The 57,671-nt window shown below is 48.3% G+C and carries 48 protein-coding genes and 1 pseudogene (2 of these 49 only partly in view); 30 read left to right on the top strand and 19 right to left on the bottom strand.

All coding sequences use genetic code 11. The annotated features are described in order from the left end of the window. The 3 genes in view from bioD to M1D90_RS18165 are tightly spaced (at most 17 nt apart) and all read left to right on the top strand, a layout consistent with a single transcriptional unit that may run on beyond the window. On the top strand, positions 1-272 hold the 3' portion of the coding sequence (bioD, locus tag M1D90_RS18175; protein WP_020450514.1) for a dethiobiotin synthase. The gene continues 436 nt to the left of window position 1, outside the view; 272 of the gene's 708 nt are visible here — the last part of the coding sequence; its start codon lies off the left edge, out of view; it ends in the stop codon at positions 270-272. Further along, entirely contained in the window at positions 269-1,270 is a 1,002-nt protein-coding gene (gene bioB, locus M1D90_RS18170) for a biotin synthase BioB (RefSeq protein ID WP_020450515.1), read from the top strand. The genes bioD and bioB overlap by 4 nt, the downstream gene beginning before the upstream one ends. 17 nt (positions 1,271-1,287) lie before the next feature. Then, entirely contained in the window at positions 1,288-2,484 is a 1,197-nt protein-coding gene (locus M1D90_RS18165) for a cytochrome P450 (RefSeq protein WP_456282943.1), read from the top strand. Positions 2,485-2,521: 37 nt separating this feature from the next. Here M1D90_RS18165 and M1D90_RS18160 read toward each other — a convergent pair whose 3' ends face one another. After that, entirely contained in the window at positions 2,522-3,352 is an 831-nt protein-coding gene (locus tag M1D90_RS18160) for an ion transporter (RefSeq protein WP_020450517.1), read from the bottom strand. Between the two features lie 165 nt (positions 3,353-3,517). Here M1D90_RS18160 and M1D90_RS18155 point away from each other — a divergent pair, with 165 nt between their 5' ends. Then, positions 3,518-3,940, top strand: coding sequence for a MerR family transcriptional regulator (locus M1D90_RS18155; RefSeq protein WP_003179703.1), 423 nt, complete (start codon positions 3,518-3,520; stop codon positions 3,938-3,940). 59 nt (positions 3,941-3,999) lie between these two features. Further along, positions 4,000-5,184 carry an MFS transporter gene (locus M1D90_RS18150; protein ID WP_039073285.1) on the top strand — a complete coding sequence of 395 codons (1,185 nt, stop codon included), beginning with the start codon at positions 4,000-4,002 and terminating at the stop codon, positions 5,182-5,184. Positions 5,185-5,463: 279 nt separating this feature from the next. Here the strand turns inward: M1D90_RS18150 and M1D90_RS18145 are convergent, their stop codons facing one another. Further along, a complete protein-coding gene (locus M1D90_RS18145) occupies positions 5,464-7,020 on the bottom strand; it encodes an ABC-F family ATP-binding cassette domain-containing protein (protein WP_020450520.1) in 1,557 nt (518 codons plus the stop codon). Between the two features lie 137 nt (positions 7,021-7,157). Here M1D90_RS18145 and M1D90_RS18140 point away from each other — a divergent pair, with 137 nt between their 5' ends. Beyond that, positions 7,158-8,288 (top strand): DEAD/DEAH box helicase, encoded by a 1,131-nt coding sequence (locus M1D90_RS18140; protein WP_039073284.1) that lies wholly within the window; start codon positions 7,158-7,160, stop codon positions 8,286-8,288. A gap of 43 nt (positions 8,289-8,331) precedes the next feature. Here the strand turns inward: M1D90_RS18140 and M1D90_RS18135 are convergent, their stop codons facing one another. Beyond that, positions 8,332-9,360: an NADP-dependent oxidoreductase gene (locus M1D90_RS18135; RefSeq protein WP_456283517.1), complete on the bottom strand. Its 1,029-nt coding sequence runs from the start codon at positions 9,358-9,360 to the stop codon at positions 8,332-8,334. A 50-nt stretch (positions 9,361-9,410) separates the two neighbouring features. Then, complete coding sequence (locus tag M1D90_RS18130) at positions 9,411-9,794, bottom strand: YfmB family protein (RefSeq protein WP_020450523.1); 384 nt, start codon at positions 9,792-9,794, stop codon at positions 9,411-9,413. A gap of 195 nt (positions 9,795-9,989) precedes the next feature. Between M1D90_RS18130 and M1D90_RS18125 the strand changes: the two genes are divergently transcribed. The 3 genes from M1D90_RS18125 (at position 9,990) to M1D90_RS18115 (ending at position 12,610) form a co-directional block, all read left to right on the top strand. Then, a complete protein-coding gene (locus M1D90_RS18125; RefSeq protein ID WP_020450524.1) occupies positions 9,990-10,337 on the top strand; it encodes a general stress protein in 348 nt (115 codons plus the stop codon). 110 nt (positions 10,338-10,447) lie between these two features. Further along, positions 10,448-11,884 (top strand): anion permease, encoded by a 1,437-nt coding sequence (locus M1D90_RS18120; protein ID WP_020450525.1) that lies wholly within the window; start codon positions 10,448-10,450, stop codon positions 11,882-11,884. A 147-nt stretch (positions 11,885-12,031) separates the two neighbouring features. Then, positions 12,032-12,610 (top strand): VanZ family protein, encoded by a 579-nt coding sequence (locus M1D90_RS18115; RefSeq protein ID WP_145654446.1) that lies wholly within the window; start codon positions 12,032-12,034, stop codon positions 12,608-12,610. Between the two features lie 45 nt (positions 12,611-12,655). Here the strand turns inward: M1D90_RS18115 and M1D90_RS18110 are convergent, their stop codons facing one another. Then, the gene (locus M1D90_RS18110; protein ID WP_065644555.1) at positions 12,656-13,438 is read right to left on the bottom strand and encodes an MBL fold metallo-hydrolase; all 783 of its coding nucleotides are present in this window, start codon (positions 13,436-13,438) and stop codon (positions 12,656-12,658) included. A 104-nt stretch (positions 13,439-13,542) separates the two neighbouring features. Here M1D90_RS18110 and M1D90_RS18105 point away from each other — a divergent pair, with 104 nt between their 5' ends. The 4 genes from M1D90_RS18105 to M1D90_RS18090 all read left to right on the top strand — a co-directional run bounded on the left by M1D90_RS18105 (position 13,543) and on the right by M1D90_RS18090 (position 18,464). Further along, a complete protein-coding gene (locus M1D90_RS18105; protein ID WP_167511152.1) occupies positions 13,543-14,337 on the top strand; it encodes an MBL fold metallo-hydrolase in 795 nt (264 codons plus the stop codon). A 207-nt stretch (positions 14,338-14,544) separates the two neighbouring features. Continuing rightward, a complete protein-coding gene (locus M1D90_RS18100; RefSeq protein ID WP_231006263.1) occupies positions 14,545-16,188 on the top strand; it encodes a M14 family metallopeptidase in 1,644 nt (547 codons plus the stop codon). A 128-nt stretch (positions 16,189-16,316) separates the two neighbouring features. Beyond that, a complete protein-coding gene (locus tag M1D90_RS18095; protein WP_020450533.1) occupies positions 16,317-17,414 on the top strand; it encodes a nitric oxide synthase oxygenase in 1,098 nt (365 codons plus the stop codon). Between the two features lie 15 nt (positions 17,415-17,429). Further along, a complete protein-coding gene (locus M1D90_RS18090) occupies positions 17,430-18,464 on the top strand; it encodes a glycosyl hydrolase family 18 protein (protein ID WP_026578893.1) in 1,035 nt (344 codons plus the stop codon). Between the two features lie 40 nt (positions 18,465-18,504). Here the strand turns inward: M1D90_RS18090 and M1D90_RS18085 are convergent, their stop codons facing one another. From M1D90_RS18085 to M1D90_RS18075, 3 genes are all read right to left on the bottom strand, one after another. Beyond that, positions 18,505-19,143, bottom strand: a complete 639-nt coding sequence (locus M1D90_RS18085; RefSeq protein WP_020450535.1) for an SdpI family protein — start codon at positions 19,141-19,143, stop codon at positions 18,505-18,507. Then, positions 19,140-19,424, bottom strand: a complete 285-nt coding sequence (locus tag M1D90_RS18080; RefSeq protein WP_020450536.1) for an autorepressor SdpR family transcription factor — start codon at positions 19,422-19,424, stop codon at positions 19,140-19,142. The genes M1D90_RS18085 and M1D90_RS18080 overlap by 4 nt, the downstream gene beginning before the upstream one ends. 107 nt (positions 19,425-19,531) lie before the next feature. Beyond that, a complete protein-coding gene (locus M1D90_RS18075; RefSeq protein WP_020450537.1) occupies positions 19,532-19,804 on the bottom strand; it encodes an acylphosphatase in 273 nt (90 codons plus the stop codon). Positions 19,805-19,915: 111 nt separating this feature from the next. On the opposite strand from M1D90_RS18075, the gene M1D90_RS18070 reads away from it, so the two are divergent. Next, a complete protein-coding gene (locus M1D90_RS18070) occupies positions 19,916-20,566 on the top strand; it encodes an MOSC domain-containing protein (RefSeq protein WP_035336959.1) in 651 nt (216 codons plus the stop codon). Between the two features lie 40 nt (positions 20,567-20,606). Here M1D90_RS18070 and M1D90_RS18065 read toward each other — a convergent pair whose 3' ends face one another. The 4 genes from M1D90_RS18065 to M1D90_RS18050 all read right to left on the bottom strand — a co-directional run bounded on the left by M1D90_RS18065 (position 20,607) and on the right by M1D90_RS18050 (position 23,947). Further along, a complete protein-coding gene (locus M1D90_RS18065) occupies positions 20,607-20,738 on the bottom strand; it encodes a DUF2639 domain-containing protein (protein ID WP_003179731.1) in 132 nt (43 codons plus the stop codon). Positions 20,739-20,868: 130 nt separating this feature from the next. Beyond that, entirely contained in the window at positions 20,869-21,024 is a 156-nt protein-coding gene (locus M1D90_RS18060) for a hypothetical protein (RefSeq protein ID WP_020450539.1), read from the bottom strand. A gap of 83 nt (positions 21,025-21,107) precedes the next feature. Further along, on the bottom strand, positions 21,108-21,860 hold the full coding sequence (gene map / locus M1D90_RS18055) for a type I methionyl aminopeptidase (RefSeq protein WP_020450540.1): 753 nt from the start codon (positions 21,858-21,860) through the stop codon (positions 21,108-21,110). A gap of 125 nt (positions 21,861-21,985) precedes the next feature. Continuing rightward, positions 21,986-23,947, bottom strand: a complete 1,962-nt coding sequence (locus M1D90_RS18050; protein ID WP_212930565.1) for an LTA synthase family protein — start codon at positions 23,945-23,947, stop codon at positions 21,986-21,988. A 262-nt stretch (positions 23,948-24,209) separates the two neighbouring features. Here M1D90_RS18050 and M1D90_RS18045 point away from each other — a divergent pair, with 262 nt between their 5' ends. From M1D90_RS18045 to M1D90_RS18000, 10 genes and pseudogenes are all read left to right on the top strand, one after another. Further along, positions 24,210-24,587: a DnaJ family domain-containing protein gene (locus M1D90_RS18045; protein ID WP_212930564.1), complete on the top strand. Its 378-nt coding sequence runs from the start codon at positions 24,210-24,212 to the stop codon at positions 24,585-24,587. A 70-nt stretch (positions 24,588-24,657) separates the two neighbouring features. Continuing rightward, complete coding sequence (locus M1D90_RS18040; RefSeq protein WP_456282942.1) at positions 24,658-26,070, top strand: alanine/glycine:cation symporter family protein; 1,413 nt, start codon at positions 24,658-24,660, stop codon at positions 26,068-26,070. Positions 26,071-26,258: 188 nt separating this feature from the next. Continuing rightward, positions 26,259-27,671, top strand: a complete 1,413-nt coding sequence (gene treP, locus M1D90_RS18035) for a PTS system trehalose-specific EIIBC component (protein WP_095292875.1) — start codon at positions 26,259-26,261, stop codon at positions 27,669-27,671. Positions 27,672-27,744: 73 nt separating this feature from the next. After that, positions 27,745-29,433, top strand: coding sequence for an alpha,alpha-phosphotrehalase (gene treC / locus M1D90_RS18030; protein WP_456282941.1), 1,689 nt, complete (start codon positions 27,745-27,747; stop codon positions 29,431-29,433). 21 nt (positions 29,434-29,454) lie between these two features. After that, positions 29,455-30,171: a trehalose operon repressor gene (gene treR / locus M1D90_RS18025; protein WP_020450546.1), complete on the top strand. Its 717-nt coding sequence runs from the start codon at positions 29,455-29,457 to the stop codon at positions 30,169-30,171. Between the two features lie 106 nt (positions 30,172-30,277). After that, on the top strand, positions 30,278-30,970 hold the full coding sequence (locus M1D90_RS18020; RefSeq protein ID WP_039073272.1) for an N-acetyltransferase: 693 nt from the start codon (positions 30,278-30,280) through the stop codon (positions 30,968-30,970). A 126-nt stretch (positions 30,971-31,096) separates the two neighbouring features. Further along, the gene (locus tag M1D90_RS18015) at positions 31,097-33,061 is read left to right on the top strand and encodes an NTTRR-F1 domain (RefSeq protein ID WP_456282940.1); all 1,965 of its coding nucleotides are present in this window, start codon (positions 31,097-31,099) and stop codon (positions 33,059-33,061) included. Between the two features lie 220 nt (positions 33,062-33,281). Continuing rightward, positions 33,282-33,725: pseudogene (locus M1D90_RS18010) on the top strand (NTTRR-F1 domain); the annotation flags it as partial. 3 nt (positions 33,726-33,728) lie between these two features. Further along, entirely contained in the window at positions 33,729-36,950 is a 3,222-nt protein-coding gene (locus M1D90_RS18005) for a collagen-like protein (RefSeq protein ID WP_456283515.1), read from the top strand. Between the two features lie 233 nt (positions 36,951-37,183). Then, a complete protein-coding gene (locus tag M1D90_RS18000; protein WP_456282939.1) occupies positions 37,184-39,586 on the top strand; it encodes an NTTRR-F1 domain in 2,403 nt (800 codons plus the stop codon). A gap of 177 nt (positions 39,587-39,763) precedes the next feature. Here M1D90_RS18000 and M1D90_RS17995 read toward each other — a convergent pair whose 3' ends face one another. From M1D90_RS17995 to M1D90_RS17975, 5 genes are all read right to left on the bottom strand, one after another. Next, entirely contained in the window at positions 39,764-40,855 is a 1,092-nt protein-coding gene (locus tag M1D90_RS17995; protein ID WP_128822934.1) for a DegT/DnrJ/EryC1/StrS family aminotransferase, read from the bottom strand. Beyond that, positions 40,852-41,394 carry an acyltransferase gene (locus M1D90_RS17990; RefSeq protein WP_456282938.1) on the bottom strand — a complete coding sequence of 181 codons (543 nt, stop codon included), beginning with the start codon at positions 41,392-41,394 and terminating at the stop codon, positions 40,852-40,854. The genes M1D90_RS17995 and M1D90_RS17990 overlap by 4 nt, the downstream gene beginning before the upstream one ends. Before the next feature lie 17 nt (positions 41,395-41,411). After that, a complete protein-coding gene (locus M1D90_RS17985; protein WP_095293063.1) occupies positions 41,412-42,386 on the bottom strand; it encodes an NAD-dependent epimerase/dehydratase family protein in 975 nt (324 codons plus the stop codon). A 67-nt stretch (positions 42,387-42,453) separates the two neighbouring features. Next, positions 42,454-43,827 carry a glycosyltransferase gene (locus M1D90_RS17980; protein WP_456282937.1) on the bottom strand — a complete coding sequence of 458 codons (1,374 nt, stop codon included), beginning with the start codon at positions 43,825-43,827 and terminating at the stop codon, positions 42,454-42,456. Positions 43,828-43,980: 153 nt separating this feature from the next. Beyond that, positions 43,981-46,224, bottom strand: coding sequence for a glycosyltransferase (locus tag M1D90_RS17975; protein ID WP_456282936.1), 2,244 nt, complete (start codon positions 46,222-46,224; stop codon positions 43,981-43,983). A gap of 193 nt (positions 46,225-46,417) precedes the next feature. Between M1D90_RS17975 and M1D90_RS17970 the strand changes: the two genes are divergently transcribed. From M1D90_RS17970 to M1D90_RS17950, 5 genes are all read left to right on the top strand, one after another. Next, on the top strand, positions 46,418-47,500 hold the full coding sequence (locus M1D90_RS17970; RefSeq protein ID WP_020450556.1) for a glycosyltransferase: 1,083 nt from the start codon (positions 46,418-46,420) through the stop codon (positions 47,498-47,500). Between the two features lie 121 nt (positions 47,501-47,621). Next, positions 47,622-48,731: a DegT/DnrJ/EryC1/StrS family aminotransferase gene (locus M1D90_RS17965; protein WP_128822940.1), complete on the top strand. Its 1,110-nt coding sequence runs from the start codon at positions 47,622-47,624 to the stop codon at positions 48,729-48,731. Next, positions 48,728-49,792 carry a Gfo/Idh/MocA family protein gene (locus tag M1D90_RS17960; protein ID WP_023855861.1) on the top strand — a complete coding sequence of 355 codons (1,065 nt, stop codon included), beginning with the start codon at positions 48,728-48,730 and terminating at the stop codon, positions 49,790-49,792. The genes M1D90_RS17965 and M1D90_RS17960 overlap by 4 nt, the downstream gene beginning before the upstream one ends. Positions 49,793-49,877: 85 nt before the next feature. Next, the gene (locus M1D90_RS17955; protein ID WP_023855862.1) at positions 49,878-51,173 is read left to right on the top strand and encodes a nucleotide sugar dehydrogenase; all 1,296 of its coding nucleotides are present in this window, start codon (positions 49,878-49,880) and stop codon (positions 51,171-51,173) included. Positions 51,174-51,274: 101 nt separating this feature from the next. Beyond that, on the top strand, positions 51,275-52,165 hold the full coding sequence (locus tag M1D90_RS17950) for an alpha/beta hydrolase (RefSeq protein ID WP_154495848.1): 891 nt from the start codon (positions 51,275-51,277) through the stop codon (positions 52,163-52,165). Here M1D90_RS17950 and M1D90_RS17945 read toward each other — a convergent pair. Then, positions 52,162-52,554: a winged helix-turn-helix transcriptional regulator gene (locus tag M1D90_RS17945; protein ID WP_396279037.1), complete on the bottom strand. Its 393-nt coding sequence runs from the start codon at positions 52,552-52,554 to the stop codon at positions 52,162-52,164. The two genes, M1D90_RS17950 and M1D90_RS17945, sit on opposite strands and share 4 nt — an antisense overlap. A 130-nt stretch (positions 52,555-52,684) precedes the next feature. Here M1D90_RS17945 and M1D90_RS17940 point away from each other — a divergent pair, with 130 nt between their 5' ends. After that, positions 52,685-53,368, top strand: a complete 684-nt coding sequence (locus tag M1D90_RS17940; protein WP_020450562.1) for an NAD(P)H-dependent oxidoreductase — start codon at positions 52,685-52,687, stop codon at positions 53,366-53,368. 41 nt (positions 53,369-53,409) lie between these two features. On the opposite strand, the gene M1D90_RS17935 is transcribed toward M1D90_RS17940, so the two are convergent. Continuing rightward, positions 53,410-57,671, bottom strand: the 3' portion of a protein-coding gene (locus M1D90_RS17935) for a multifunctional 2',3'-cyclic-nucleotide 2'-phosphodiesterase/3'-nucleotidase/5'-nucleotidase (protein ID WP_456282935.1). The gene runs 76 nt beyond the window's last position; 4,262 of the gene's 4,338 nt are visible here — the last part of the coding sequence; its start codon lies beyond the right edge, outside the window — the gene reads right to left on this strand; it ends in the stop codon at positions 53,410-53,412.

Raw genomic sequence — 57,671 nt, 5'->3', positions numbered from 1 at the left:
TTGGAACGATCAACCATACGTATTTAACCGTCCAATACGCGAAACAAATGGGGATACGCGTGATCGGCATCGTGATCAACGGCATCAGCAGCCGGCCCGGACTTGACGAACAGACGAATCCGGACATGATTGAAAGATTTTGCGGTGTGCCGCTCCTCGGCGTTACGCCGAAGCTTGAAGACGTTTCACCAACACAAATTCACCACATGATCAAGGAGCATGTCGATGTTTCCTTGATTATGAATCAAATGCAAATGGGGGCAGAAACATGAATCAGTGGATGGAACTTGCAGAACGGGTGTTGGATGGCGGAGAAGTAACTGAAAAAGAGGCGCTTTCCATCTTGGAATGCTCGGATGACGACGTTCTCCTGCTTATGCATGCTGCATTTCAAATCAGAAAACGCTACTTTGGAAAAAAAGTAAAGCTCAATATGATTATGAATGCAAAATCCGGACTTTGTCCGGAAAACTGCGGCTACTGCTCGCAGTCTTCGATATCAAAAGCGCCGATCGACAGCTACAGGATGGTCGACAAAACGACCCTGCTTGAAGGTGCAAAGCGTGCACACGATTTAAATATCGGAACGTATTGCATCGTGGCGAGCGGCAGAGGCCCGTCCAACAGAGATGTCGATCAAGTGGTCGGCGCCGTTAAAGAAATTAAAGAAACGTACGGCTTAAAAGTCTGTGCATGCCTCGGACTGCTAAAGCCCGAACAGGCCGAGCGGCTGAAGGAAGCCGGAGTGGACCGGTACAATCACAACATCAATACATCAAAAAGCAATCATTCAAACATTACAACGTCCCACACGTATGATGACAGAGTAAACACTGTGGAAACAGCCAAAAAATCCGGAATGTCCCCATGCTCGGGCGTCATTGTCGGGATGAAAGAGACGAAGCAGGATGTCGTCGATATGGCGAATAGCTTAAAGGCGCTTGATGCAGACTCAATTCCGGTTAATTTTTTGCATGCGATCGACGGAACTCCGCTGGAAGGGGTCAATGAATTAAATCCGCTTTATTGTTTAAAGGTTTTGGCTTTGTTCCGCTTTATCAACCCGACAAAGGAAATCCGTATTTCAGGGGGGCGCGAAGTCAACCTCCGTTCCTTGCAGCCGCTGGGGCTGTATGCCGCCAATTCGATCTTCGTCGGAGACTATTTAACAACGGCAGGGCAGAATGAAACAGAGGACCATAAGATGCTCCATGATTTAGGATTTGAAGTCGAATCGGTGGAAGAAATGAAAGCCAGTTTACAGCGGTAACACGGGGGAGATATAGCATGACGACAGAACTGCACGAGGCAGGGCCGCGTCTGAAATCGGATTCGGATTTTTGGAGAGATCCATATCTGTTTTACGATAAACTGCGGTCCGTTCATCCTGTATATAAAGGAACCGTTTTAAAGCATCCGGGATGGTATGTCACCGGATATGAAGAAGCGGCGGCGATTTTGAGGGACGCGGTATTTAAAAACCGCGTTCCTCTCCCTGAAGCCTCTACAAAATATGAACAACTTCACGAATTGCAGCGGAATATGATGCTGTTTCAAAATGAGTCCGGCCATAAGCGGATGCGGACGATTGTCGGCAAAGAATTCATGCCGCAGAAGACGGCATCTTTCCGTCCTGTTATAGAAGAAATCGTCCATGAATTGCTCGATCAGCTTGAAAACAAGAAGACGGCGGACATGGTATCCGAATTCGCCTTTCCTTTGGCAAGCCTTATCATTGCCGACATGCTCGGCGTCCCCGCAGAGGAGAGATATCAATTTAGGCAATGGACGGCGGATCTCATTCAAACGATCGATTTGACCCGCACACGAAAGGTGCTGGCAAAAGGCGGGGATACCGTTGCCAAGCTGACGGCGTATTTTAAAGATTTGATTGAAAAGCGAAAAGCTCATCCTTCTCAAGACCTGATCAGCACATTCGCCGGTCATGAGCAGCTCGCCGAAGATGAAGTGCTTGCGACGTGCATTCTGCTTGTGATTGCCGGGCACGAGACGACGGTCAACCTTTTGACGAACGGATTGTTTTTGCTCATGAACCCTCCCGGCCAGCTCAGCGCGCTGAAAGAAAGTCCGCTGCTGATTGAGTCAGCTGTTGAAGAATGCCTGCGCTATGAAAGTCCGACACAGCTGACAGCGCGCACCGCGTCAGAGGACTGCGAAATCAACGGGAAGATCATCAAAAAAGGAGAGCGCGTATACATCCTTTTAGGCGCCGCCAACCGCGATCCGAAGATATTTCAAAATCCGCATGTATTTGACATCACGAGAAAACCGAATCCGCACCTTGCCTTTGGAGCCGGTGCACACGTATGTTTAGGCTCGGCATTAGCTCGGCTAGAAGCGCAAATTGCCATTCCCGCATTGTTGGAGCGGCTGCCTAAGTTGAAGCTTGCTTCAACAGACGTTCCATTTCGCAGGTTAATCGGCTTTAGATCGCTGGCTGAGCTGCCTGTCATCCTCAATTAAAGACAAAAAAGGGCTGGCTTACAGGTGCCGGCCCTTTTTAATCTTTCTTTTCATTTTGCGTGATATAGGTTTCCAGAAGCGCTTTTAATTCTTTAACCTCCGCGCGCAGTTCTTTGATTTCTTTTGTATCCTCTTTCAGCTCGCCTGTCTCATCTTCTATTTCCTGAGAAATTTTTTGTGCATTATTCACGATTTCCCCGACGATCAAGTTGATCATAATGAAAGTCGCAATGATGATAAATGAAACGAAATAGAGCCATGACCAGCCGCTCTCGGCAAAAATCGGCCTGAATATGCCGCTTGCCCACGATTCGAGCGTAAAGGTTTGGAACAGTGTCAGAAGGCTGAGCTGCAGGTTGCCGAAGTATTCCGGCGCGATAGCAGAAAAGAACATCGTACCGATGACGGCGTACACATAAAAAATGATGCTCATCAGAATAATGACGCTGCTGATAGTCGGAATCGCCATAAACAGCGCATTGACGATCCTTCTTAATGAGGGAACGGAAGTGATCGTCCGCAGCACCCGCAGCACCCGGAAGATACGGAGAACGCTGACGAAATTCGTATTGTAAAGAATCAAACTGCCGGCGACGATTACGAAGTCAAAAACGTTCCAGTTGTTTTTAAAAAAGTGCTGTTTTTGAACGAATAGTTTAAGAGATAGTTCGATGACAAATATCGTTAAAAACAAACAATCCACAATAAAAAATACTTTTTGATAAGGTTTAAAGAAAGCGTAAGTTTCCAAACCGATCGAGATGGCATTCAACACAATGACCGTCGTTATGAATGACTGAAACAGCCGGCTTTCAATCAATGCCGAAACTTTACTTTGAACTGAAAATCGATTTTGATGAGTGTTCACTCTGATTATTTGTCCTCCTGTTTAGTTGTCCATTCTATGATACGTTACAGCAGCAGGATGATGTCAAGTCAGTTCTTTTTTTTGTATCGAAAAAAACTTAACGTTTACGTAAAAGTATAATAGTAGTATAATAGAAAAGAAGAAAAATCTCGGGGGGATATGGACGTGGAGTGGATGAAGATTGATCAAATGGCCAAGCGAAGCGGCCTGACGAAAAGAACGATCCGCTTTTACGAAGAAATCGGTCTGCTTTCTTCACCGAAGCGGACGGAAGGCGGTGTCCGTCTTTACTCTGAAGACGATCTTGAAGAGCTTGAAAGAGTGATCAGCGCGAAGGAAGTGCTGGGATTCTCGCTGCAGGAGCTCCAGCAGTTCATGGAAACGGGCAAGCACTTGGAGATGAATAAAGAAGGATACCTTTTATCGCTGGACAAACGGGAACGAAAAGAAAAGCTCGAAGACATTCAGAGGATGCTGAATGAACAGATGAGAATGATTGATGAAAAAATTGAAAAATTTCAATCATTCAAGAAGCGCTTGGAGGGTATGCAGGCAAAAGCCGAGAATGCGCTTCAATCAATTGATTAAACAAGAAAAACGCTATTTTTATAGCGTTTCTTTATTTGCAAAGAAAGGTTTGATAGATCATGAATGAACAACCACCTGAGAACTCAAGTATGTTTAAACAGCCAAAAGCGGTCTGGGCCGTGGCCTTTGCTTGCGTGATCTCGTTTATGGGGATCGGGCTTGTCGATCCGATTCTGCCGGCGATTGCGCGGCAGCTGCATGCTTCCCCCAGCCAAGTTTCGCTTTTATTTACAAGCTATCTGCTAGTCACAGGTTTCGCCATGCTTTTATCAGGCGCCGTATCGAGCCGGATTGGGGCAAAGCTGACGTTAATCAGCGGCTTGATCCTGATCATCGTTTTTGCAGGCTTGGGCGGGCTTTCGCATTCCATTTCTCAGCTCGTCGGCTTTCGCGGCGGCTGGGGACTCGGAAACGCCATGTTTATCTCAACTGCGCTTGCCGTCATTGTCAGCGTGGCATCTGGCGGAAGCGCAAAAGCCATTATTTTGTATGAGGCGGCTTTGGGATTGGGCATTTCGGTTGGACCGCTTGCCGGTGGAGAGCTTGGCACAATATCGTGGAGAGCGCCGTTTTTCGGCGTATCGGTTTTAATGGCGGCCGCTCTTTTGGCCATCTTTTTTCTTTTGCCGCCTGTCCAAAAGCCGCGGAAGAAAATTTCCGTCAGCGCGCCGATCAAAGCGCTTCGTTATAAAGGGCTATTGACGCTTTCAGGCGCCGCATTCTTATATAACTTCGGTTTCTTCACCCTGCTTGCATATTCGCCGTTTGTTCTTGACTTAAATGAACGGGGCCTCGGCTACGTCTTTTTCGGCTGGGGGCTGTTTCTTGCGATCACTTCCGTTTTCATCGCTCCGGCCGTACAGCGGATCTTTGGAACCGTCCGCTCGCTGATCTTTCTGTTTTTGCTGTTTGCAGCTGATTTGCTCGCGATCGGGATTTGGACGGAGCACATGGCGCTCGTCATCGGGGCGATCATCATAGCCGGAGGGATTCTGGGCATGATCAATACGATTTTGACAACAGCGGTGATGGAAGCTGCGCCTGTCGAACGGTCTGTCGCTTCATCTGCCTACAGCTCCATCCGGTTCATCGGCGGGGCCATTGCGCCTTGGATTGCCGGTGTGTTAGCCGATCATTTTACTGCGCATACTCCCTATTTTGCAGGATGCATCGCCGTGCTTGCCGGCATGGCCGTTTTGACTGGAGGCCGCCGTTATTTGGCAGGCATCAAAGCCGGTCATTAATGAAAACAGCGTGTCGAGAAACCCTCGCATTCGTTGTCAGGCCGGCGCGTCGGTGCTCACGAATAGAGGAAGGATCGGCGACTAACCGCCCAGGCGTCCTGCCTGAACGTCGCCGTCATCACCTCCTGTGAAAGTCCGCTCCGATGCTCGGCCTTCCTAGACTGCAAAGGTTTTCAATCACGCAGAAAGGATGACAAAATCCCAAAACAAAAAGCCGTTTTGGGATTTTGTCAACAATCTGAAAGCTTGTTTCCCTAAAAGGAAACAAGCTTTTTTTGTTTATAAAACTTTCGTTGTCCATGACTCGCAATTCCATGTTTCTGTCGCGATATCCATATAGAATTCAGGTTCGTGAGAGATGAGCAGGACGGAGCCTTTGTATTCTTTCAAAGCTCTTTTTAATTCTTCTTTTGCTTCAACATCAAGGTGGTTTGTCGGTTCATCGAGTACAAGCAGGTTCGTTTCCGAATTGATAAGCTTGCATAGTCTGACTTTTGCTTTTTCCCCGCCGCTTAATACGGATACCCTGCTTTCGATATGCTTTGTCGTCAGTCCGCACTTCGCCAGAGCCGCGCGGATTTCGTACTGTGTAAAGGACGGAAAGTCGTTCCACACTTCTTCTATGCATGTGTTGTTGTTGGTCTCTTTGACTTCCTGCTCGAAATAGCCGATATGAAGGTGTTCGCCGCGTTCGACTTCTCCCGACAGTGGTGAAATTTCACCCAGAAGGCTTTTCAGCAATGTCGTTTTTCCGATGCCGTTGGCTCCGTACAGAGCGATCTTTTGGCCCCGCTCCATTCTCAAGTTCAGCGGACGGGACAGCGGCTCATCATAGCCGATGACGAGCTCTTTCGTTTCAAAAATCAGCTTTCCGGATGTTCTTGCTTGTTTAAAATGAAATTCAGGCTTCGGTTTTTCCGAAGGGAGCTCGATCATATCCATTTTATCGAGCTTTTTTTGCCGGGACATCGCCATATTTCTTGTGCTGACGCGCGCTTTGTTGCGGGCGACGAAATCTTTCAGCTCCGAAATCTCCTGCTGCTGTTTCTTGTAGGCTGCTTCAAGCTGCTGTTTTTTCACTTCGTATACTTCGCGGAATTGGTTGTAGTCGCCGACATAGCGGGTCAGCTCCTGGTTTTCCACATGGTAGATCAAATTAATGACGCTGTTTAAAAACGGAATGTCGTGAGAAATCAAAATAAAGGCGTTCTCGTACTCCTGCAAATAGCGTTTCAGCCATTCGATATGCTGTTCGTCCAGATAGTTTGTCGGCTCATCGAGCAGCAGGATGTCGGGCTTTTCCAAGAGCAGTTTGGCAAGCAGCACCTTTGTCCGCTGGCCGCCGCTCAAATCCGCGACATCCCTGTCAAGGCCGAGATCGTTAAGCCCGAGGCCGCGGGCGATTTCTTCGACTTTTGCGTCAATCGCGTAAAAGTCGTTGTTGGTCAGGGCGTCCTGGATCGTTCCGACTTCTTCGAGAAGCTTTTCAAGCTCATCGGGGTCAGCCTCGCCCATTTTTGTGTAGATGGCATTCATTTCTTCTTCCATCGCAAATAAATAATGGAAAGCGTTTCTGAGCACGTCGCGGATTGTTTGTCCGCGCTCAAGTGATGTATGCTGGTCAAGATAGCCGACCCGGACCTTTTTGGACCATTCGACTTTTCCTTCGTCAGGCTCAAGTTTGCCTGTAATGATATTCATGAAGGTCGATTTTCCCTCGCCGTTTGCTCCGATGAGACCGACATGTTCGCCTTTCAGCAATCGAAAGGATATATCATGAAAGATCGCCCGGTCGCCAAAACCGTGGCTCAGCTTTGTGACTGTAAGTAAACTCATGTTTTGCACCTCAAAAAATATAATCTGTATTCTATAAGATTATATCGAACTCAGAGGGAACAATAAAAGAAAAATTGCGCAGCCGCTTTTGTTTTGAGATACTAGGAGCAGAATCAACCTGATAAAAGGAGAAAAACATGACAGAAAGATGGCCATTTTTAAATAAAGCAAAACCGTTTATTCAAGAAAACTGGAAGGCATCGGGCTTTCAAGAGCCGACGAGTGTCCAAAAAAATGCAGTCGATCTGATTTTGGACGGGCGTGACGTGATCGCCGAGTCGCCGACTGGAACGGGCAAAACGCTCGCTTACGTCCTGCCGATTCTGGAAAAGCTGGAGGCGGATCAAAAGAACGTGCAAGCTGTGATTTTGGCTCCGTCCCGCGAGCTTGTCATGCAGATTTTTGATGTGATCGTCGAATGGAAAAAAGGCTCGGATATCAGAGCCGCTTCCCTGATCGGCGGCGCCAATGTCAAAAAGCAGCAGGAAAAGCTGAAAAAACACCCGCACATCATTGCGGGCACACCTGGACGCGTATTTGAGCTGATTAAAATGAAAAAACTGAAAATGCATGAAGTGAAAACGATCGTCCTTGACGAAACCGATCATCTGCTTACGCCGGAGCATCGCGGGACGATACAAAGCATCATCAAATCGACGCTCCGCGACAGGCAGCTCCTCTGTTTTTCGGCGACTTTAAAAGACGACGCCGAACGCGAGCTCCGCAGCATGACGACAGAAGCGGAAGTTCTCAGGATCAAGAGGTCGAAAGAAGAATCTGCAAAAATCAAACACCAATTTCTCGTATGCGACCAGCGGGATAAGGTGAAGATCCTGCAAAAATTCTCGCGGCTTCCGGGCATGCAGGCGCTCGTCTTTGTCAAAGACATCGGCAACTTAAACGTGTATGCCGAAAAGCTCAAATTTCATCATGTCGACATCGGCGTTCTTCACAGCGAGGCGAAAAAAATCGAGCGCGCCAAAATATTGCAGGCATTTGAAGCAGGCGAATTCACGCTGCTTCTCGCGACCGATATCGCAGCGCGCGGAATCGACATCGAAGATCTCCCTTATGTCATCCACGCCGATTTGCCAAACATTGAAGGCTATATCCACCGGTCGGGAAGGACGGGAAGAGCGGGGAATGAAGGAACCGTGATCAGCCTTGTCAACCGCATTGAAGAGGAAAGGCTGAAAAAGCTGGCGAAGAAGCTTGAAATCCCGCTTCAGCGGATCGTGTATGAAAGAGGACGGATTATTGAAAGATAAGAAAGAGGCCTGCTGCCGGCAGGCCTCTTTTTTATATGAATGCTCAGGCATTGTCGGAATCGGCGACTTTGATCAGCTGTTTGCCGAGGTTTTTTCCTTCAAACAAGCCTAAAAATGCCTCAGGTATCCGCTCGAAACCTTCTGTTATCGTTTCCTCATATTGAAGCTGCCCGCTTTTTACCCATTCGGCGAGCTGTTTGGTTCCTTCAGGAAAGCGGTCCCTGTAATCGTTGACAACAAATCCTTTCATCAGGGCGCTTGTTTTAATTAAGGCCGTTTGTACACGCGGCCCCATATCATCTTCTGCGCTTTTGACGTTATAAGAAGAAATCGCCCCGCAAACCGGAATTCGTGCAAACTTATTGAGCAGGGGGAAGACAGCATCTGAAATCGTGCCTCCGACGTTGTCAAAGTAAACATCGACACCGTCCGGACAAGCTTGTTCAAGCGCTGAGGCCATATTTTCCGTTGTTTTATAATTGATTGCTTCATCAAAACCGAGCTTTTCTTTTAAGTATGCCGTTTTTTCGTCAGAGCCTGCAATACCGACGACTCTCGCCCATTTGATTTTGGCAATTTGTCCGACGGCGGAGCCGACTGCTCCGGCGGCACCGGAGACAACAACCGTTTCACCGGCTTTTGGCTGTCCGATGTCCAAAAGTCCGAAATAAGCCGTCAAACCGGTCATGCCGAGAATCCCAAGAAAAGCGGTAACAGGCGCGAGGGACGGATCGATTTTCTGCAGATTGTCTTCGCGAACCGCTGAATACTCCTGCCAGCCCAAGCGGCCCAAAACAATGTCCCCTTTTTTGAGCTTGTCTCCTTTTGCAGATATCACTTCGCCGATCACGCCTCCGGTGATTACTTTATCAAGCGGAAATGGCTCGACATAGGATTTCGTGTCCTGCATTCTTCCCCTCATATAAGGGTCCACTGAGACATAAAGCGTTTTTACAAGCACTTCACCGTTTTTTGCTTCCGGAATTTCCGTTTCTTTTATGCGAAAATCGTCCATAACAGGTATGCCCTGCGGACGTCTTGCGAGTTCAATTTGTTTTTGCGACATAATGATTCCTCCTTTTACTTATAACTTACCACGTAAAAAAGAGGTTTAGCAAAAGATCAGCGGGTTGCATGAAAGGTTTTTTTCAGCACAGAATCGGGCAGAAAAAGATGAAAAACATCAGCATTTCTTTCATTTAAAAGATATTGATTGGCATTTTCTCTCGAAAATTGAAACATGTCTTTTGTGATAAAAGGAAGCAATGACAGGAGATATGAAGAGAGGAGGTCTTCGGTGCTGCTTGCCGTTCTCCTTTCTTCCGGATCGCCGATGTTCATGATGATTGAAAAGACGTAATCGATATTAATGCCGAATCGTCTGGCGGCAAAAGATTCAAATCGATGAGTATCAACTTCTTGATGACCTTCCCTTGAAAAAATCTGCTTGACCAAATCGCTAATGATCCATGCGTTATATTGCTGTTCCGGTGAAAAATAATACACGCTTCAATCACCCCATCTCAAAGCCTTGTCTATTTGTAATGTACCTGAATTGGCAATCCTTTCAAACGTTTTGTCTGAAAATTTATAACAATTGTAACATTGAAATGAAAATGTCATGACAGAGCATTCATCCGTTTAGCCGCGCAAACAAAGGGTAAGTGTTAAATACAACATGAAAAAAGGGAGGAGATTCATATGAAACCAGTAGTAAGACAATATACTAATGATGAAAAACTGATGAAGGATGTTGAGGAACTCAGGGAAATCGGAGTTGCAAGAGAAGATATTTACGTTCTGTCACATGATGACGACCGTACTGAAAGACTCGCAGACAACGCGGATGCCAATACGATCGGAGCCGAAGAGACAGGCCTTAAAAATGCCGTGGGCAATATCTTCAACAAAAAAGGGGACGAACTTCGCAATAAAATTCATGAGATCGGCTTTTCAAAACAGGAAGCAGAACAATTCGAGAAGCAGCTTGATGAAGGAAAAGTCCTCCTCTTTGTCACGGATCATGAAAGAGTGAAATCCTGGGTATAAATTGAGACTGCCGACAAGGTCGGCAGTTTTTTTAATAAAATAAAATTTGAATGATAGCAGGAAAGGAGTAGAATAATAAACGAAAACGATATGAATAGGAGGAAAAGGTTTTGGCTAAAGAAAAAGATGCAGAACAAAAATCGGCATTGAACATCATTCCTCTTACGGTCACGATTTTAGTCGGAGCGGTGATTTGGTTTATTCCGTCGCCCGCCGGATTGGACCCGAAAGCATGGCACTTATTTGCAATCTTTGTGGCAACGATTATCGGCTTTATATCAAAACCGCTGCCGATGGGGGCAATCGCCGTATTCGCATTGGCGGTCACGGCGCTGACCGGAACGCTGTCGATTGAAGAAACGCTCAGCGGTTTTGGAAACAAGACGATTTGGCTGATCGTCATTGCCTTTTTTATTTCACGGGGATTCATTAAAACCGGTTTAGGTGCGCGAATCGCCTATTTATTTGTGCGGATGTTCGGCAAAAAAACACTCGGACTCTCGTATTCACTTCTTGTCAGCGATTTGATTTTGTCGCCGGCGATCCCGAGTAATACCGCACGGGCCGGGGGAATTATTTTTCCGATTATTCGTTCGTTATCCGAAACTTTTCAGTCAACGCCCAAGGACGGCACGGAACGGCGCATTGGCGCTTTCTTGCTGAAGGTGGGCTTTCAGGGGAACTTGATCACTTCAGCGATGTTCTTAACGGCTATGGCGGCAAACCCGCTGATTGCCAAACTTGCCCATGATGTGGCAGGTGTGAATCTGACCTGGACAAGCTGGGCTGTGGCGGCCATCGTCCCGGGACTTGTCAGCTTGATCATCACCCCGCTTGTCATTTATAAACTGTATCCGCCTGAGGTGAAAGAAACGCCTGATGCGGCGAAAATCGCAACAGAGAAGCTGAAAGAAATGGGCCCGTTCAAAAAATCGGAACTCTCGATGGTCGCGGTCTTTTTGCTCGTCCTTTTTTTATGGATTTTCGGCGGAAACCTGAAAATTGACGCAACGACAACGGCATTGATCGGTTTAGCCGTCCTGCTTTTGACACAGGTTCTGACGTGGGACGATATTAAGAAAGAGCAAGGCGCATGGGATACGCTGACATGGTTTGCCGCGCTCGTCATGCTGGCGAGCTTTTTGAATGAACTCGGCATGGTCGGCTGGTTCAGCGATGCGATGAAATCGTATGTTTCAGGATTCTCCTGGGTCAGCGCATTTCTCATTTTAATTGCGGTTTACTATTATTCGCATTATTTTTTTGCGAGTGCAACCGCTCATATCAGCGCGATGTATTCGGCCTTTCTCGCCGTGATTATCGCTGCAGGCGCTCCGCCGCTCCTCGCAGCATTAAGCCTTGCGTTTTTCAGCAACCTTTTTGCTTCGACGACACACTACGGAGCTGGAGCGGCACCCGTCTTTTTCGGGGCCGGCTATATTCCACAAAGCAAATGGTGGTCAATCGGCTTTATCCTGTCGATTGTTCATATTGTGACATGGCTTGTTGTCGGAGGGCTATGGTGGAAATTGTTGGGTATATGGTAAAATGAAGGGCAGGAGAGATCCTGTCCTTTTTTATGTTTATTTTGAAGCAGTTGATTTGAAATTCCACAATTTATGGTCGAAAAAGTGTGCATTTCAGTCAGTTATAACTGGTATGCACTGAACGATGGTGACGTAAGGGGGATATTAATGTTTTGGTCAGTTGATTTAATGCTGCTCGGTTTCATGTGCGCAATCGTCTACTTTTTGTACGACATTGTGAAAAACCGAAAAAAAACAAGTTTTTTTAGAAAAATGGTGTTTGCCAGTTTTATTGTTTATTTGAGCGTCGTTTATCACTATACGATAGGCGGAATCAACATTCCGCCGCAGCCGGCATACGCTCAAATGAACATTCAGCTCATTCCGTTTTATTTTGTCGCTGAATGGGTGCAAATGCATCAGCAGAGCGGGTTTGATTGGTTTTTTTGGAATTCTGTCAAGCTTACATTTTTTAATGTTTTATTGCTCATTCCTTTAGGTGTGTATCTTTCCGTTCTATGGAGAAAAATTTCGCTGAAAAAAGCGACGGTTTTTGTTTTTTTGACGAGCTTTTTGATTGAGAGTCTCCAGCTTGTGCTATCTGTGACTGGATTCATAATGGCGAGAACCTTTAATGTGGATGATTTAATTTTAAATACGGCCGGCGGAGTAATCGGTTTCTGCCTGACGTCTTTCATGTTCGGAGCCAAAGGCTCAGCTTCCCGCCGAAAAGGTCTGCATTTTTGAAGAAGTGCGAAAGATGGTTCCCGCCAGGGCAATCATCTTTTTTAGTTAAAATTGAAAGCTCAGATTCTTGAATCGGTGCATGCCTGTGCCGTGTTTTGCCAGCCCGTGTTTCTTTAAGTGCAGTGCCGCATGCCCGGCTTCCTGCAAAATGTCAGGAGCAAGACCGAGCTGATGATGCCCGCCGAAAACCTTTTTCACGCGCCCGATAGCCGAGATTTTTTCAAGTGACTGAATCAATTGGACCGGATCAGTCGTCGGGTAGAATGCATAGATGGGGGCTCCGGTATACAGCAGGTCGCCGGTAAACAAGTAGCCTGACGCCGGATCAAAGATACAGATATGCCCCGGGGAGTGTCCGGGCGTATGATAAATAACGAGCGGCCTTGAATCGCAGCCGACTGTGTCGCCGTCTTGCAGCGTTCCCGACGGTTCACCTCTGAACGGGGTGTATGTTTCAGCGGAAAAGCCGGCCGGTACAGGTTTAGTGATATCTCGAGAGACATCGCGGCGAATGTGCTCGATCGGAAGCCCTTTGATTCCATCCGTCAGCCAGTCTTTCTCGGCTTCATGAACGTAAATGCGCTGATATTCACCGTGGCTTCCGATGTGATCCCAATGGACATGGGTTGTGATGACGCTGACCGGCAGATCGGTCAGACTATCCGTTACCGTCTTCATGCTGCCGATACCAAGACCTGTATCAATTAAAACGGCTTCCTTCGCCCCAATCAGCAAGTAAGAGTGCACATTTTCCCAATGCCCGTATTCGCTGATCGCATATGTGGATTCATCAAGCTCTGTTACAGTAAACCATTGACCATCTCCCATTGGTTTGTCCCTCCTTCATTTTTTCAAAGGTGCTCATCCATGCATATCCTCAAGTCAAATGTGCAAAGTAATAAAATATATGATAAGTGAGTGTGGTGAACATAATGAGTGATCCTTACATGCCTTTGACATCCATCAACAGCGGGGTCCTGGAAGAGTATGCCGAAGGCGTATTCGGTTTGACGGTGCAAATCGTCAATGTGTATTTTATTTTCGATCCCGATTCGCGGGAAGCCGTTTTAATCGATGCCGGAATGCCCAAGTCCGCTCCATTTATTTTAAGAGAGGCAAAGGAGCGGTTCGGCGATTTTAGCCTAAAAGCAATCGTTTTGACGCACGGACATTTCGACCATGTCGGCGCTTTGGAAGGTCTTCTCGAAACATGGCCGGTTCCAGTTTACGCCCATGAAAAAGAAATGCCTTATTTAACGGGAAAAGCCGATTATCCGCCTGCCAAACCGCAAGTAAAAAGCGGGCTGGTTGCAAAGATGTCTCCGTTGTTTCCGAGGCACTCAATCAACATTTCGTCCCATGTAAAGCAGCTTTCTGAAGATGGTTCGCTTCCGTTTCTTAAAGGGTGGAAATGGATTGAGACGCCGGGACATACACCGGGTCATGTTTCGCTTTTCCGGCAGTCGGACAGAACCTTGATCGCAGGCGACGCCGTTACAACTGTAGAGCAGGAATCTCTGTTTGAAGTGGCGATTCAAAAGCAGGAGCTGAACGGACCCCCGGCTTATTTCACAATGGACTGGACAAAAGCGGCAGACTCGGTTCGGAAGCTGTCGGAATTAAAACCGGCTGCATTGTTGACGGGACACGGTGTACCGATGAAAGGAAGCGATTTTTCCAAAGAGCTCCTTGATCTGTCAGGCCGCCTTCCCGCTTCTGATTCGTAAAATGCCATATGCTGCCCTTAAAACATTCAGCCAGGCTGAATGTTTTTTTATAGGGAAAAACTAACCATTTACATGTGATGATGGCCATCCATCGTTCTATATTTCGGATGTTGTTGTATACCAAAGGAATCATTTTCTGAAATTTTAGACAAAATAAGCTGATATTTCATTTATAATGCAGGTATGCCTGAAAGGAGCTGAGAAAAGATGAACATTCAAAAAAGGGTCCAAGCTTTGCTGGCAGCTGCGGCAATGTTTGCAGGACTGATGGTGTCTGATGCGGTTCACGCTGCGGAAACCCCTTACTATGGAAAGAACTATACTCAGCCAGAGCAAGTGTCATCATTATATCCGGAACCGGAAGAAACTTTCTCGACCCCTGCTTTTGTGAAAGAAGGGGAAGCCTTTACGACACAAGAAGAAATGATGAAGTTTATAACCAGTCTGACAAAGAAAAGCCCGAATGTCAAAATCGGGAATATCGGTTTTTCAATTGAAAAAAGAAATATTCCCGTGCTTTATTTCACAAAGGATAAGCAAATACGTTCCATATCAAAAAAACCGACCGTCTGGCTGCAAGGACAGATACACGGAAATGAGCCGGCGGCGGGAGAATCGGTCCTGGCGATGGCTGAAAAACTGGCCGGGCCGTACGGCGACAAAGTGTTGGACAAGATCAATGTCATCGTCGTTCCGCGGGTCAATCCCGACGGCTCGTATCAGTTTAACAGACGGCTGGCGAGCGGAATCGACGGAAACAGGGATCATGTTAAGCTTGAATCTCCGGAAGTCCGCGCCATTCACCAGGAGTTCAATCAATATTCGCCTGAAGTCGTTATTGATGCCCATGAATACGGTGTCGGCCAAAACGAATTTCAAAGCGTAGGCGAAAAAGGGTCATTAAAATACCATGATATTTTAATTTTATCAGGAAAAAACTTAAACATTCCCGAATCGATCAGGTATGCGTCTGACAGCCTTTATGTGAACGGCGTCAGAGCTAAACTTGATGAAAAAGGTTTTTCTAATGATGCATATTATACGACAGGAAAAAGCAAGGACGGAAAAATCGAAATCTATGAAGGCGGTACTGAAGCGAGAATCGGGCGTAATGCATTCGGCCTCCAGCCTGCTCTTTCCTTCCTAGTGGAAAGCAGGGGGATAGACATCGGACGCGAAAATTTTGCAAGAAGAGTCGCGGCTCAGGTTGCTACGCATGAGACGATCATCGACACGACAGTGAAGCATGCAGCCGAGATCAAGCGCCTTGTCGCCAAAGAAAAATTAAAGCTGATAAAAAATGGTGCAAAAGTAAGCGATAAAGACCAAGTGGTCATCAACAGTGAGTTTGCAGGGCCGTATAAAGAAACGCTGAAAGTCGCTGATATCGCTTCAGGACAAGCAGTTGACGTTCCTGTCCAATATTACAGCGCTTCGGAAGCCGTCCCTGTGCTGTCAAGAACACGTCCGACCGCTTACCTTGTCCTTCCGGGCCATCAAGATATTGAGCAGAAGCTGAAGGATCAGGGATTAAAAAGCGTGACACTTCCTTTCAAACAAAAGCTCACCGCTGAAGCGTATGAGGTTTTATCGAAAGAAACATCGGGAGAATCTGAGGGCCGGCCTGTGATCAAGGTGGAAACGAAGCTTAAAAAACAGAAAAAAGAGTTTCCAAAAGGAACAAAAATCTATTTTACAGCACAGCCGCAAAGCAATCTGCTGTCGATTGCGCTTGAGCCGGAATCGGTTGACAGTTATGTAAGCACGGGTTACATCCCTTCTCAAACAGGCAAACAGCTGCCGGTTTACCGCTTCATGCTGAACACCAAAACGCTTAACATTAAGGAATAATCATCAGGCATCCGTCTTTGACGGATGCTTTTTAGCGGTTTTTTGTCTTTTCATACATAATGGTTTTAAACTAAGATTGAAACCTATACAATAAATATCAGTCTGAAATCTGGAAGGAGAGAATCCGGTTGGAATCATATGAAGAATTATGGAGGGAAGCCAAGACCTTCATCGAGCTCTGCTACGGGGAACTGTCGAAGTCCGAAGAAGAAACAAGGATGCGCTTACATAAAATAGACGAAGAAATCAGAGAAACCGGAAGCTATACACATACATTAGAAGAAATCGAACATGGCGCGAAAATGGCGTGGAGAAACAGCAGCCGCTGCATCGGCCGGCTGTTTTGGCACTCTCTTACTGTCATCGATCAAAGAGGCGTTCAAACCGAGGCAGAGGTGCGGGATGCGCTTTTTCACCATATAGAGCTTGCGACAAACGGAGGGAAAATCAGACCGTTCATTACGATTTTTCCCCCGGAACAAAGCGGGCAAAAAAAAGTGTCCATTTGGAACCATCAGCTGATCAGGTATGCGGGGTATGAAACGGAGCAAGGTGTCATCGGCGATCCGGCATCATTGGAACTGACAAAAGCGTGTGAAGCGCTCGGCTGGAAAGGCGAAGGTACGCCTTTTGACGTTTTGCCGCTTGTTTTTCAAATAGATGGCCATCCCCCTGTGTGGTATGAGCTGCCTCGTGAAATCGTCAAAGAGGTCAGGATTGAACATCCGGAGATTGAAGGCTTTAAAAGTCTGGGGCTGAAGTGGTACGGTGTGCCGATTATAGCCGATATGAAGCTGGAGGTCGGAGGAATTCATTATAATGCCGCCCCGTTTAACGGCTGGTATATGGGAACGGAAATCGGAGCGCGCAACCTCGCGGATACAGACCGCTATAATGTACTCGAAAAAGTGGCAGCCATTATGGGACTTGATACGGAACGGAATACTTCGCTGTGGAAAGACAAGGCGCTTGTTGAATTAAATACGGCGGTGCTTCACTCTTATAAAAATGCCGGCGTCAGCATTGTTGACCACCATACCGCGGCAAGCCAATTCAAGCGGTTCGAGGAGCAGGAAGCTGAAGCGGGAAGGGAGCTTTCAGCAAGCTGGACATGGCTGATTCCGCCGTTATCTCCGGCAGCGACCCATATCTTTCACAGCTATTATGAAAATAAAACGCTTAAACCGAATTACTTTTATCAGGAAAAGCCTTATTCGAACGATTGAGAGGACGAATAGACAATGAGAAAAATCTACTTGCTATGCAGCGTATTCGCTGTATGTTTAACGATGCTTACATATACAGAAACAGAAGCAAAAGCGGCCAAAATCGTACTCGGCTATACAACAGGGGAAGCAGCTTCCTATCAATCGCTGACGGCATACCATCACTATATCAATGCCGCAGCTCTCGACACCTACGCGTTTAATCAAAAAGGAGATATCATCGGAGACACTCCGAAAAAACAATTATCGTTTGCAAAGAAGAAACGCCTCAAGACGTGGGCGGTCATTTCAAACTACAACGAATCCATTCACGATTTTGACGGGAATCTGGCATCAACGGTCATGTCCGGCAAAACGGCGCGGCAGCACTTTACAGAACAGCTTATTACGCTTGCGAAGAAGCAGTCGTTTACCGGAATTAATATTGATTTTGAAGCTGTAAAGCCGAACGAGAGAGCTAAATACTCAAGCTTCATCCGTCATGTCGCAGCCGCTTTGAAAAAACACAAGATCAAAACGATGGTTTCGGTACCGGCGAAGAGTGCAGATGACCGAAAAGATGGTTGGAGCTGGCCGTATGATTATGCGGAAATCGGAAAATCAGCTGACTATGTTCAAGTCATGACTTACGATGAACACGGGATCTGGAGCGAGCCGGGCTCTGTTGCCGGAATGAACTGGGTCAAAAGCTCATTAGCATATGCGGTGAAAACGATCAAAGCCGAAAAAGTCATTATGGGCATCCCCTCATACGGGAATGATTGGGATTTAACATCCCGAAAGAACAGCAAATTGAAGCAGTGGAACGACGTGAAGGCGCTTAAGAAAAAAGTGAAGGCTAAGCCTGTATATGATAAAAGATCGGGGTCGATGAGATTTTCTTATACAGATCAACACAAACACCGCCATGTCGTTTGGTATGAAGATGAAAAAACGATTGCGGCGAAAAGCCGCCTGGCCATGCGATATAAAATCGCAGGAGTTTCCGTCTACTCGATGGGACATGAATCGGCCTCTTTTTGGCAGGCGGTGCGGAAGGGAATAAAATAAAGGCTCCAATTCGGAGCCTTCTTTTTCATTTATTCTCATGTCAGCTTTTCATATTGATTTCTTTCCGGTACAGGACATAAGAATAAATATAGGGCGCGAAAACCGTTGCCAAAATAACCGGAAGCATGATTTCTGGGCTGATAGATAACAATCCGTCCGCAATGATCAGCAGTCCTGCTAAAGTAAATACTTTCGCCGCAAATCTGTGGGTTTTTTTCCAGATTGAATCGCTGCTCAATGTCCAAGGGTTTTTGATCCCGAAAAAAAAGTTGGAGCGGATTCTCGGGAGGTAATTGCCTATGACAATGAGTAGAGCGCCTACTAGAACCGGTACAATGCTGCCAGCGGGCAGATCATACCCGAGCCCTGTCATGATTACAAGCACGTTGATCAGGGAAAATAGAATCAGCATGGCATTGATGAGAAGGTAATAAGTCTTTGAAAAAAGCTGATAGTTTTTTCTGCGCGGATCGATTTTTGGCGTTAAGAACATCAACACATACACAAAAACGAGCAGCCCGGTCATGATAAGCATTGCTTCCATTTTTGAAGCATAACTGTCGACTTCTCCCGAAAATGACCAATGAATTGGAACTTGATCGGAAATGTGCGGATAAGCGATGGCCCACATGATTAGATTTATGGCGATTATAGCGAGTGAAAAGATGTGTTTTCTCATTTGGCATCCCCTTTATCTTTGCCGGCTTGCTCAGTAAAACTGAAAGCCCAGCCGATGATTTCTTGAAATATTGTGGTGTTCAGCGAGTAAATGATGTATTGGCCTTTTTTTTCATCTTGAATTAATTCAGCCTGTTTTAAAATTTTTAAATGCTGAGATATACTTGGTTTAGACATTTGAAACTGGTCAGATATTTCACCGGCGGTCATATCCCGATCCTTCAGCAGATTTAAAATTTTTCTTCTCGTCGGGTCAGCTAGAGCTTTAAAGGTTTGATTCATATTCAGCATCCTTGGAATTAAGTATTTAGCTATTTAACTAAATACTAAAATAAAAGAGGAATTTAGTCAAGATACGTTTGAAAAATCCGCCATCTCCGGCGGATTTTTCAATAGCTGATATTAAACTTGTGGAATCCGTCAATCTCTTTTGTTTCTTCGACATTCACGTCCGTTACTTTTGAGAAGGGACTTCCTTTTTGAATCGCTTTTAAAAATGGCTTCAGACTTTCCTCGGGTCCTTCGGCGCGGATTTCAACTGTACCGTTGTCGCGGTTCCGGACCCAGCCGGTCAATTTGTGCTTATCTGCTTCCATTTGAACAAAATAGCGAAATCCCACGCCCTGAACGCGTCCGTCTACAATGATTCTGTATTGAAGCATCGGGAACACTCCTTTTCTTTTATGCTACCATATTTCTCATTTTGAGATCATGGGATAGACATGTTTCGGATAAATCGTTAAAATATGAAAATAAAGGAAGGGCGTGAGGTTTTGGAGCATCAGGAGTATGAAATTTTATCTATTCATGTAGGCCGTCCGCACACATACGAATTCGACGGAAAACAGGTGGAAACGGCAATCGTGAAGGAGCCTGTCGGCGGACCCGTATATTTGAGCCGTACGAATTTTGAAGGGGACGGGCAGGCGGATCTGATTCACCACGGAGGAGTGGATAAAGCGGTTTGCGTCTATCCGGCGGACCACTACATGTATTGGGAAAGCGTCTTGAAGCGGAAGCTGCCGGAGGCGGCATTTGGAGAAAACGTGACGGTTAAAGGGCTCACCGAAAAAGATGTGTGCATCGGTGATATCTTCAAGCTAGGGGAGGCTCTTGTTCAAGTCAGCCAGCCGCGCCAGCCTTGTTTCAAGCTTGCCAAACGGCTGAATCAAAAAGATATGGTGTTACAGGTGAGGGACACCGGGTTCAGCGGATTTTATTTCAGGGTTCTCGAAGAAGGAATCGTTGCGCCCGATTCCGGGCTGCAGCTCGTTTCAAGAGATGCGCATGAAGCCACAGTTTCGTACGCTAACCATTTGATGTACCATGACAGGGGCAATCACCCCGCCATTCGGAAGATCCTTGAGGTTGAAGCGCTGTCGGAAAGCTGGAGAAGCTCATTTTTAAAGGAGCTGAGCGCATAAAAACAAGCCGTGTCCGAAAAGGAGCACGGCTTTAACATGTTTATTTTTTGACGCTTTCAAGCAGGTTGGCCAAAAAGTGTTTTTTATAGCTTTGAAGCTTTCTTCCTTCATACTTTGTCATTCCCAGCTTTTTCAGTTCTTCTACATACCAGCCTTTGCTTCCGTAATGCATGGCAGAAAACTCCCTTCTATAATTCGATGCAATTGGCATTCTAACATCTATAGAAAAACGCTGAAAAGGGATAGGCGGCAATTTTTAAAAACTGAGTCTTTCGTCGTAGTTTGGAAGTTTGAGGAAGGCTTCAGCCGTGTGTCAAACTGGTGACGATCATCACAATGATCGAGATGCTGAGGACGATTCCGATATATTTTAAGAAGCCGTTCTTTTTTTTATGAGCATATACGATTAACAGGATGCTCTCGATGAAAAAGATCAGCCCGATGATGGCAAACAGCATGCGGTAAAGCTCCTTTCGGCACAGTTTGTCTTTTATTTTAGCATAAAAGCCCGGACTTCTATGAGCCGGGCTTTTTCACGTAATCAGTCAAGCTGTGTTAAAATGATCGGTTCGTTTTTCGTAATGACGATCGTATGCTCGATCTGTGCCACAAAGCTGCCGTCAGGCGTTTTGAATGTCCAGCCGTCTCCGGCTTCGATGGTATGCTCGGCTTTTGTGGAAACAAACGGCTCAAGGGCGATGACGGTTCCGTTTTTAAAGAGCGCATTATCAAACGGGTCATAGTAATTTAAGATATGGTTGGGCGCTTCATGGAGGTTCTTTCCAATCCCGTGTCCCGTCAGGTTTTTAATGACGGTAAATCCGTTTGCTTTTGCTTCATTGTATACGGCTCTGCCGATTTGGTTTTGTTTCTTGCCGGCGCGCGCCTGCAAAAGTCCCTTTTGAAATGCGCTTTCCGCGCTTTGGCAAAGCTTGTGCAGCGTTTCATCGCCTTTTCCGAGTACAAATGAAATGCCAGTATCAGAATAGTAGCCGCCAAATTCAGCGGAGATGTCGATGTTGATCAAATCCCCTTCTTTTAAAATCGTGGATTCGCTTGGGATACCGTGGGCGACTTCATCGTTCACACTGATGCACGTCGTTCCTGGGAAATCGTATTCTTTTTCCGGAGCCGATGCGGCGCCATGAGCCTCAAGCACTTCTTTACCGATGAGGTCCAGCTCTTTTGTACTCATGCCGGGTGCTGCTTTTGCCTTCATTTCCTCCCTGGCTAAAGCGACGATTCTGCCTATTTTCTTGAGCCCTTCCAGCTCTTGGTCATTTGTTACAATCACAATTCATTCCCGCTTTCTTTTTTTATATTCCATTTCAAGCTTACCATATCTGCTTGCGAAAAAGGAACAGAGCGGCTTCAAGACAAAAAAAAGCACCCGCTTATAAATAAGCGGGTGCTGTCTGTTTATTGTCCGGAATCTGATTTCGTAGTTTGCGCCGCATCAGATTCTGATGTTTTCGGATTGTGGTTGGTGTAGTCGTAGTCGCTCGGGTTGATCGCTTTAAAGCCTTTCGGTTTATAAAAACGCAGCAAATCTCCGTCGACGATTTTATCCGACATTTCGAGTTCTTTTTTCACGGACTCATCGATGTTCGGATCGATGTCTTTTTCGTTCAGAAGCTCTCCTGTTTTCGTGTCGTAGTAGTTTCCGTTCGTTTTCGTATATTCCGGAGAAACGAAATCGCCGTTGCGGAACGGAATAACTTCACGGTGTTCCGGTGACAGAAGGTCTGAACCGCTCATCAGGTAATCTTTCGTATTCACGCCCATCAAATGAAGCAGGGTAGGGGCTACATCGACTTCGCCGCCGTATTTATTGGATTTGATTCCCTTGACCCCAGGCGCGTGGATGAACAGCGGAACCCTTTGCAATTGGGCATTTTCATTCGGTGTGATGTCTTTGCCCAATACTTTGGCCATCGCTTTGTTGTGATTTTCCGAAATACCGTAGTGGTCTCCGTACATGACGACAATCGTATTATCATACAGTCCGGATTTTTTCAGATCGTTGAAAAATTGTTCAATGGCCTGATCCATGTAGTTGGCCGACTGGAAATAATGGTCAACGACGCTGTCGCCGGTATCGCCGGCAGGGAAGTCTGTATCGCCTTCATCCATCTCGAACGGAAAATGGTTCGAAAGGGTGATAAACTTCGTATAGAACGGCTGTTTCAGGCTTTTCAACAGCGGCATTGATTCTTCAAAGAACGGTTTATCTTTCAATCCGTAGTTTTTCGTTTTATCTTCGCTCATATCGTAATACGTAGCGTCAAAGAATTTGTCATAACCGATGGCTTTATACATTTCATTGCGGTTCCAGAACGTTTTGTAGTTGCCGTGGAATGCCGCTGATGTATAGCCTTGAGACTTCAAAATGGCCGGAGCCGACTGCAGCGTGTTTTGCGCTTTATTAATGAACACTGACCCTTGTGATAAAGGATACAGCGAGTTGTCCATCATAAATTCCGCGTCAGACGTTTTACCTTGTCCTGTTTGGTGGAAAAAGTTATCAAAATAAAACGTTTCATTGTCATGCGCCAGTGAATTTAAGAACGGCGTGACTTCCTTGCCGTCGATCTTATAGTCGATCGCGAACGTCTGAAGTGATTCCAGTGAAATGTAAACCACGTTCATGCCTTTCGCTTTTCCGAAGTATTCGGCATTCGGCTTATCATGATTGGCTTTAATATAGTTCTCTACTTCCGTCACGTCGCTGGAGCTTGCCAGTGCGCGCTGGCTGTTTGACTTGATATTCTGCACCGCATCATAGATTGTGAAGTTGTAGGTCCCCAAATATTTCACAAGGTAGTTGCGGTCAAAAGAACGGGTCAGAAGCTCCGGACGATCAATCTCGGCAACGGCCAGGTTGACGAGGAAGACAAGGACGCTTGTTCCCAGCACAATTTTAAACGGGCGCTTCGTTGTTGTTTCAGAAGGTCTGTTATAGAATACAGCCAGCCCGATTAAAATAAAGGTATCGATGAAATACAAAACATCAAGCGGGTGCATGAGCGAGAAAATGCTGTCCCCGAGCTGCCCCCCGTTTGTTTTTGCCTGCATGATCGTAGGCAGCGTGATAAAGTCGCTGAAAAATCTGTAGTATACGACGTTTGCATATAGCAAAAAAGACATTAAAAAATGAATCACTATAATCGCTGTCTGCTGTATTTTTTTCTTGAACAAGAGTCCTAATCCAAGAAAGAACAAGCTTGAGCTAATCGGATTCACAAAAAGCAAAATCTGTTGTACTGTGTTGGTTATTCCTAAATTAAATTCAATTACATACGCAGCATAAGTTTTCAGCCATAGCAATATGGCGGCTATCAGGAAGAAGGCAAGACCTCTTTCCTTAATAAATCTTTTCAATTGTTACACTCCTTTTTTCCGGATCAGTAAAAAACCATCGGAACGAAAGAAAAAAACGAATGTATAAAATATACCATGAAATACCGATTTAGAAAAGCGGAAATCAACCTTGTGAAAAGAAGCTCAAACCCCCTGGTAAATCAGGGTTTTACAGTTTTCTAAAAAACATTTGGGAATATTTTACGCTTGTCTTGCATTGGCGGGAACGCATCTTTATGGCAGACTGTTGTTAGTATATGAACAAAAGGGGAGGATGTAGACCATGGATTTTTCGAGCATTGTTTCTGAAGATAAGATTAAGCGGGCCATTAAGGACGGCGAATTCGAAGGGCTTCCGGGAATGGGGAAACCCTTGAAAAAAGACGATGCCGCCCATGTTCCAGAGCATCTCCGCATGGCTTACCGGGTGATGAAAAACGCCGGAATGACGGGGGATGAAGGGGCTTTGAAGAAAGAGCTGATGACAATTGACGACTTAATCGCAAAGTGCACGGATGAAGACGAGCGCGATCGTTTAATTGAGAGAAAAACAGAAACGCGGCTCAGGCTCGACAGGCTCGCCGACAAGAAAGGCATGTTTTCCAAACCTGCCTCAGCGTTTTATAAAGAAAAAGTGTACCGAAGGCTCAGCGGGAAATAAAAAAGCGCTGAGCAGGTTTATTTCTGTCCTATAGTGGTATTGACCCATAAACGAATAAAAGGGTGATAGGATGGAACGATTGTTGAACTGGGTTGAATACATATCAGATTGGCTTTGGGGGCCGCCGCTCATCATACTGCTGACAGGGACGGGAGTCTATTTAACGATCCTGCTGAAATTTTTTCAATTTCGCTATCCTCTCTATATCTTTAAGCAGACGATCGGAAGCGTCGGCAAAAAGCCGAAAGGAGAAGGGACGGTTACACCGTTGCAAGCTTTGACATCGGCTCTCAGCTCAACAGTCGGCGCCGCCAATATCGTCGGTGTGCCTGCGGCGATCATGTTCGGCGGTCCGGGAGCCGTGTTTTGGATGTGGCTGGTCGCTCTGTTTGCCATGGCGATCAAGTTTTCGGAAAGCGTCCTCGCCGTCCACTACAGAGAAAAAAACGAAGAAGGCGAATATGTCGGGGGGCCGATGTATTACATTACAAAAGGACTCTCTATGAAATGGCTCGGCGTCTTTTTTTCGGTCGCGCTGATGATTGAGCTCGTTCCGAGCATCATGGTGCAGGGAAATTCGGTTTCCGCATCATTAGCTGAGTCGTTTTCATTCAATCGTTTATACACCGGAATCGGGATTGCTTTTTTGATCGGTTTAGTGGTGATCGGAGGGATTAAACGGATTGGAAAAGTGACAGAGCTTGCGGTTCCGCTTATGGCAGGGGCGTACATCGGGGCCGGTTTCTTGATTGTCGTCATGAACCTTTCTTCTGTACCCGCATTTTTCTCTCTCATCTTTTCGAATGCGTTTACATCTTCTTCGGCATTCGGCGGCTTTGCAGGTGCGGCGGTTGCTGAAACCGTTCGTTGGGGGTTTGCACGTGGACTTTATTCCAACGAAGCCGGGATGGGGACGGCCCCGATTGCGCATGCGGCGGCGATGACCGACCACCCTGTGAGACAGGGATTCTGGGCGGTGATCGGCATTGTGGTCGATACGCTGCTGATATGCACGACTACAGCCTTCGTCGTGCTCGCATCAGGCGTCTGGACCGGTGAAAATGCGTCGAGCAATCCGGGAGCACTGGCGGCAGCCGCATTCCGCAGCTATTTCGGCCCTGTGGGCGGATACTTCGTCTCCGTCTCGCTCGTTTTCTTTGTCTTATCAACGATCACAGTGGTTATTTTTTACGGAGTAAAACAAGCTGAATTTCTGTTCGGACGGCTCGCGGGGCATATGATTAAATTCGTCTATCTGGCCGCCGTCATCATCGGGGCTGCCGGAGGAGCAAAGGCAATATGGGGATTCCTTGATCTTGCGCTCGTTTTCATTCTTATTCCGAATATTTTGGCGGTGCTGCTCTTGAGCAAAAAAGTAAGGTCTTTATATGATGAGTTTTTTACATCAGAAAAGTATTATTTGAAAGACATCGGTCAGCAGGACGGCGCTGATGAACGTGATGAAAAAGTGAACAATTTATGATCTCAGCCGGTTGTTCCCGGCGTATAAATCGGAGGAAGCCTTGCTATCCTTCGTTTTATGAAGGGAACGGCCGGGCTTTTTTTATTTTTGAAAGCGCTATAAAAATATGTTGACTACTTGTATATACAGGAATACAATATAGATATAACATGTATATACAAGTTATAAGAGGAGAAGGAGGGATTGGAATGACTGATTTAAATCAATCAGCGCGACGGATTGTCGATGCTGTCGGCGGTGCGGACAACATTGCAGCGGTAACCCATTGTGTGACGCGTCTGCGATTTGCACTGCTCGATGAAAGCAAAGTCAATCAAGAGGTGCTGGAGCAAATAGATGTTGTCAAAGGATCGTTTTCAACGAACGGCCAATTCCAAGTGGTGATCGGCCAAGGAACGGTCAACAATGTATACGCGGAGCTGGTGAAGGCCACAGGAATCGGCGAATCGTCAAAAGATGACGTCAAGAAAGCCTCAGAGAAAAATATGAATCCTTTACAGCGTGCTGTGAAAACGCTTGCAGATATTTTTATTCCAATATTGCCGGCGATTGTCACCGCCGGACTGTTGATGGGAATCAACAATATCCTGACGGCTCAAGACATTTTCTTCAGCGGAAAATCGATCGTTGAAGTCTATCCTGAATGGGCGGATCTCGCCAATATGATTAACTTGATTGCGGGAACGGCTTTCGCATTTCTCCCGGCATTAATCGGCTGGTCGGCCGTCAAGCGGTTTGGCGGAAATCCGCTGCTCGGCATCGTGCTAGGCGTCATGCTTGTGCATCCTGATTTGTTAAACGCTTGGGGATACGGGGCTGCCGAGCAAAGCGGAGAGATTCCTGTCTGGAATTTATTCGGTCTGGAAGTGCAGAAGGTCGGCTATCAGGGGCAGGTGCTTCCTATTTTGCTCGCATCTTATTTGCTTGCAAAAATTGAGCGCTTTTTGACAAAGCGGACGCCTGAGAGCATTCAGCTCCTTGTCGTGGCGCCGATTACGCTGCTTGTCACAGGTTTTGCTTCATTTATTGTCATTGGACCGATTACATTTGCCATCGGAAATGTCTTAACATCAGGCCTTATTGCTGTCTTTGAACAATTTGCCGTACTGGGCGGACTGTTATACGGCGGACTTTACGCCGCTCTCGTCATTACCGGAATGCATCATACATTCCTTGCCGTTGACCTTCAGCTGATCGGATCAAAGCTCGGCGGAACATTTTTATGGCCGATGCTGGCGCTGTCCAATATCGCACAAGGTTCAGCCGCGCTTGCGATGATGTTTATTGTCAAAGATGAGAAGCAGAAAGGTCTGTCCTTGACATCCGGCATTTCAGCTTATCTCGGAATTACCGAACCGGCGCTGTTCGGGGTGAATCTCAGATACAGATTTCCGTTCGTGATCGCGATGATCAGCTCGGGGATTGCCGGAATGTTCATTTCCTCGCAAGGGGTTTTGGCAAGCTCTGTCGGCGTCGGCGGTGTACCCGGAATTTTCTCTATCATGAGCCAATACTGGGGAGCGTTTGCAGTCGGGATGGCGATCGTGCTGATCGCGCCGTTCGCCGGAACATACCTCTATGCAAAATTAAAAATGAAATAAGAGAGGGAGAGGGGCGCGCATATTTGTCAGCCCTTTTCCCATTTCATAAAGAAGAAAACGGTGGTGTTGAAAAGTGGAAACGAAAGAAAATCCATGGTGGAAAAAAGCAGTCGTCTATCAGATTTATCCGAAAAGCTTTAAAGATACAACAGGTAACGGTGTCGGCGACATTCGCGGCATCATCGAAAAGCTCGACTACATCAAGGAGCTCGCCTGTGATGTCATTTGGCTGACGCCGATTTATCAATCGCCGCAAAATGACAACGGCTATGACATCAGCGACTATTACAACATTCATGAAGAATATGGAACAATGGCCGACTTTGAAGAGCTTCTAGAAGAGGCTCACAAGCGCGGCATAAAGGTGATCATGGATCTTGTCGTCAACCATACATCAACAGAGCACAAATGGTTTAAAGAAGCAGCGTCCGGAAAAGAAAATCCGTATCGCGACTTTTATATTTGGAAGGACATGAAGCCGGACGGCGCTCCGCCGACAAACTGGGAATCGAAGTTCGGCGGCTCGGCGTGGGAGTTTCAAGAAGAGACCGGACAGTATTATCTCCATCTCTATGATGTGACACAGGCGGATTTGAATTGGGAGAACGATGAAGTCAGAAAAAAAGTGTACGAGATGATGCATTTCTGGTTTGAAAAAGGAATCGACGGCTTCAGACTTGATGTCATCAATGTCATCTCAAAAGACCAGCGTTTCCCTGATGATGACGAGGGGGACGGGCGCAGATTTTATACGGACGGGCCGAGGGTTCACGAGTTTTTGAATGAAATGAACAGGGAGGTCTTTTCAAAATACAACAGCATGACGGTCGGGGAAATGTCATCGACGACAATCGCAGATTGCATCCGGTATACAAACCCTGAAAGCCGGGAGCTCGATATGGTGTTTAACTTTCACCATTTAAAGGCCGACTATCCAAACGGGGAAAAATGGGCGCTGGCGGATTTTGATTTTCTAAAGCTGAAGAAGATTCTTTCTGAATGGCAGACTGAAATGCATAAAGGAGGCGGGTGGAACGCATTGTTCTGGTGCAACCACGACCAGCCGCGGATCGTCTCACGTTACGGCGACGACGGAAAATACCGCATAAAATCTGCGAAAATGCTGGCAACCGCGATTCATATGCTTCAGGGGACACCATACATTTACCAGGGAGAAGAGCTCGGGATGACCAACCCGAAATTCGATGACATCTCTCTTTATCGGGATGTCGAATCTCTCAATATGTACCGTCTGCTGAAAGAAGCAGGAAAGCCGGAAGCCGAAATCATCGAAATCCTGAAAGCGAAGTCCCGTGATAATTCAAGGACGCCGGTGCAGTGGAACGGAGAAAAAAATGCCGGGTTTACGACGGGGACACCGTGGATTCCGGTGCCTGCCAACTACAAAGAAATCAATGCAGAAAAAGCGCTCAGCGATCCTGACTCGATTTTCTACCATTATAAAAAGCTGAATAAGCTCCGCAAGGAATTCGATATCATCACAACCGGAGATTATCAGCTGATTCTGGAAGACGATCAAGCACTTTATGCGTATTTGAGAAACGGAGCGGATGAAAAACTGCTGGTGATCAATAATTTTTACGGGAAAGAGACCGAGTTTCAGCTCCCTGATGATATTGATATTGACGGCTATGATGCCAAGGTTCTCATTTCCAATGACACCGATCTTCCCGAGTCATTTACACGCTTTAAAGTGAAACCGTATCAATCGATTGTTTATCATCTCGCCAAACCATGCTAAACTAAGCGTGGTGGTAAAAAAATGAAGATCAACAAGTATATGATGATTTACAAACAAATTGCAGAACAAATCGATCAAAGCATACTGAATGCCGGAGATATCCTGCCGTCTGAAAACGACCTTGCCGAACAGCACGACACCTCGAGGGAAACGGTTCGGAAAGCGCTGAATGTGCTTGCCCAGAACGGATATATTCAAAAGATCAAAGGAAAAGGGTCAGTCGTGCTGCACAGGGAGAAAATGCAGTTCCCGGTTTCCGGTTTGGTCAGCTTTAAGGAACTTTCAGAAACGCTTGGCAAAGAGACAAGCACGACGGTCCACGAGTTCGGCTTGACGCATCCGGATGCATATATTCAAAAGCAGCTTCGCACTTCTGGAGATGAAGAGGTATGGCGGGTCGTCAGATCGCGGAATATTAACGGAGAGCGCATCATCCTGGATAAAGACTATTTTATCCGCAAGCATGTGCCGCTCTTGACGAAAGAAATATGCGAGGACTCGATCTACCAATACCTTGAAGGTGAATGCGGGCTCGTCATCAGCTATGCCCATAAGGAAATTGTGGTCGAGCCATGTACGGCTGAGGATCAAGAATATTTGGATTTGAACGGATACGAACACATTGTGGTTGTGAAGAATTTTGTTTTCCTTGATGATACAACCTTGTTTCAATATACGGAAAGCAGACACCGCTTGGATAAATTCCGTTTTGTCGATTTTGCAAGAAGAGAAAAGTAGCACGGTGCGCCTGACGGCGGCCGTGTTTTTTTATGCAGCCGTTTCTCATCACGTCCGCATTGAATATGCTACAGCAGGTGTAAATGAGAAATGGAGGATGTAATCAATGATTCATGAAACCGTAAAGATCGGAAAGAACGTAGTATTGGGAGAGCACGCTGTCATTGAAGAAAATGTGGTCATCGGGGACAACGTAACAATCGGTCATCATGCCATTATTAAAAAGGATACTCAGATCGGCAGCGGGGTGAAAATCGGCGATTTGGCCGTCCTTGGCAAAGCGGCTTCTTCAAATAAAAAAATGGCCCGCCAGCCGAAGCAGGCGGGAGCGCCTTTGCGGATAGAAGATGATGCCGTAGTCGGTGCGAGTGCTGTTATATACCGGGACGTGCTGTTGGAAAAAGGCGTTTTTGTGGGAGACATGGCGAGCATTCGCGAAAATGTTGCGATCGGAAAAGAAAGCATTATAGGACGCAACGCGATGGTTGAAAACAATACCAAAATTGGAAAGAGAGTGACGATTCAAACGGGCTGTTATATCACCGCTGATATGACGATCGAAGATGAAGTGTTTATCGGTCCTTGCTGTTCCACATCAAATGATAAATATATGGGAATGGGAAACTACCCGTATCAAGGTCCAACTATTAAAAGAGGAGCGAAAATCGGAAACAACGCAACATTGCTGCCGGCGGTCGTCATCGGGGAGCATGCGGTCATCGGAGCGGGCGCCGTCATCACAAAAGATGTTCCCGCAGGCAAAACGGCTGTGGGCAATCCAGGCCGGTTGCTGAAATAACGGTTTTTCAATCTTAGCCGTGTTATATAACGTGTCTGCAAAAAAAGAGAGATCATAGGATATAGAGCTTTAATATCTTTTAAAGATCATTGCAGCCAGAAAATGAAAAGAATTGGGGGTGGAAAAATGTCCATTCAAAACGCGGTGATGAACGGTGGTTTTGAGACAGGTGCTTTCTCGCCTTGGGTAGGTATAAACGCATCTGTTACAAGCCAGTTTTCGCATTCAGGGTTTTTCTCTGCGAGATTTTTGGGCGGAACAGCCACATCATATATTGCCCAATTTGTTCCGGCCAGGGCTGGGGAAGGAAGCGAATTTCTTGTTTCTCTTGCGAAAGCGGGATTTCTCCCAGCACCTTCTATAACGATACAAGTTACTTATTTTGACAGTCAATTTAATTTTCTCGAATACGGGCTGTTTGCCACTGTGCCGTCAAGCAGAATACCGGCAGCCGAAAATGGGACATGGCTTGAAGTCTATCAAACAACTTCACCGGCTCCCCCCGGCACCACCCAGGCATTCATTTTGATCAACAACATTCCGCAGGCGGGAACTGCAAGTGTGCTTGTGGATGATGTTGCTCTATTGAGTGTTGAGGGTGGAGGAGGTCCAACCGGAGCGACAGGTCCGACGGGAGCAACAGGTCCGACAGGAGCAACAGGAGCAACGGGAGCGACCGGTCCGACGGGAGCAACAGGTCCGACAGGAGCAACAGGAGCAACGGGAGCGACCGGTCCGACGGGAGCAACAGGTCCGACAGGAGCAACAGGAGCAACGGGAGCGACCGGTCCGACGGGAGCAACAGGTCCGACAGGAGCAACAGGAGCAACGGGAGCCACCGGTCCGACGGGAGCAACAGGTCCGACAGGAGCGACAGGTCCAATAGGAGTGACAGGTCCGACGGGAGCAACAGGCACAACAGGAGCGACAGGTCCGACAGGAACGACCGGTCCAACGGGAGCGACAGGTCCAACAGGAGTAACTGGTCCGACGGGAGCAACAGGCACAACAGGAGCGACAGGTCCGACAGGAACGACCGGTCCAACGGGAGCCACCGGCCCGACCGGAGCGACAGGTCCAACAGGAGTGACAGGTCCGACGGGAGCAACAGGGGCGACGGGAGTGACAGGTCCGACGGGAGCAACAGGCACAACAGGAGCGACAGGTCCGACAGGAACGACCGGTCCAACGGGAGCCACCGGCCCGACCGGAGCGACAGGTCCAACAGGAGTGACAGGTCCGACGGGAGCAACAGGTCCGACAGGAGCAACAGGTTCGACAGGAGCGACGGGTCCGACAGGAGTGACAGGTCCGACGGGAGCAACAGGCACAACAGGAGCGACAGGTCCGACAGGAACGACCGGTCCAACGGGAGCCACCGGTCCGACGGGAGCAACAGGCCCGACCGGAGCGACAGGTCCAACAGGAGTGACAGGTCCGACGGGAGCCACCGGCCCGACCGGAGCGACAGGTCCGACAGGAACGACCGGTCCAACGGGAGCCACCGGCCCGACCGGAGCGACAGGTCCAACAGGAGCAACAGGTTCGACAGGAGCGACGGGTCCGACAGGAGTGACAGGTCCGACGGGAGCAACAGGCACAACAGGAGCGACAGGTCCGACAGGAACGACCGGTCCAACGGGAGCCACCGGAGCAACAGGCCCGACAGGCGCAACGGGTCCGGGAAGTCTGTTGGGAACACCGGCGCAGTCAACTGACCCTGTTTCACTCACAGTTGGCAGCGAAACACCAATTCTAACGACAACTGTTACCTCTTCAGCTGGACAGAATATAAAAGTCGATTCTATGGCTGAAGTTGATATTATCATAGGGCCAGCTACTACTTTTGAATACAGTATAATTTTTACATTGTATAGAAATAACGGCGCTATCGCACAAGTGTCTGTTGATTCTCAGGATGAAAAATCGGCAGGTTCGGTTCGTGTATATGGTGATATTCCTAACCTTACATGGGTTGATACACCAGGGGCAGGAACACAAACTTATGAGGTTAGAATTAATGTAACAGGGACTAACCTTTTGGCAGCCAATGTTAATACAAGAGCGCTAAATGCTGTAATCTTTGATTGATTGTAAAATGGAAGAGTCCCCTTTAGGTTTTCATAAAGCTTAAAGGGGGTTTTTGTTTAAAAGATTCTAATGATAAATTATAAAATTTATCATTTATAGTGATTGGCGTTATAAAAATTCAAAGAAATAGAGTTTTATCCAAACGGTATACATAGATATTTCATATTTTGTTTGAGGGATATTATTATCTCAATTTTTGAGAAAGGGTGGTGAAACTTGATTGACCATTGAGAATCGAATAATAAATGGAGGGTTTGAAACCGGTTCTCTGCCGCCTTGGACAGGATTTAATGCCGTAGTTACTTCTAATTTCAGCCATTCAGGGATTTATAGTGTTAACTTGGTAACTTCGTCGATTGGAATCTTAGCTCAGAGCTTTCTGGTTAACCCGGGAGAGAATTTTGAATTTGTTATATCTATTTCAAAAGCTAGCAGCGCTCCTAATCCTGCGATTGTAATAACAGTAGATTATTACAACTCCTCTTTTGACTTTTTGTCGCAGGGATTAAGCTTAACAATTCCAGTAAACCGTCTATCTGCAGTAAATGTGTGGAATGAAATTTATGCTACAACGAATAGTGCTCCTCCTGGAACCGTTATAGGAGTGGTAACTATTCAAAAACTCCCTCTTAGTGGGGGGGCACCGATACTAATTGATGATGTTTCAATGATAACAATTGATCAACCAGGAGCGACGGGAGCAACCGGCCCAACCGGAGCAACTGGTCCGACGGGAGCAACAGGCGCAACCGGGGCAACGGGTCCAACCGGAGTCACAGGTCCGAGGGGAGCGACAGGTCCAACAGGCCCGACGGGAGCAACGGGTTCAACCGGAGCAACTGGCCCGACAGGAGCGACAGGCCCAACAGGTCCAACGGGAGCGACAGGCGCAACAGGAGCAACCGGGGCGACGGGAGCAACCGGCCCAACCGGAGCAACCGGCCCAACAGGAGCAACTGGTCCGACGGGAGCAACAGGCGCAACCGGGGCAACGGGAGCAACGGGTCCAACCGGAGTCACAGGTCCGACGGGAGCGACAGGTCCAACAGGCCCGACGGGAGCAACGGGTTCAACCGGAGCAACTGGCCCGACAGGAGCGACAGGCGCAACCGGGGCAACGGGAGCAACGGGTCCAACCGGAGTCACAGGTCCGACGGGAGCGACAGGTCCAACAGGCCCGACGGGAGCAACGGGTTCAACCGGAGCAACTGGCCCAACGGGAGCGACAGGCCCAACAGGTCCAACGGGAGCGACAGGAGCAACCGGAGCCACCGGCCCGACAGGAGCGACAGGCGCAACTGGCCCAACGGGAGCGACAGGCCCAACAGGGGCAACAGGCCCAACAGGAGCAACGGGTCCAACAGGAGTAACCGGGGCAACCGGAGCAACGGGTCCAACAGGGGCGACAGGCCCAACGGGTCCAACAGGAGCCACCGGCCCGACAGGAGCGACAGGCGCAACAGGCGCAACTGGCCCAACGGGAGCGACAGGCCCAACAGGGGCAACAGGCCCAACAGGAGCAACGGGTCCAACAGGACCAACGGGTCCGACGGGAGCAACAGGCTCAACAGGATCAACAGGCCCGACAGGCGCAACGGGAGCCACAGGCCCAACAGGCGCAACGGGAGCCACAGGCCCAACAGGCGCAACGGGAGCCACAGGCCCAACAGGTCCAACGGGAGCGACAGGCGCAACGGGAGCGACGGGTCCAACAGGAGCAACCGGAGCCACAGGAGCAACAGGCTCAACCGGTCCAACAGGAGTAACCGGGGCAACGGGAGCCACCGGCGCAACAGGAGCGACGGGTCCAACAGGAGCCACCGGCCCGACAGGAGCGACAGGCGCAACTGGCCCAACGGGAGCGACAGGCCCAACAGGGGCAACAGGACCAACAGGAGCAACGGGTCCAACAGGGGCGACAGGACCAACGGGTCCAACAGGATCAACAGGCCCGACAGGAGCGACAGGCGCAACAGGCGCAACTGGCCCAACGGGAGCGACAGGCCCAACAGGGGCAACAGGCCCAACAGGAGCAACGGGTCCAACAGGACCAACGGGTCCGACGGGAGCAACAGGCTCAACAGGATCAACAGGCCCGACAGGCGCAACGGGAGCCACAGGCCCAACAGGCGCAACGGGAGCCACAGGCCCAACAGGCGCAACGGGAGCCACAGGCCCAACAGGTCCAACGGGAGCGACAGGCGCAACGGGAGCGACGGGTCCAACAGGAGCAACCGGAGCCACAGGAGCAACAGGCTCAACCGGTCCAACAGGAGTAACCGGGGCAACGGGAGCCACCGGCGCAACAGGAGCGACGGGTCCAACAGGAGCCACCGGCCCGACAGGAGCGACAGGCGCAACTGGCCCAACGGGTTCAACAGGAGTAACCGGGGCAACGGGAGCCACAGGCGCAACGGGAGCGACGGGTCCAACAGGGGCAACAGGTCCAACCGGAGCGACAGGCGCAACCGGAGCAACAGGGGCGACAGGATCAACGGGTCCAACAGGAGCGACAGGTCCAACAGGAGTAACCGGGGCAACCGGAGCGACAGGTCCAACAGGAGCAACAGGTCCAACCGGCCCGACAGGAGCAACAGGGCCAACAGGTCCAACCGGAGCCACGGGAGCGACAGGTCCAACGGGTCCAACAGGGGCGACAGGTCCAACCGGAGCCACGGGAGCGACAGGTCCAACGGGTCCAACAGGGGCGACAGGTCCAACCGGAGCCACGGGAGCGACAGGTCCAACGGGTCCAACAGGGGCGACAGGTCCAACAGGAGCAACAGGTCCAACCGGAGTGACAGGCGCAACTGGCCCAACGGGAGCGACAGGCCCAACAGGGGCAACCGGCGCAACGGGAGCGACGGGTCCAACCGGAGCCACGGGAGCGACAGGTCCAACAGGAGCAACGGGAGCAACAGGACCAACAGGAGCAACAGGACCAACAGGAGCAACGGGAGCCACAGGCGCAACGGGAGCGACAGGAGCAACGGGAGCGACAGGAGCAACAGGAGCCACAGGCGCAACCGGGGCAACCGGAGCAACCGGTCCAACGGGAGCGACAGGAGCAACCGGAGCAACCGGCCCGACGGGAGCAACCGGCCCGACAGGCGCAACGGGAGCGACAGGCCCGACAGGCGCAACGGGAGCGACAGGCCCAACCGGTCCAACGGGAGCGACAGGAGCAACCGGAGCAACCGGTCCAACAGGAGCCACGGGAGCAACAGGACCAACAGGGGCAACGGGTCCAACAGGAGCAACTGGTGCAACCGGAGCGACAGGTCCAACAGGAGCAACGGGAGCCACCGGAGCGACGGGTCCAACCGGGGCGACAGGTCCAACGGGTCCAACCGGAGTGACAGGCGCAACAGGCCCAACCGGCCCAACAGGTCCACAGGGTCCAACGGGTCCGCCGGGTGAAGTAGGAGTAATGGTAGTAGCTGGTCCAACCGGCCCAACAGGACCAGCTAGTCCACAAACCGCTATATTCTTTAACAATCTATTTGGGTCTACTACTGTTTACAATCCGTCAACGATTCCTTTAAATACAGAAGTAACTGTTGTGTCGGTTCCTAATGTATCGGTCACTAGTGGGCAAAATATTAAGGTGGATTATGCATTGGCGATAGAAGCCGTAAATACTGCAAACAGTAATATAATTTTTGAAATAAGGCTATATAGAGGCGGAACTTTAGTTCAAACTAGAATATTTAATAGAAGTCTTGCGGCTGCTGGTACTCAAAGATTTCCATTAGCCAGCACAATTGTTGATACAGTTCCTGCCACCGCAACAGTTGAATATTCCGTTAGGGTAGCGGTAACAATGGCTTCAAACGTTACTTCTGCTGCAGCATTCAATAGAAATTTAAATCTCATTCGGTTCCCTTAAAGGGATGGGGGAAAGCTAAATGGAGCTTTCCCTTTTGAAGTTTCATATTAAGTAAAAGGACGTTGTTGTTAAAATTAATATATTTTGCTTCTCTCGATTTTAGCTGCTATAAATGTGTTTTAATCATATGGAAAATAACGTGACCGAGCTTAGCAAGGAGACATAGTATATGTTAGCTTCATTCTCGAAAAGGGAATTGAAGCTAATCTAATGAAAGGGAGGTAAAATCCTAGATGTCGATCCAAAATTTGGTTGTAAACGGCAGCTTTGAAAACGGGGCACTTCCACCCTGGGTAGGCCAAAATGCAACCGTCACAACTCAATTTTCCCATTCAGGTTTTTGGTCGGCAAGATTACTGGGCGGGGCTGTTACTTCTTTTATTGCACAATTTGTTCCAGTAGATGCAGGAGAAGGTTTGGAATTTTTAGTTTCTCTAGCTAAAGAAGGTTTTCCTGCTCCATCGCCTCAGGTGCAAATTCAAGTGTCTTATTTTGATAGTTCATTTAATTTTCTAGGCCAAGGTCTCTTTTTAAATATCCCGTTCAACAGACTACCGATTGTTCAAAATAATACATGGCTTGAAGTCTATCAAACGACGACCCCAGCTCCAGCTGGCTCTACTATGGCTTTCATTTTGATTAATACTTTGCCGCAGGCAGGTACAGCGAATGTCATTGTAGATGATGTAGCACTATTAGATGTAGAAGGCGGAGGAACAGGTCCAACCGGCCCGACAGGTCCAACCGGCCCGACAGGTCCAACCGGCCCGACAGGTCCAACCGGTCCAACAGGAGCAACTGGTCCAACAGGTCCGACGGGAGCGACAGGCCCAACAGGAGCAACCGGTCCAACAGGAGCGACAGGCCCAACAGGAGCAACCGGTCCAACAGGAGCAACAGGTCCGACAGGCCCAACAGGCGCAACGGGAGCAACCGGCGCAACGGGAGCAACAGGCCCGACAGGAGCAACCGGTCCAACAGGAGCAACAGGAGCAACGGGAGCAACCGGCCCGACAGGTCCAACGGGAGCAACAGGCCCAACAGGTCCGACGGGAGCAACCGGGGCAACAGGAGCAACGGGAGCAACCGGTCCGATAGGCCCAACTGGAGCAACCGGCCCGACAGGAGCAACCGGTCCGACAGGCCCAACTGGAGCAACCGGAGCGACAGGAGCAACAGGTCCAACCGGAGCAACAGGAGCAACCGGCCCGACAGGAGCAACCGGCCCGACAGGAGCAACCGGCCCGACAGGAGCAACCGGCCCGACAGGCGCAACAGGTCCGACGGGAGCAACGGGAGCGACAGGAGCAACAGGAGCAACAGGAGCAACAGGAGCAACGGGAGCAACAGGTCCAACCGGAGCAACAGGAGCAACCGGCCCGACAGGAGCAACCGGCCCGACAGGAGCAACCGGCCCGACAGGAGCAACCGGCCCGACAGGAGCAACCGGCCCGACAGGAGCAACAGGTCCGACGGGAGCAACGGGAGCGACAGGTGCAACAGGCGCAACAGGTCCAACCGGAGCAACCGGCCCAACTGGAGCAACAGGTCCGACGGGAGCAACCGGAGCGACAGGAGCAACCGGCCCGACAGGAGCAACCGGCCCGACAGGAGCAACGGGAGCAACAGGTCCGACGGGAGCAACAGGTCCAACCGGAGCAACGGGAGCAACAGGTCCAACGGGAGCAACCGGAGCGACAGGTGCAACAGGCGCAACAGGTCCAACCGGAGCAACCGGCCCAACTGGAGCAACCGGAGCGACAGGTCCAACCGGAGCAACCGGTCCGACAGGAGCAACCGGAGCGACAGGCGCAACCGGTCCGACGGGAGCAACCGGAGCGACAGGAGCAACCGGTCCGACGGGAGCAACCGGAGCGACAGGCGCAACCGGTCCGACGGGAGCCACAGGCGCAACGGGAGCAACCGGCCCGACAGGTCCAACGGGAGCGACAGGCGCAACGGGAGCAACCGGAGCGACAGGCGCAACAGGTCCAACCGGAGCAACCGGCCCAACTGGAGCAACCGGAGCGACAGGTCCAACCGGAGCAACCGGCCCAACTGGAGCAACGGGAGCGACAGGCGCAACCGGAGCGACAGGCCCAACAGGTCCGACGGGAGCAACGGGAGCGACAGGCGCAACCGGAGCGACAGGCCCAACAGGTCCGACGGGAGCAACGGGAGCGACAGGAGCAACCGGCCCAACGGGAGCAACGGGAGCGACAGGAGCAACCGGGGCAACGGGAGCAACCGGCCCGACAGGAGCAACAGGTCCAACAGGCGCAACCGGAGCGACAGGCGCAACAGGTCCGACGGGAGCAACTGGCCCGACAGGAGCAACCGGGGCAACGGGAGCAACCGGTCCGACAGGCCCAACCGGAGCAACGGGAGCAACCGGCCCAACGGGAGCAACCGGCCCGACGGGAGCAACCGGTCCGACGGGAGCAACCGGGGCAACCGGGGCAACGGGAGCAACCGGCCCGACGGGAGCAACCGGTCCAACCGGAGCAACTGGAGCGACAGGTCCAACAGGTCCAACCGGAGCGACAGGTCCAACTGGCCCGACAGGTCCAACTGGCCCGACAGGTCCAACCGGCCCGACAGGTCCAACTGGCCCAACAGGTCCAACCGGCGCTTAATATTTAACGACTATTAGCAAATATTTTCCGTTTGTTTTTCCGGAACTTCGCTGGAATGCTATGCGAATGATTCAGGGGGCAGTAAACCTATGGTTTACTGCCTTTTTTCTATTGCTTATTTCTAAGAATAAAAAAACATCCCTGTCACTATTTTGTGAAAGGGATGTTTTTGATTGATTAGACTTTACGTTGGCTAAATGATTGAATGGCTGAGACTACCTGCTCCACATTGACTTGGTCATGACAGGGGAGGGTGATCGTATTTTGTTCAAGAAAAATGGAATTGGGTTTAATCTGTCTGTATTTGCGGCGGTAATAGGTAGTGCCGCTTAAGCAATAGGTGCCGAAAGTCGACTCTATATGGCAGTCGCTCAAATATTGAATCAATTGGTCGCGAACGATGTTTTTTGGAATTTTGAAAACGGCGGATTGTGTATTGTATACAACGTCAGGTCCGATTTTTTGACTTTGGAATCCGAGGGGTTCAAGCTGTTCACTATATGCTTTCTGCTGAAGGTTTCTGCGATGAATGATGTCATCTAGTTTTTGGAGCTGTTTGATTCCAAGAGCGGCTTGGATATCAGATAATCTGTAGTTGTAGCCGAAATCCATAAAATCCAATTGGCCGTCAGAGATAGCGGCGCCATGGTTTAACTTGACTGAAAACCAATCTTTCAACTCTTCCCGGTCGGTTGTAATTGCTCCGCCTTCGCCTGTCGTAAGCAGCTTTCTGGGGTGAAAGCTGAAACAGGTGAGATCGGCAATTTTTCCAGATTTACAGCCGTATTCACTGCTGCCGATCGCACACGCGGCATCATCCACGAGTGGTAAGCCGTACTCTTCACAAATGTGTTTGATGTTTGTGATGCCTGTCGGGTTTCCAAGGGCATCTACAAAAAGGACGGCTTTCGTACGGGATGTAATTTGACTTTCCAGCTCTTCTGGAAGCATGTTAAATGTTTCAAGATCAACATCGGCAAAAATCGGCTTGGCACCTAAATCTTCTATTACATTGACAGTGGCGGGAAACGAAAAGTCTGAGACGATCACTTCGTCTCCGGGTTGGACGTTAAGGCTTTTAAGGCACATCGATAAAGCCGTTGTAGCCGATGTTGTTAAAAAAGTATGCTTTGCACTTACATACTGTTTAATATGATCAGCAAATGTTCTGACATAAGGGCCTTTTGTCAGGATGCCGGAAGAAAATATTTCTTTTAATTCTGCTTCCACTTCTTCAAACGTAATATACGGCTCGATCAATCTGATCATGAGCGCTCCTCATCTTTCATCCTTCGGTTTTTGATCACCTTTGCCGGCACGCCTACCGCTATGCTGTACGGGGGAATATGACGATTGACGACGGCATTTGCTCCGATTTTGGAGTGGGCGCCTATCGTAACGCCTGCTAAAATAGACGCACCGATCCCGATGTTGCAGTTTTCTTCAATATGAATGGGAGCAAATGTAAGCGGCGAAAACAAAATGGTACTATCGGGTATATCAGGATCGGTATGGTAGGCGGCGTGTATCTGGACATTCGGACCAATTCCCGCAAATTTTCCGATTGTAACCCCGCCGGCACCGTGTATAAAACATTGCTGACCGATCCAGCTGTTTGAACCGATGATCAGGTCATGCTTATAATAGCCTTTTAAAATCGTGTCATGGCCGATATAAACGTTATCTCCGATATAGATGTTTTCCGGATGAAAAATGCGGACTCCGTCTTCAATAACGACATTTTCGCCGCATCCTCCGAGCTGGGAAAGGGTGAATTCACCTTTTCCTTCGCTTTTCCATTGTTTCAACAAAAGCGCCTCCTTTCTTATTGATCCAAATTTTTTTGAATGCTTTCAGCTGTTCTTGTGATCCCTTCTTCCAGATCTACTTTTGCGCTGAAACCGAGCATTTCTTTTGCTTTATTGACCTGAGGGATGCGAAGTTCAATATCGGCTTCTTTTTTCTCTCCAAAGATGATTTGCGATTTTGATCCAAGAACTCTGATAATCGTGCTTGCCAATCCGTATACAGTGATCACAGTCCGTTCATTGCCGATGTTGAAAGACTCTCCGATGGCTTCTTTCATCGTCAAACAGCGCAATATTCCGTCGATCATGTCATCTACATAACACCAGGCCCGGATTTGCGTTCCGTCGCCGTGAATATAAATCGGCTCATCTAACAGAGCTCTGTGAACCATCGTTTTGATGGCGCCTTCCCCGACTTGTTCCGGTCCATAAACATTAAAAGGGCGGACGGTGACGGTCGGGAGCCCCAATTCTTTAAAATAGGCATATGCCATATGTTCCTCGGCGAGTTTGCTGACAGCATATGTCCAGCGAGCTTCTCCCACTGCTCCTAAAACAGTATGACTGGTCTCTCGCGCCCTGAAAGCGATTTGGCCGAACACTTCACTCGTACTGAAACAAACGACCCTTTTGCATTCGGTTAAACCTGCAGCCGCTTCAAGCAGATTGGCTGAACCGATCATGTTGACCTGCATCGTTTTAACGGGATTTTGAATGACCGTGTCAATCCCTGCGATGCCGGCGGCGTGGACAATGTGGCTGGCCCCTTGGATCGCCTTTTTAAGCGTGTTCACATCCAAAATGTCTCCCTGCACCACTTTTAAGTGAGGATGGTCCCGGTAAGGTTTATACCGGAGGGAGTCTCTTGAAAAATTGTCGTATACGGTGACGCTGTTGCGCTCTATCAGCTTTCCTATTAAAGAGGATCCGATAAAGCCTGCTCCGCCAGTTATGAAAATATGCTGGCCGGATAACTCTGTCATATCGCTCATCAATTGTTCACCTGCTTGTTTCGTTTTTTTTGAATTACAAATCCCGCGACGCGAAAGGTGTTCAACATCATCCCGAAAGTAGCGCCTGATAAACAGCTAGCGTTTTTTTGCTGTTTTTCACCATATCATGATGAACTTCTGCATACTTTCTTCCTTTCTGGCCGATTTCCGGTAGCATATCCCGGTTTTTCAGCACATTTTCAATCACTTCTGTAATGTTATCGGGATTTGCTCTTATGAGAGGCAGTTCGGAAGGATAGTTCTCCTTCATAAAATCACTGACCCAACAGATAACGGGTTTCCCCATTGCCATCGATTCGACGGCAAATAATCCATAGCTGCCGATATGAAGCTGATCAATGATCAAATCCGCCTTTTGATAGATTTTCTTTGCCTGTTCATGAGAAACCCCTCGTACTAGTTGAAAATGAAAGTCGTATTTTTCTTTTAAAGACTCCACCGCCTTAAGGATGTGGCGGGTTCCTTTTATTCCTGGAGAGGTGGGGGCATGAACGATGAGCGGCTTTTCATTTGATCGGTAGTCGGGAATATAGCGGTCAAGCTGGATCATGGTTGGAATCATGTGGACATGCTCATAATAGTCTTTTACATACTCGTAAAGTTCCATATCGGCAACGATGCAGTGCTGGACATATTGTGAAATTCGTTTGAGGTGATATCGAATTCGCGCTTCGTTTTTCGTTTTGACAACGGCGTATGGATTTGTTTTAGCCAATGTTGAATAAAGCCTCACATCGCTGCCCCAATGATGCATGATCATTGGTTTACCTGCCTGTTTTAAAATGGGATAATCCGACATGTCCAGCGTAAAGCTTGTGCCAAAATGAAAATGGAACAAATCATAGGATGGCAAGAGATCACTGGCAAGCCTTCTCAGCTTCGCATTCATGGCGGGCGTATTGCGTTCTTTCAGCAATGACCAGGTGTAGTCGGCAGCGTAATTTAAATAATAAGGATAGTAATTTAAAGTGTGGGCAAGCGCGCCATGCTGTGAGAGCCCTTTAGCCAAGGTGTTCATTTGGTTGGCGATTTCCATTGTGCCTTGCAAAACGCGGATTTGCCCAGCCGGAGGCTCGGTTGTTTCATGAACAGGAAGATCAAGCTTTGGCCCGCTTTCGGTTTCTGCTCCATCTCCTTTTTGAAGATAGGCCGCGCTCTCTTGTTCCCTTCCGGTGCGCAGGCACACTTTTCCCATCAGCAGATTTAAAGATCTGTTATCAGGAAAAAGGTCAAGCCCCCTCCAGAGCCATAGCCAGGCGTTATGGTCATGGCCGAGATAGACAGAAAGAGAGGCTTGAAAAAAATAAAAATCGGGCTCGTTATGCGAGCCGTCGGCTTCCCACTCTTTTAAGCGCTTCATGGCTTTGTTCCAATCTTTTTGTTCCAGACAATGAATGATGTCTGACTTGAAATCTTTCATGATGACCTCCCATCGATCACGCTGCTTTCAATTTCTCCTTTTAATGGCAGAATAAAAACGCTTTGTGCGCTCTATCATACGTATAAATGAATCTATATGACTGTGTATTTGTGCGAGAGTATAAGAGAAAAACCTTCCACAGAGCGGAAGGTTTTATATCAGCTGGATTTTTTTAATATTTTTCATATATCGTTCATACTGATTGTCTGAAGCGAGGCTTAATTGGAAGTATTCATCCATTTTATCCAGGAGCGGCTGAATGCATTCTTTTTTGGCGTCTTGATCTAAATGCCGGGTATATCCGTTTTGTGCGTATCTCCGGGCCATTCTCCAAAAGGTTTTTCCGATGCTGAAATATTTCAAGGACTGTCTTTGATTTTCCTCAAGCTCCTTCCATTTGATATGGGGAAAATAGACGCTTTCGTCAAATTCTTTCACAATATAGTCGATGACGTACACAAGCGATTGAATCCTTTTATGCAATTGGTAGGAAATATTGTTTTGATGGCGGCGGTAGCACAATACAGGTTTTCTTAAATAGCGGCGCTTCCAGCCGCGCTTCGTGTTGGCCAAACAATTCAGCACATCCCCTGCAAGCGGCTTTTGCGGATCAACCAGCCAAGTAAAGCCTTTTTGCTGATAATAAGATGCTTTAAACATGCCCACCATCGGGACAATGCCTGAGCCGCCCCTTTGAAAAATAGTCCTCACCAGCTCCTTATCGCCATACTCTTGATACGTCCACAGCCCCGCATTTTTTCCGTGTTGATCAACAAGCAAAAGGTCCCCGTACACATAATCTAATCCCTCTTCTCCAAAAAAGCACTGCATAAAGTCATGGAGCACCAAATTGTGCGGAAGGAAATCATCTGCGCTTAAAAGCAAAACATATTCGCCTTTTGCCTCTTGGAAGATTTCCTTAAAAGCGAGATCAGGAAGTTTTGTATTTTCGCTGTGGCATATCGTTCGAATGTGCGGATGCGTTTTTTGATAGCTGCTGATTTTTTGCATCGAGTCGTCAGTTGAGTGGTCGTCAACGATCAGAATGTCGATATTAGGGTAGAGTTGATTTAAAACGGATTGAAGGCATTCATCAATAAAATTACTGTAATTATAGTTGATGATGCCTACCGTAATCAGCGGCGGATTTGGCATAACCGTCAACTCTGACTGCTTTGCAAAGCCTGAAATCATCTCTTCAATTTTGCGCATGCTCAGGTCATATGAATAATGCTCTTCAATAAACGACCGATAATGGAGAGATGTATAATCACCGCTTGTGATCATGGCCACGAATTCATCTATTGTATTCCAAACAACTGATTCATCGTATATCGTCTTTGCGCCGTAAAAGTTGTGGATCAGCGGTTTAATGCCTTTAGCCATCGCTTCCATGGCCGACATATGCTGACTTTCAAGAAGGCTCGTGCAAATCAGGTAATGCTTATCTTCCAAGTATTGATTCATATCATCCTGCCATCCGTCAAATTGGACGTTGTCAGTCAGCCGGAGTTCATCAATCATTTGCTTGAAGTACAACTGATAGCGGGCGTCCTGAAACGTCCCGGCGATGAACAGTTTGTATCTTGGGTCTTTGTCAATCAGTGCCTTGAAAGCCTGCAGCAAAAGCATCGGACCTTTTTTATAGTTGATATAGCCGACATATGCGATATGAAAGCCTTTTTGCCTTTGCTGAAAGGTGTATTCGTCTAACTTGATTCCATTTGGAACGACGGCCGTTTTCTCTTTTTTCAACGATTTAACTTGATCTAATACATATTCCCGCATGTGTTCCCCGTCAAAGATCACTTGATCCACCGCTTGCCAATATACCTTTTTAATATAAAAAGTAAATGCTTCATAGCTGTGGAGCCTGCATATTAATGTTTTGGCCGCTGCAGAAGGGACTTTGCTCCCGTGGATCAATAAATCATCGCACCATTCAAACCAGCAAATATCCGCCCATTGCATACCAGTGTCGATTTGATTCAAATCATGAACCGCGATTTTTCTGGTCCGGTAAGTTTCGGAAAGGTGCTCAACGACAGCATTCAAAAACCGGTCCAAATCCGGTTTAACGAAAAAAATGATCTTTGGACGCCTGACCATTTTTTTGAAAAGGTCCGCTTTCTCCTTCATGAGGCGATGTTGATGTTCGCGCCTGACAAACAGGAGGGCATCATCATATAATTCAGACGCTCTCTGAACCTGCTGCTTTTTTTCATAAACAAAAGCAGCGCTTATCAGTAAGCCGGGATCGAAGGGAGCGGCTTCCAGCCTCTCTTCCAGCTTCTGCGCAGCATCGTGCCATTTGTGTTGAAATATCAGTTGGGATATTTCGGTTTCTCTCCAGCTAAGCCCAACAGAGTCTAGCAAATATTCCAATTCATTATCCATCTGAAACCTCCTGGTTAAACACATTTTCGCTAGTAGTATCTATATTCAAGCGAGAAAAGAAAGTTCTATGAAAAATACTTCGGAAATGGCACAGCCTGAAAAGCTAAAACAGTGACAGCGGCACAAACGCGATCAGCTGCTGGTTCATATTTTATGGGTAGATTTTAAAAAAGAGTCTCAGGGAGTGAAGGCTTTGGTTACAATCAGTCTATGTATGATTGTCAAAAATGAAGAAGAAGTATTGGCGAGATGCCTTGATACAGTGAAAGACATTGTAGATGAAATTAACATTGTGGATACGGGATCGACAGATCAAACCGTAGAGATTGCGAAGCGCTACACAGACCGCGTCTTTTTCTTTGAATGGATCGGCGATTTTGCGGCTGCCCGCAATGAATCGTTCAAGCACGCCACTAAGGATTATATTCTCTATCTGGATGCGGATGATGTGTTGCTTGAGAAAGATCAGAAAAAATTAAAAGAGTTGAAGGAAACGCTTGATCCTTCCGTTGATTCCGTGTCCATGTACTATGATGCGGGAACTGACGAATTCGGAAATGTGACCTTAAGGTACCGCCGCAACCGCCTGGTGAAAAGGGAGAAAAACTTTAAATGGAAAGGCGACTGCCATCAATATTTGGAGGTATTCGGGAACATTATCAATGCCGATATCTCGGTGACGCATAAAAAAATCCGCCACTCTGTCGGACGAAACCTCAATATTTACCAAAAGAAGATCGATCGCGGCGACACGTTTACCCCGCGCGACTATTTTTACTACGGAAATGAATTAAGAGAAAACAGACACTACGAAAAAGCAATTGAAAGCTACAATAAAAACATTGAAATGAAAGAAGGATGGATTGAAGACAAAGTATACGCCTGCATCAACAAAGCCGACTGCCACCGCTTTCTCGGCGACTTGGATAATGAGCTGAGATCGCTCTTCCAGTCATTTGAATTTTCCAAAACGCCTCGTGCTGAAACATGCTCAAGAATCGGCTATAACTTTCAGCGGCGGCGGGAATACAATGCCGCTATCTACTGGTATGAGCTGGCGACAACACTGGTGCCTGATTCGAATAAATGGAGCTTCACCTATCCGGCATATTACACTTGGTACCCTCACTTGCAAATGTGCGTGTGCTACTACAATTTAGGAGACTTTGAAAAGTCGTATCAGCACAATGAAGAGGCGAGAAAATACCGTCCCGATGACAAATCCGTCCTTCATAACAAACAGCTGCTGGAAGGGAAATTAGGCATTAACAAATAAGCATGGTCAAGACTTACTGAACAAGTAGGTCTTTTTTTATGAAAAAAATCAAGCCGTGCCAAATTACCGGCAGGCATCATAACTTATTTTGGAACTTTTTGATTTTAGAGGAGGAACAGAGATGATCCCGTTAATCAATTTAAAACGCCAGTTTCAAACGGTAAAACAAGATATTTTACAAGAGTTTGAGCATGTGTTGGACAGCGGCCAATATATATTGGGGCCCAAGGTTGAAGAGCTGGAGAAAAGAATAGCCGAAAAGCTTGGTGTAAAAGAAGCGGTCGCAGTCGCCAACGGAACGGATGCATTAGTGCTGACGCTCGAAGCTTTCGGTATCGGCAAAGGGGATGAGGTCATTACGACGCCGTTCACTTTTTTTGCGACCGCCGAAGCTGTCTCAAGGGTGGGGGCTAAGCCGGTGTTTGCTGATGTTGATCGTGAAACCTGCAACCTTGATCCGGAAAAAATAGAAGAAAAGATCACCCCTGCTACTAAAGCGATCATTCCCGTCCACATTTTCGGACAGCCGGCTGATATGGACGAGATCATGGCGATTGCCAAAAAACACGGACTGCTTGTGATTGAGGATGCCTGTCAAGCGTTCGGCGCTTCATATAAAGGGCGTCCTGTCGGCAGCATCGGGGATGCCGCCTGTTTTTCATTTTTCCCGACAAAAAACTTAGGAACGTTGGGAGACGGGGGAATGGTGACGATTTCAGATCCGGATGCGGCCCGGCAATTAAGAACACTCAGAACCCATGGCACAAGCAAAAAATACTTCCATGACAAAATCGGTTTCAACAGCCGTCTTGATGAATTACATGCCGCTGCTTTGCTCATTCTTCTTGAGAAAATCGACGGCTGGAATGAACAAAGAAGAAAAGTTGCCAGCCGCTACAGGGAAGGTTTGAAAACGGCGGAGCATCTCACACTGCCGGCTGAGAAAGAAGACCGCACACATATCTATCATCTCTATTGTATCGGCGCGAAAGACCGCGACGAATTCATTCAATCGCTGAAAGAGCAGAACATTCATTCTGGCGTGTATTATCCTTGCTGCCTTCATTTGCAAACGGTCTATTCTTCATTGCAGTACAAAAAAGGCGATTTCCCTATAGCCGAGTCCTTGTCCGAAACCCTTTTCGCGATTCCGATGGATCCTTTTCTAGCCGCTGAGGAACAAGAGCAAATTATTTCCGCGCTGCTGAAAAAAGGAGGAGGGGGAAAGTGACGGTTCATTTCGGTTTAATCGGCTGCGGCTATATGTCAAGAAAACATCTTCAAGCACTGGCCGGGTGCGGTGATGCAAAGTTGTCGGCCGTCAGTGATTTGCAGGAAGAACGGATGAAGGAGGCGGAACAATACTATGCTTCCTTCGCCGGAGATGAAAGCCGAATGACCCGTTATCAGCAGTATCAAGCGCTGCTTTCAGATTCTAAAATAGAAGCGGTCATTATTGCGGCGGTTTCGGGACTGCACGCCGAAATGGCCAAAGCTGCGCTGCAGGCAGGCAAGCACGTCATCGTCGAAAAACCGATGACCTTGTCATTACAGGATGCCGATGAGCTGATAGAACTGGCGGAACAGAACGGGCTGAAGCTCATGGTCTGCCACCAGATGCGCCACCGGCCGATCATGAAAAAACTGAAGGAAACGATTGAGAGAGGAAAACTGGGAAGGATCTACTTAGGCACAGTATCGCTTCGCTTAAACAGGTCACCCGCTTATTATGAAGCGGCAACCTGGCGGGGAAGCTGGGAAAAAGACGGCGGGATGCTGGTCAATCAAGGGATACATCTGATCGATCTGCTGCAATGGTTTTTAGGTGATGTAAAAGGCGTTTACGGAGATATACTGGGCGGTTCCGGAGCAAAAGAAACGGAAGATGTTGCTGTCGGTGTTCTGACGTTTGCCAGTCAGGCGAAAGGAGTAGTAGAAGCGAATATCGTCACACAGCCAAACAATATCGGAAGCTCTCTCTCGATTTTTGGAGAACATGGAACGATTTCATTGGAAGGCCCGGCATTAAACCGGATCAGCCGCTGGTATATCCACGGGGAGAAGGATGCTGCTGAAGAAGCGGCGCAGCTGATTGATCTCAGCGGCGAACAAACCGCTATGTATCAAAACTTTATAAGCGCCGTCAAGCGCCAAGACACACTATTGGTTGACGGCTATGAAGGGAAAAAGGCGATTGAAACGATTTTTGGAATCTACCAGTCTGTGCTGCAGAAGCAGCCGGTGCAGCTGCCTCTTTCTTCGTTTCAAACATCTGATATGAAAAATAAATAGGTTTTGATTTGGTAGATCGTCCCTTTCAAAAAAAGATTTAAAACATAGTTTATTAAAGGAATGTACAGAAGGGGCGATTTGATAAATGAGCAAACAGGAAATGCATAACGAAACGATAGCGGTCATCGGCTTGGGGTTTGTCGGTCTGCCCTTGGCCATGTTGTTGATATCAAAAGGAATTCGGGTTATCGGTGTTGATTTGGATAAAAAGAAAGTCGAGGCATTACGGAAAGGGAACAGCTATATTTCAGATATCAACGATCAAGCGGTGCAGGACGGAATAGGCACCGGTTTCTTTCGTCCTGTTTCGGACTACGGTTTAATCGGCGAAGCGGATGCCGTCATCATCTGCGTACCGACGCCGCTGAATGATGATGCGGGTCCTGATTTGACTTATGTGAAAAGAGCGGCGCAATCGATTGGAGGGCACTTGAAAAAAGGGCAGCTCGTTGTGTTGGAAAGCTCGACATATCCGGGTACGACAAGGGACATCGTCAAACCGATCCTCGAAGAAAGCGGCCTTGTATGCGGAAAGGATTTTTATTTGGCTTATTCTCCAGAACGCGTTGATCCGGGCAATCAATTCCCGATTGAAGTCGTGCCGAAGGTAGTGGGAGGCGCGACGGAGGCATGCCTTGAAAAGGTGCATCAATTATACAGCGGCATTTATGAAGAGGTTGTGCCTGTCACATCGCCTGAAACAGCGGAGCTGACAAAGCTGCTGGAAAATACGTACCGGTTTATTAATATTTCATTCATTAATGAATTCGCGATGATATGCGACAAGCTCGGGGTGAATGTATGGGAAGTCATCGAGGCGGCAAGCACGAAGCCGTACGGCTTTGCGGCGTTTTATCCAGGTCCCGGCATCGGCGGCCATTGCATCCCCGTCGATCCGCTGTATTTGCAGTTTGTCATGAAACAAAGCGGTTTATCGAGCGACTTTATCGAGCTGTCGGAAGCGACAAATGATAGAATCGTCCGCTATATCGCAGAGCGTTCCTTGCAACTGGCAGGGAAAGATAAGGCGACAGACGCCCGCATTTTAATCTATGGCGTCACCTATAAACGTAATATAGCGGATGTCCGCGAATCAAAATCGCTTGATATTATAGAGAAGCTGATCGGCATGGGGGCTGATGTTTCCTACCATGATCCGCACGTTCCGGAACTCGACCTCAGCGGCAAAAAAATGGCAAGCATGCCGATAGATTCAGAGATGCTGAAAGCGTACGACTGTGTTGTCGTTTTGACCGATCATGACGCACTTCCGAAAGAGCTGTTACTAAACCATGCAACCGTGATATTTGATACAAGAGGCGTGTTGAGAGAAGCAGCAGGAAAAGCGAAAGTCATCCAGCTCGGAAACGGGTGCTCTTGACGCCAATTTTTTTCCGCGACTCACGCCCAGACCCGTTCGGAATACAATAAGTTAAAACAAGAACGTAAAGGGTGAGGGCCGTGTGGATCGGAGTTTTGTTGATGGTCTTTGGAATTGGGATCAGTATTTTTGCCGTCAGTTTGATTGTCAGCTATTTGTTTGTTATGCCGAACAGGAGCACATATGAAGAAACCTTTTTCAGCGGACTCAAACACGGCGAGATCATCGATGATGTGTTTGAGTCACACGACAAAGAAGAGCTGTTTTTGACGGCGGGGGATGGATGCCGGCTGCATGCGCTGCTTTTTCCCGTTCAAAAGAGCAGGAAAGCCGTCATCGTTTCCCACGGCATCAAGTGGTCGCTGTTTGGAGGGTATAAATACGTCGAGCTGTTCCAGTCCATCGGCTACAATGTTCTGCTTTGCGACAGCAGGTGCCACGGATTGAGCGGCGGTTCACACGTTTCTTACGGATTTTACGAAAAGGACGATTTGGCGAGGTGGGCTGACGAGCTTGAGAACAGGTTCGGCAAAGACCTTTGGATCGGAGTGCTTGGCGAATCGCTAGGAGCCGCGGCTGCCATCGAGCTGATGAAACAGGACAGGAGAATCAAGTTTTGTATTGCCGATTCCTGCTTCAGCGATTTAACAGAGCTATGCCGCTTTCAGCTGAAAGCCGCCGTCAAATTGTCCGTGCCGTTTCTCATCCCGTTGGCAAGCGGGCTGATCAAACGGCGCCATGGCTGGAGCCTTGCCGACATATCGCCGGTCAGCAATCTTGAGCAGTCAGACACGCCGCTGTTTATCATCCACGGCACAAATGATCAGCTTGTTCCGCCGGAAATGGCCAAAAGCCTGTATGACCGGAAAAAAGGGATAAAGAAACTGTATTTGATTGAAGGCGCGGGACATGTCGGCGGATTCCGCCACGATCCTGAAGAATACTTAAGCAGAATCAAAGACTTTCTCTTGAAAATCGAGCCGGCCAATTAGCCTTGCGATTCCAGCATTTCAGCGGCAGCCGATCGTTGGCGCGCTTCCTTGATTTTGCCGGCATAGGAAGCTCCCCAATTCATCATTTGACTGATGATCGGAATCAGCGTCTTGCCGAACTCAGTTAAACTGTACTCGACTTTCGGGGGAACCTGCTTATAAATCGTGCGGCAGACGATGCCGTCGCGCTCAAGTTCGCGAAGCTGGAGGGTCAGCATCCGCTGTGTCACGGCGGGAATTAAACGACGCAGCTCATTAAAGCGTTTTTTATCATCGGTCAAATGATACAGAATGACGCTTTTCCATTTGCCGCCGATGATATCGATCGTTGCTTCCACCGGGCATGAATAACCGTCCGGTGTTTCGCATGCCTTCGGATTCTTGTTCATTTTCCTCTCTCCTTAGTATAAAAAATGATACTATGCCACAAAAATGTGCGTACTTTCTTATTGCTATTATAATGATTAGAATGAAATTAAGAAAGGAATATAAACTATAGACAAAAGGAGAGAACAGAACATGACACAGCAATCCAAGAAGCAGGAGATTCTTGACGCATTCCAATTTAGACACGCGACAAAAGAGTTTGATCCGGACAGAAAGATATCAGACGAGGATTTTCAGTTCATTTTAGAAGCGGGCAGACTGTCGCCAAGCTCTGTCGGCCTCGAGCCGTGGAAGTTCGTCGTCGTCCAAAATAAAGAGCTGCGTGAAAAACTGCGCCAGGTCTCATGGGGCGCACAGGGACAGCTGCCGACAGCCAGCCATTTCGTTTTGCTGCTCGGACGCACGGCTAAGGAAATGCGGCATGATTCCGGGTATGTTGCAGATCAGTTAAAGCATGTGAAAAAAATGCCGGAGGACATCATTGAAAATATGCTGAAAGAAGACGGCGTTCTGAAAAGTTTCCAAGACGGCGATTTTCATTTGTACGAAAGCGACAGAGCGATGTTTGACTGGGTATCAAAGCAAACGTACATCGCGCTAGCCAACATGATGACGGCGGCCGCCTTGATCGGTATTGACTCCTGCCCGATTGAAGGCTTTAACTACGACAAAGTCCACGACATCCTTGAAAAAGAAGGATTGTTGGAGGACGGCCGCTTTGACATCTCGGTCATGGCCGCTTTCGGTTACCGCGTGAAAGAACCGCGTCCGAAGACGAGACGGGCGCTTGATCAAATCGTGAAATGGGTTGAATAAAAAAAGTGCGGTTCTGCCTTTAGCAGACCGCACTTTTTTATTTAGATTTGGAGTTTGCGCCGCTTCCTTTGGTAAAGGTACAGACCGCTTCCGGATATAAGCAGCAGCAGGCCGAGCATCAGCCAATGATAGGCGTTTGAAGCGGTGTCAGGCAAAAACCCGCCGTTTGAACCATCTGAAGGTTCATTTCCGTCATCTGACCCGCCGCTGCCATGACCGCCTGATCCGTCTCCGCCGCTTCCGGCGCCGGGCGAAGCAGGGGGTTGACCGCCGCTGCCGCCATCCGGACCGTCATCATCGCCTGAACCCGGCGGAAGTGAAGGAGACCCGGCATCTTTGTCATTCATCACGGTATACTCGCTGAAATGGTCGACATAGCCTGCAACGGTACGGCCTTTCGTATAGCCGTTTGTCACTTTTGTGAAGCTGTTGTTTTTGCGGTCGACATAATAGACGCTCAAATGTTTGTCAGGAGCCTCGACTTGGAAAAACAGTCCGACAGGTTCTTTAAATGTGCTGACCGTTTTTCCATTCTGCTGAATGTTGAAATCATATACCTTTGTGACCGCCTGTTTGATATTCTTGGCGATTTTGATGCTGATTTTAGTCTTTTCGCTTGCCAGATTAACGGCTGGAAGCTGCATCGCAATGCGATCGTTTTTCAGGGTGATACTTGGATCATCAGTTCTTTCTTTGACAAGGTCAGTCTGTGCTTTTGTCATATTCAGCTTGATGTGGTCTTTTTCTGTGTCAGGGAAATAAGCAATCACCTGATTTGCGTTTTTCGCGTATGTTTCGAACGGTTTTTCCGCAAGCGTCCAAGTGCCGTCTGTCTGACGGTCAGGAAGGAACACTTCTGTGATTCTGTTTTCGATGTTCGGTGAAACAGAATCGTACAAGGCAAGCTGCTCTGTAAAAATGTCGTAATCGGTAAAACCGAGATCGACACCGTTTTTCGCTTCTTTAAAAACGGAATAGCCGTCTCCGCCGCCGCCCATGAATTTATTTGTAGCCACACGGTAGGTTTTGTCCAAATCGAGCGGAACAGCATCCCCTTTGTCATTGACAAGGTTCACATCAAGGATGCGCTCACCTTTTGGCTTGCTCAGTGTAAATGTGAAGGATAAACCCGCGACATGCGGAAACGCGCCTCCGCCTTCTTCGACTTGGCTCACCCCGTGCTCAAGCGCTTCTTTGATTTGCGCACCCGTCAAATCAGCGGCATAAAGGGTGTTGCCGAACGGCATGACCGTCAGCACATCGCCGAGTGTGATGTCGCCTTTGGCAATACCGCTTCTGATTCCGCCGCCGTTTGTGATGGCGATGTCAGCCCCGCCGGCTTGTTTTGCTTTCTTCAGCATGCCGTCCGCGATAAAATTGCCGAGGTTGGTTTCTTTTGAGCGGACATGCTCGCGTTTTCCGTCAAGCGGGACATCGGCATAGCCTACTTTTTTCTTCTTCAGTTCGTCAATATCTTCTTTAAAGCCGTCAAGCACTTCTTTCGCTGGAGGATCTTCGTCCACTTTGCCGTCAATCGCGATCAAATTGAACCTTGATTGATCCGTTTGAACGACGCCTTTCTCATCAAACACAACATCGACCCGTCCTAAAAACTGCCCGTAGTCTTTCACTTGGGCGACGATTGTCGGTTCTTCGCTCTCCACCACTTTTAAATGATCGACGAGTGTATGCGTATGCCCGCCGATAATCAAATCGATGCCCTTCACTTTTTTGGCCAGCTCCAGATCCCGGTTGTAGCCGAGGTGGGTGAGGGCGATGATTTTGTTGACCTTTTCTTTTTCTTTCAGTTCCTTGACCGTTTTCTCCGCTGACAGATAAGCGTCATGGAACGCAATGTTCGGTCCGGGGCTTGACGTATATGACGTATCTTCCGTCGTCAGGCCGAATACGCCGACTTGCTCGCCATTTACATCAAGCAGAATATAAGGATAGATGCCGCTTTCTTTCTTTTCTCCTGCTGTTAAGAGTGCAGGCTCTTTTTGAAAGCTTCGCAGCTGAGGCTCCTTTGATACATCGACATTGGAGCTGACGATTGGAAAATCGGGCTTTTCCAGCTGGTGTCTGTTTAACGGATCGACGGCCGCATTGTTTCCGCTCAGAAAGTCTGCGAGCACTTTCGGCCCTTTATCAAATTCATGGTTGCCGAAGGTCATGGCGTCATAGCCCATCATGTTCATCAGCTTCAAATCGGCGAGTCCGTTCCATTTTGTAAAATACAAGTCACCGGAAAAGACATCGCCGGCATCGAGCAGCACATTGTTTTCTGCTTCACTGCGGATTTCTTTCACTTTGGCAGCGCGCCTTGCCGCTTCATCAAGGTGGGCGTGCGTGTCGTTCGTGTGCATGACTGTTAACGTCCAGTTTCCATTATCAACCGGAGGCTCTGTACCTTCAAAGTTCAGCTTATAGACGCCATATCCGCTGTTTTCGGATTCTCTGACAAAATCGATGTCCTTCGCATTTTCAGCAAACGGTTTGGCGAGGAGAGAAGATTCGAATGTCACATCGGCTCCTTTAATCGGAGCGATCGACCAGTTGTTATCGGCGGCAGGATTGACCGTTTTCTTTTCCATGATGTAGTTCATGAGCACCTGCCTGTTTTCATCAGCCGCCGCATAAACGACTTTGTCCTGCGTCAGATGCGGGAATCCGCCGCCCCCGGACGCGCGGTAATTATTTGTGACCACAAGGAATTCCTGATCGTCGCGGACGGCTTTTCCGTTGTAAGACAACTGTTTGACGCGGTTGGCCTGCGGATTTTTCACCCCGCCTGACGCATTGTATTTTGCCGGTTGTGTGACATCGATCTGGTAGGTCACACCGTCAATGACATCGAAATTATACGACCTGAAATCGGGGTTGAGGAGCGCCTGTTCACCCGATTTTGAAGGGTCGATCTGGTTGAACTGCCCGGCCGACATTTCGATCCAGTCCTTCACTTCGCTTCCCGTCAGCTTGACGATATAGAGCGTATTGTCGTACAAATACAAATCGCCGATGTTTTTGATCGCAAGGTTTCCTGCTTTAATGTTTGTATAATAATCAGCACCGTTGCGCCCTCCTGCTTTAAATGGCGCGCCCGCTGATAAAATCGGCAGGTTTTCGTATTCCGTTCCCTTCATGACATCTTCCGCATACCATTTTTGTGCGTCTGTGACAATCTGAATCGAAGGATCGTCTTTTACTTGTGCGAAAAAGCTGTTAATATCGGCTTCCGTTTGGCCAACCGGCGCGCGGACGTATTCAAGCGTTTTTTCGTGTGTGTCTTTAATCGTGGAAACGACGGTTTCGTGTCGTGACGTCACATTTCCGGCAATCGCTTCCGTTTTTGCGCTGGCATCTTTCACTGTCCATTTGCTGCCGTCCTGTTCAAGCTGCATATCGATGATTCCTAAATGGCTGCCCCAGTTTTTCGGCATGACGACAGGGATGCCGTTGATCGTTCCTTTTTGATTGTCGATCACGCCATTTCCTGGATAGTCGGTACCGGGGAACAGACCGTGCTGGTGTCCGGAGATGATCGCATCTATTCCTTCCGTCTTGAGAGCCAGGTCATATACGGCGTTTTCTGCTCCCGCCGCCTGTTCGCCATTTTCAATTCCGGAGTGGGCGATCGCAATGATCACGTCGGCGCCTTCCTGCTTCATTTTCGGAATCGTTTGTTTCGCTGATTCGGTGATGTCCTGCACCGTGATTTTGCCGTCCAGATGCTTTTTATCCCATGTTAAAATCTGCGGCGGAACGAAGCCGATGTAGCCGACTTTAAGCTGGTGCTTTTGGCCGCTTTCATCCGTCAGCGTCCGCTCTTCAATATGATATGGCGTATATTTGTTCTTTCCGTCCGATGTTTTTATATTGGCATTGACGATGGGAAATTCGGCGCCTTTTATCGTGCCGTCAAGGAATTCAAGGCCATAGTTGAATTCGTGGTTTCCGAGCGTGCCGGCGTCATAGTGCAGTTTGTTCATGACATCAATGATCGGGTGTGTTTTCGTTCCGGAGATAATTGCTTCACGTTCATGTTTGAAGATATATTCCCCTAGAGGGTTCCCTTGAATTAAGTCGCCGTTGTCGACAAGAATCGTGTTCGGATTCCGGCTCCGGTGCTTTTCGATCAGCTGAGTCGTGCGGGCCAGTCCGAATTCTGCCGTTTCTTTGTCGGCATAGTAGTCATAGTCCATGATATGGGCGTGGATATCTGTCGTACCCAGGATGCTGAGGTTGATCAGCGGGTGTTCATTTGGTTCTTCTGCATATGTCTGGGTGTTTGGAATGAGTAAAC

This window comes from Bacillus sp. JZ34 (genome assembly GCF_053903205.1).
This window is presented reverse-complemented; position numbering and strand designations above follow the sequence as displayed.

Excerpts from the sequence above, each read along its gene's own strand:
- M1D90_RS18125 (WP_020450524.1), top strand. The coding sequence starts at position 9,990 with ATGAAACCAGTAGTAAGACAATATACTAATGATGAAAAACTGATGAAG.
- M1D90_RS17995 (WP_128822934.1), bottom strand. The coding sequence starts at position 40,855 with ATGATCAGATTGATCGAGCCGTATATTACGTTTGAAGAAGTGGAAGCA.
- M1D90_RS18085 (WP_020450535.1), bottom strand. The coding sequence starts at position 19,143 with ATGAGAAAACACATCTTTTCACTCGCTATAATCGCCATAAATCTAATC.
- M1D90_RS18165 (WP_456282943.1), top strand. The coding sequence starts at position 1,288 with ATGACGACAGAACTGCACGAGGCAGGGCCGCGTCTGAAATCGGATTCG.
- M1D90_RS17950 (WP_154495848.1), top strand. The coding sequence starts at position 51,275 with ATGGTCTTTGGAATTGGGATCAGTATTTTTGCCGTCAGTTTGATTGTC.
- M1D90_RS18115 (WP_145654446.1), top strand. The coding sequence starts at position 12,032 with ATGTTTTGGTCAGTTGATTTAATGCTGCTCGGTTTCATGTGCGCAATC.
- M1D90_RS18065 (WP_003179731.1), bottom strand. The coding sequence starts at position 20,738 with ATGCATTACGGAAGCAAAGGCTGGTATGTAGAAGAACTGAAAAAGCTG.
- M1D90_RS17940 (WP_020450562.1), top strand. The coding sequence starts at position 52,685 with ATGACACAGCAATCCAAGAAGCAGGAGATTCTTGACGCATTCCAATTT.
- M1D90_RS18110 (WP_065644555.1), bottom strand. The coding sequence starts at position 13,438 with ATGGGAGATGGTCAATGGTTTACTGTAACAGAGCTTGATGAATCCACA.
- M1D90_RS17945 (WP_396279037.1), bottom strand. The coding sequence starts at position 52,554 with ATGAACAAGAATCCGAAGGCATGCGAAACACCGGACGGTTATTCATGC.
- M1D90_RS17980 (WP_456282937.1), bottom strand. The coding sequence starts at position 43,827 with ATGAAAGATTTCAAGTCAGACATCATTCATTGTCTGGAACAAAAAGAT.
- M1D90_RS18145 (WP_020450520.1), bottom strand. The coding sequence starts at position 7,020 with ATGAGTTTACTTACAGTCACAAAGCTGAGCCACGGTTTTGGCGACCGG.
- M1D90_RS18045 (WP_212930564.1), top strand. The coding sequence starts at position 24,210 with ATGGATTTTTCGAGCATTGTTTCTGAAGATAAGATTAAGCGGGCCATT.
- M1D90_RS18150 (WP_039073285.1), top strand. The coding sequence starts at position 4,000 with ATGAATGAACAACCACCTGAGAACTCAAGTATGTTTAAACAGCCAAAA.
- M1D90_RS18100 (WP_231006263.1), top strand. The coding sequence starts at position 14,545 with ATGAACATTCAAAAAAGGGTCCAAGCTTTGCTGGCAGCTGCGGCAATG.
- M1D90_RS18020 (WP_039073272.1), top strand. The coding sequence starts at position 30,278 with ATGATTCATGAAACCGTAAAGATCGGAAAGAACGTAGTATTGGGAGAG.
- M1D90_RS17975 (WP_456282936.1), bottom strand. The coding sequence starts at position 46,224 with ATGGATAATGAATTGGAATATTTGCTAGACTCTGTTGGGCTTAGCTGG.
- M1D90_RS17965 (WP_128822940.1), top strand. The coding sequence starts at position 47,622 with ATGATCCCGTTAATCAATTTAAAACGCCAGTTTCAAACGGTAAAACAA.
- bioB (WP_020450515.1), top strand. The coding sequence starts at position 269 with ATGAATCAGTGGATGGAACTTGCAGAACGGGTGTTGGATGGCGGAGAA.
- M1D90_RS18015 (WP_456282940.1), top strand. The coding sequence starts at position 31,097 with ATGTCCATTCAAAACGCGGTGATGAACGGTGGTTTTGAGACAGGTGCT.
- M1D90_RS17955 (WP_023855862.1), top strand. The coding sequence starts at position 49,878 with ATGAGCAAACAGGAAATGCATAACGAAACGATAGCGGTCATCGGCTTG.
- M1D90_RS18060 (WP_020450539.1), bottom strand. The coding sequence starts at position 21,024 with ATGCTGTTTGCCATCATCGGGCTGATCTTTTTCATCGAGAGCATCCTG.
- treP (WP_095292875.1), top strand. The coding sequence starts at position 26,259 with ATGACTGATTTAAATCAATCAGCGCGACGGATTGTCGATGCTGTCGGC.
- treR (WP_020450546.1), top strand. The coding sequence starts at position 29,455 with ATGAAGATCAACAAGTATATGATGATTTACAAACAAATTGCAGAACAA.
- M1D90_RS18140 (WP_039073284.1), top strand. The coding sequence starts at position 7,158 with ATGACAGAAAGATGGCCATTTTTAAATAAAGCAAAACCGTTTATTCAA.
- M1D90_RS17985 (WP_095293063.1), bottom strand. The coding sequence starts at position 42,386 with ATGAGCGATATGACAGAGTTATCCGGCCAGCATATTTTCATAACTGGC.
- M1D90_RS18090 (WP_026578893.1), top strand. The coding sequence starts at position 17,430 with ATGAGAAAAATCTACTTGCTATGCAGCGTATTCGCTGTATGTTTAACG.
- M1D90_RS18075 (WP_020450537.1), bottom strand. The coding sequence starts at position 19,804 with ATGCTTCAATACAGAATCATTGTAGACGGACGCGTTCAGGGCGTGGGA.
- M1D90_RS18080 (WP_020450536.1), bottom strand. The coding sequence starts at position 19,424 with ATGAATCAAACCTTTAAAGCTCTAGCTGACCCGACGAGAAGAAAAATT.
- M1D90_RS18040 (WP_456282942.1), top strand. The coding sequence starts at position 24,658 with ATGGAACGATTGTTGAACTGGGTTGAATACATATCAGATTGGCTTTGG.
- M1D90_RS18000 (WP_456282939.1), top strand. The coding sequence starts at position 37,184 with ATGTCGATCCAAAATTTGGTTGTAAACGGCAGCTTTGAAAACGGGGCA.
- M1D90_RS18105 (WP_167511152.1), top strand. The coding sequence starts at position 13,543 with ATGAGTGATCCTTACATGCCTTTGACATCCATCAACAGCGGGGTCCTG.
- M1D90_RS18005 (WP_456283515.1), top strand. The coding sequence starts at position 33,729 with ATGATAACAATTGATCAACCAGGAGCGACGGGAGCAACCGGCCCAACC.